Source organism: Roseomonas sp. CECT 9278 (assembly GCF_918698155.1).
Classification (GTDB): domain Bacteria; phylum Pseudomonadota; class Alphaproteobacteria; order Acetobacterales; family Acetobacteraceae; genus Neoroseomonas.
Window position 1 is genome coordinate 1 of sequence record NZ_CAKKLX010000006.1, and the last position, 55,118, is coordinate 55,118.

The window sequence follows — 55,118 nt, forward strand, 5'->3', positions numbered from 1 at the left end:
GGGCGGCGGCGGGCGGTGCCGCTGCGGCGGGCGCGGCGGGGCGCGCAGGCGCCTCGGGGCCGCCGGCAGCGCGCAGGCGCTCGACTTCCAGCGCGATGCCGCGACGCACCCCGGTCGCGCCGGCCAGCGCCGCGGTGACCTGGCCGTCCAGCAGGACATCGAGATTCTCGGCCTTGCCGGTGGTCAGCACCAGGCCATCGCGGCTGGGCACCGGCAGGCTTTCCCCGGTCCGCAGCACCCGGTCGGTCAGCACGGAATTGGCCCGCGTGTCGCGGATCTGGATCCAGGCTTCGCCGCGCGCGCGCAGCATCACCCGCGGGCCGTCGGGCACTGGCGCCGCTACGGGCGCCGCCGGGGCGGGCGGCGCCGCTGCCGGGACCGACGCGCCGGGATTGCCCGCCGCGGCCGCCTGGGTGGGGGCCGGGGCTGGCCCAACCGCCTGCCCGGTCGCGGGGTCGCGCATCCGCTGGCCGTCCTGCGCCGCCTGGTCCAGCCGCGAGGGGACCGGGGGCACCGCATCGACCACGCGGTTGCCGGAGCCGCTCCAATTGTACCAGGCGACATAGGCGCCGAGTGCGACCACCACGCCCACGGCCACCAGCACGCCCGCCGGCATCCCGCGCGACAGCACGGGCTCCGGGAAGACCAGCTCGCCATTCTTCGTGGTGGCGCCGCCGGTCACGTCGCGGAAGCGGCGCACCGCCTCGTCGGCATCGAGGCCGAGGGCGGTCGCGTAGGACCGCACGAAGCCCACGGCATAGGCCGGGCCCGGCAGGTCCTTGATGCGCCCTTCCTCGAGCGCATGGATGTAGCGGCGATTGATCCGCAGCCGCTCGGCCATGTCCTCGACCGAGGCGCCAAGGGTCAGGCGGGATTCGCGCAGGTCCTCGCCCACGCGGGCGGCCTCGGCGGCGGTGATGTCGGGGCGGGTGGGGCGCTTCATGGTGGTCCGGGTTCGACGGCGGCTTCTAGCCCCGCCGCGACGCTCCCGCAAACTCCTATCGCGTGGGGGATCGCGGGATCAGGCGGCGCTGCGGCCGCGCGCCATGAGCGCCGCGACGGCCTGGTCGATCAGTTCGGCGATGATCTCGGCCGCGGGCTGTTCCTTGGTGACCATGCCGACCGACTGGCCCGCCATCAGCGACCCGTTCTCGACATCGCCGTCGATCACCGCGCGGCGCAGGGCGCCGGCCCAGAAATGCTCGATGTCGAGCTGCGCGGCGTCCTTCTCGACCTCGCCCGCCTTGAACCGGCGGATCGTCTCGGCCTGGAATTCCAGGAACCGCCGGGTCCCGCCATTCTGCAGGGCGCGCACGGGAATCACCGGGAACGCATCGTCGAGCTGCACGGTGGGCATGGCATCGCGCGCGTTGCCGCGGATGAAGGCGTTCTTGAAGGCGGGATGGGCGATCGATTCGGTGGCGCAGACGAAGCGCGTGCCGAGCTGCACGCCCGCCGCGCCCATCTCGAGGTAGGACAGGATCGCCTCCCCGCGCCCGATCCCGCCGGCGACGAAGACCGGGACCTCGGTGATGTGCGGCAGGATCTCCTGCGCCAGCACGTTGAGCGAGACCGGGCCGATATGCCCGCCGGCCTCGGACCCCTCGATCACCAGGGCGTCGGCGCCGGAACGGATCATCCGCTTGGCCAGCACCAGGGCGGGCGCGAAGCAGACCACCCTGGCCCCGCCCTCCTTGGCCTTCTTGATGGCCGACCCGGGCGGGATGCCGCCGGCGAAGACGATGTGGCCGACCTTCGCCTGCAGGCAGACATCGACCAGCTGGTCCAGCCGCGGATGCATGGTGATCAGGTTCACGCCGAAGGGGCGCGCGGTCAGCGCCTTGGTGCCGGCGATCTCCTCAGCGAGGCGCGGCGGCTCCATCGCCCCGCAGGCGATCACGCCGAAGGCCCCCGCATTGGACAGCGCCGCCACCAGGTGGCGTTCGCTCACCCAGGACATCGCGCCGCCCATCATGGCGACCTCGCTGCCGAAGAAGGCCGCGCCGCGCGCCATCAGCGCGGCGAGCCGCGCCTGCGCCTGGCCCCGGTCAAGCGTGCTCACGCCGGCGCATCCAGCCCATAGGCCGTGTGCAGGGCGCGCACGGCGAGTTCGGTATAGTCGGCCGCGACCAGCACGCTGACCTTGATCTCGCTGGTCGAGATCACCTGGATGTTGATGCCCTTCTCGGCCAGCGCCTTGAACATGGTGTTGGCCACGCCGGCATGGCTGCGCATGCCGATGCCCACGACGCTGATCTTGGCGACATCCGGGTCGGCCAGCACCGCCTCGTAGCCGATGTCGCCTTGCGCCTTGGCCAGCGCATCCTGGGCGCGCGCCAGGTCCGCCTTGCCGACCGTGAAGGTCATGTCGGTGGTGCCGTCGGCGCCGATGTTCTGGACGATCATGTCCACGTTCACGTTCGACTTGGCCATCAGGCCGAAGACGCGCGCCGCCACGCCGGGCCGGTCCGGCACGCGGCGCAGCGTCACCTTGGCGTCGTCGCGCGAATACGCGATGCCGGAAACCACGGGCTGTTCCACGATCTCGTCCTCATCCACCACGAGCGAACCGGGCTTGTCCTCGAAGCTCGACACAACCTGGACCCGGACGCCCAGCTTCATCGCCAACTCGACCGAACGGGTCTGCAGCACCTTGGCCCCGACCGAGGCGAGTTCGAGCATTTCCTCGAAGGAGATGCGTTCGAGCTTGCGCGCCCGCGGCACGATGCGCGGGTCGGTCGTGTAGATACCGTCCACGTCCGTGTAGATATCGCAGCGATCGGCCTTGATCGCCGCCGCGACCGCCACGGCCGACAGGTCGGACCCGCCGCGGCCCAGCGTGGTGATCCGGTTCCGCAGCAGGTCGATCCCCTGGAAGCCCGCGATCACCGGCACCTGGCCGGCCTCCATGCGCTCGATCAGCAGCGCGCCGTCGATGTTCTCGACCCGCGCCTTGCCGTGCGCCTGGTCGGTCACGATCGGCACCTGCCAGCCCTGCCAGGACCGCGCCTCCACCCCGATGGTCTGCAACGCGATGGCGGTCAGGCCCGTGGTCACCTGCTCGCCCGTCGCAACAACGGTGTCGTATTCGCGCGCGTCATGCAGCGGCGAGAGATCCTGGCACCATTTCACCAGCTGGTTGGTCACGCCGGACATGGCCGAGACCACGACGGCCACCTGGTGGCCGGCATCGACCTCCCGCTTCACGCGGGCGGCGACGTTGCGGATGCGGTCGAGATCGGCGACGGATGTGCCGCCGAACTTCATCACGATACGGGCCATCGGCGGTCTGCGGGTCCTGGGGCCGGGCGGAAATGCTGCACGCCGGCGGTTGCGCCGGGCGGCGGGGCGGGACAGATACCCATCGCCCGGGTGCCACGCAACCCGGCCGGAAGCGAAAGGGACCCCGAACATGCCGACTGCCGGCACAAGGATCGGCGCCGAGGTCGCCAAGTTCGACGCCCTGGCCGCGCGCTGGTGGGACCCGAACGGGCCGATGAAGCCGCTGCACAGGATGAACCCGCTGCGGACCGGCTGGATCGCCGAGCGCATCGCCCGCCTGCATGGCCGCGACCCTGCGGCGCCCGACGCCCTGGCCGGGCTCAGCCTGCTTGATGTGGGCTGCGGCGCCGGGCTGGCATCGGAGGCTTTGGCCCGGCGCGGCGCCCGCGTGACCGGCCTCGATGCGGCCGGGGAGGCGCTGGAGGCCGCGCGCGCCCATGCAAGCGCGCAGGGCCTCGACATCGACTACCGGGAAGGCCTGCCCGAGGACCTGCCGGACCACGAGACCTTCGACGCCGTGATCGCCCTTGAAGTGATCGAGCATGTCGCCGACCGCGCCGCGTTCCTGGCGGCCCTGGCGCGCGCGGCGAAGCGCGGCGCGCCGGTCTTCCTGTCCACCCTGAACCGCACGCCGCGCGCCTTCCTGATGGCCAAGCTGGGCGCCGAATACCTGCTGCGGCTGCTGCCCGTGGGCACGCATGACTGGCGGATGTTCGTCACCCCCGGCGAACTCGGGGCCGGCCTGCGGCAGGTGGGGCTGGGCGTCGCCGATATCACCGGCATGGCGATGGACCCGCTGACCGGGCGCTGGCGCGCGACGCGCGACGTGGGGATCAACTACCTGGTGATGGCGCGGGGCTGACCGCGGCGCTCAGGCGTCGGCGGGCGGCACCCAGGGGATGCGCGCGACCTCGATGCCGTCCTCGCGCAGCGCCTCGGCCTCGGCCTCGCTGGCTTCGCCGAAGATGCCACGGCGCTCGGTCTCGCCGCGCTCCATGCGGCGCGCCTCCTCGGCGAAATCGGCACCGACGTAGTCGCAATTGCGCTCCACCTCGGCGCGGAGCTTCTGCAGCATGGCACGGACCTGGGCAGGCATGGGCCCGGCCGTGGCGGCGGGTGCCTCGCTCGGCGGTTCGGGCGCGGGAGCTGGCACGGGCACGGGGGGCGGCGCTGCCTCGATCGCATTGCGCGCCGGGCGTCCCTTCTTCGGGATCGCCGGGGCCATCAGGGCGCGCGAGACCTGCGTCCCACCGCAGACCGGGCAGTCCAGCAGGCTGGCCTTGGCGAGCGTCTCGAAGGCGGCGCTGTCGCGATACCAGCCGTCGAACGCATGCTCCTCGGCGGTGCTGGTGCAGCGAAGCTGGTAGTGGATCATTTGCCCATCATCCCTGGCGTCGCGGCGAGTCCGGCGCGCCGTCCCGGCTGATTTGGCACTCCCGGACCGAGAGTGCCAGAGGCGCTCTCAAACCCCGAGCATGGCGTCGAGCCGACCTGCGCGATCCAGAGCCTGCAGATCGTCGGACCCGCCGACGGCCTGGCCGTCGATGAAGACCTGCGGGACGGTGGTGCGCCCGCCCGACCGTGCGGTCGCCTGCCGGCGCGCCTCGGACCCGTTGGGGGCGAAGATTTCCTCGAATGCGACACCCTTGCTCTCGAGCAACGCCTTGGCGCGCGAGCAGTAGGGGCAGAAGTCGGTGGTGAAAATCTCGATCTTGGCCATGGCTGTGAAAGTGGCATGACACCGGCACCGGTCAAGCCGGGGCGGTGCCCTAAGCGTCGCGCAGCCGTGGATCCGGCACGCGGGCCGCGGCCAGGACCTCGACCGCGGCGGCCCCGGCATCGAGCAGCACGCGCGCGCAGGCCTCGGCCGTGGCGCCGGAGGTCAGCACGTCGTCGACCAGCAGCACATGCCGCCCCGCGACGGCCCGCTCGCCCTGGCGCGACAGCGCGAAGGCGCCCTCGACGGTGACCGCGCGCTCCGCCGCACCCTTGTCCGCCAATGGCGGGGTGCGCCGGCGCCGGCGCAGCAAGTCGGGCGCGACCGGACGCCCGGCGATGCTGCCGACCGCGCGCGCCAGCAGCGCTGCCTGGTCGTAGCGCCGCCCCAGCAGTCGGCGCCAATGGGCCGGCACCGGCACGATCAGGTCGGCCCGCGCCAGCAGCTCCGCCCCGGCGCGCGCCATCTGCCGCGCCAGCGGCAACGCGAGGTCGGTCCGGTCGGCGTGCTTGAACGGCAGGATCAGGCGCTTCGCCCCGGCATCGTAGCGCAGCGCCGCCCGCGCGGTGAGGAAAGCCGGCGCGCGATGCTCGCAGCGTGGGCACAGCGCGTCGCTCACCTGCCCGCCATGGGCGAATGGCACGCCGCAGCGTGCGCAGAAAGGCGGCGTGATCGGCGACAGCCCCGAAAAGCAGGTGGCGCAGAGCGTGCCCTGCGCCGCCACCTCCCCCTCGCAGGCCAGGCACCGCGGCGGCAGCAGCGCATCGAGCAGCCGCGCCGAGGCCTGGCGCAACCCACCCTGCAGCCGGCGCAGCGCGGGGGCCGCCATGCCCCTGTCAGACCCAGGCGCCGAAGGGCGCGTCGCCGTCCTTCTCGACCTCGTGCACCAGGTCGATCTCCCAGGACAGGTAGGCGTGCATCGCTTCCTCGACGCCGTCGTTGCGGTCATACGGGCGCAGGTAGAAATCGACGCAATCGGCATCGGCCGGGTCGCGCCGGTCGGCCGCCAGCGGGAAGCCGGCGTCCTTCCAGGCCCGCGTGCCGCCCGCCAGGATCTTCACCGGGGCGCGCGCGAAGCAACGCAATTCCTCGGCCGCCAGGCGCGCCTGCGCCTCCTCCGGCGCCGCCACCACGATCTGCCGGTCCCCGGCCAGGCGCGGCGCCAAACGATCGAGCCGCGTGCGGATGCCCCAGATCGCGCCCGGCACGTGCCCGTCGCGGAAGTCGACCGACCGGGCAAGGTCGATCACCTGCGCCGCGCCCTCGGCGGCCAGCACCGCCAGTTCCGCCGGGCTGACATGCGGCACCTGGATCGCCTTGGCCTCCGGGCAGTCGGGCGCCCAGATGCCTTCCTCGCGCCGGCCCGACAGGCCGTCGGTCAGCACCACGACCTCCCAGCCGCCCAACTGGCGCAGCCAGCCGCCGGTCATGCGGGCCCGCACGCCGGTGTCGTCCACCAGCACGATGCGCGCGCCGCGCACCGCGACCCATTGGTCGGTCGCCTGCACCAGTTGCCCGCCGGGGGCGGAGCGACTGCCGATCATGTGGCCGGACGCGAATTCCGCCGGGTCGCGCACATCCAGCAGATAGGTGGTGCGCGATGCATCGCCGCGCATCGTCTCGAATTCTGCGCGCGTGGCGAAGGTCACGCCGTGCTTCCGCGCGAAGCGGTCGGCGCGGGCGAAGGCGTCCTCCAAGCGGAGCGGGTTGCGCTCCGGGTAACGGTCGGTGCGGCCGCGGTCGCAGGTGAAGCCCGCCAGTTCCCAGCCCATCGTGCCGTTGCGAAGCGCCACGACCTTGTTCGGCACCCCCGCGCTGCGCAGCGATTCCGCGCCCAGGATCGACCGGGTGCGCCCGGCGCAATTCACCACGATGGTGGTCTCCGGCCGCGTCACGAATTCGCCGATGCGATAGACCAGTTCGCCGCCCGGCACGTTCACCGCGGTGGGAATGGTCATGCGGCGGAATTCGTCGATCGGGCGGCTGTCGAGCACCACCATGTCGAGCCCGCTGTCCATCATCGCCTTGAGTTCGGCGGGATCGACCGAGGGCGTCTCGTAGTGGTGCTCCACCCATTCGCCGAAGGCCTTGGAGGGCACGTTCACGCCCGAGAACACGACATACCCCGCCGCCGCCCAGGCCGGCGTGCCGCCCGCGAGCACCGCGACATCGGTGCAGCCGATGCCTTCGAGGTACGCCGCGAGCCGCGCCGCATACCCCTGCCCGCCATCGACGCAGACCACCGGCGTCGCGCGGCGCGGCAGCAACGCGCGGGCGCGGAATTCCATCTTCGACAGCGGGCAAGGGATCGCCCAGAACAGATGGGACTGGCCGAATTCCCCTTCTTCCCGCGCATCCAGGATGGCGAGTTCGCCCCCGTCCGCGATCCGCCGCTTCAGCGTGGCGGCGTCAATCTGCTTCGCCATGGCGTTCCTGTTCCCATGTTCGTCCGTGCCGGCGGACGGTAGTCCGGTTCGCACGCCGCGCCAAAGTGGCGCCGCTTGCCGCGGTGCCCGGCCGGGCGCATCTGACGCCGCATGAATGATCCCGCCCAGGTCTTCGACCGTGGCCTGGTGCGCCGCCGGCGTGACCGCGCGGCCGCCACGACGCACCGTGTCGAACCCATCCTGGCCGAGGCCGCCGACCGGCTGCTCGACCGGCTGGACGACACGACGCGCCGCTTCACCCGCGCGCTCGACATCGGGGGGCGCGGCGTGGTCGCGCCGCGGCTGTCGGCACGCGGCATCCCCTTCGTCGTCTCGGCCGACCTGTCGCCGCGCATGGCGGCGCGGGCCGGCGGCCTCGCGGTCGGCGCCGACGAGGAATGGCTGCCCTTCAGCGAGGGCGCCTTCGACCTGGTGGTCGCCGCGCTCTCGCTGCATTGGGTCAACGACCTGCCCGGCGCGCTGGTGCAGATCCGCCGGGCGCTGGCGCCGGACGGGCTGTTCCTCGCCTCGCTGCCCGGCCTGCCGACCTTGCAGGAGCTGCGTGGCGCCCTGGCTGAGGCCGAGGCCGAGCTTCGCGGCGGTCTGTCGCCGCGGGTCTCGCCCTTCCCGGATCTGCGTGACGGCGCCGGCCTGCTGCAACGCGCCGGATTCGCCCTGCCGGTCGCCGACGCCGAGGACATCGCCCTGCGCTACCGCAGCCCGCTGGCACTGCTGGCCGACCTGCGCGCCGCCGGCGAAGGCAATGCGGTGCTGGCTCGCGACGGGCGCGTCCCGCCGCGGGGGCTGTTCCCGCTCGCTGCCGCGCGCATGGCAGGGGGCCAGGACGGCATGCCGGCGACGCTGCGCCTGATCATGCTGACGGGCTGGGGCCCGTCCGCCACGCAGCCGCGGCCGGCCCGGCCCGGCAGCGCGACCGCGCGGATCGCCGATGCGCTCGGCACGGTCGAGCACCGCGCCGGCGACAAGACCGGGCTTTAGCCCCGGATACCGCAGGCGGGGCGGCCGCCATGATCGCAGCGGGACACGCCCCCCGCCCCGCCGTGCTTGCAACCAGGGGGGGCAACGCGCATCTTCCGCTCTCACCCCACGCCTCGATCCGGACCCGACCATGGAGCAGCAGGGCGGCGAATCTCGCCGCATCATCATCCACCAGCCCGAGGATTTCGTGGGCATGCGCAAGGCCGGTCGGCTGGCCGCCGCCACGCTCGACATGATCGCCGAGCATGTGCGCCCCGGCGTCACCACGGGCGAGCTCGACCGGCTGTGCCACGACTACATGGTCGCGAACGGCGCGGTGCCCGCGACGCTGGGCTATCGGGGCTACACCAAGTCGTCCTGCATCTCGATCAACCATGTCGTCTGCCACGGGATCCCGGGCGAGCGCGTGCTGGCCGATGGCGATATCGTCAACATCGACGTGACCGCCATCCTCGATGGCTGGTTCGGCGACACAAGCCGCATGTTCGTCGCGGGCAGCCCCTCGACCAAGGCGCGGCTGCTGATGGACGTGACCTACGAAGCCATGATGAAGGGCATCGCGGCGATCCGGCCCGGCGCCACGCTGGGCGACATCGGCCACGCGATCCAGGTCTTCGTGGAGCGCAACCGGTTCTCGGTGGTGCGCGACTTCTGCGGGCACGGCATCGGCCGGCAGTTCCACGGCGCGCCGAACATCCTGCATTTCGGCCGCCCGGGCGAAGGCCCGAAGCTGCGCGCCGGCATGTTCTTCACCGTCGAACCCATGGTGAATGCCGGAAGGCCGGAAGTGAAGATCCTCGACGACGGCTGGACCGCCGTGACGCGTGACCGCTCGCTCTCGGCGCAGTTCGAGCACATGATCGGCGTGACGGAGTCAGGGGCCGAGATCTTCACGCTCTCGCCGGACGGATTGCACCGCCCCTACGCGGCCGGGTGAAACGCCCCTTCAACTTCCGGTAGATTTTCGCTAGCCTCCGTCGCGCCCGGCGCCCCTCGCCGGCAGCGAGGCGCATGCGCAGGAAACCCGGACTCGCCGAGGCCATGCCCGGCCTGCTGAGCATGATCGAGCCGCCCGGGGAAGCGCCCGGGCATCTCGGCCATCGGGCGCGGATGCGCGAGAAGCTGCTCGGCGCCGGGCCGGAGGCGCTGCTCGACCACGAATTGCTCGAGATGGTGCTGTTCCTCGCCTTGCCGCGGCGGGACACCAAGCCGATCGCCCGCGCGCTGTTGGCCCGCTTCGGGTCCTTCGCCAATGCCATCGCCGCGCCGCTGCAGGAATTGCGCGAGGTGGAGGGCCTTGGCGAAGCCGGCGCCGCCGCCCTGCGAACCGTGCAGGCCGCCGCCCTGCGCCTGGCGCGCGCCGAGGTGATGGACCAGCCGGTCTTGAACAACTGGGACCGGCTGATGTCCTACCTGACCGTCGCGCTGACGCGCGAAAGGGTCGAACAGTTCCGCGTCCTGTTCCTCGACACCCGCAACCGCCTGATCGCCGACGAGGCGCAGGCGCGCGGAACGGTCAACCACACGCCGGTCTATCCGCGCGAGGTGGTCAAGCGCGCGCTGGAACTGCAGGCCACGGCGCTGATCCTGGTGCACAACCATCCCTCGGGCGACCCGACGCCGTCGCGCGCCGACCTCGAGATGACGCAGGAGATCAAGGCGGCCGCCGGCAGCCTCGGGATCGTGCTGCATGACCACCTGGTGGTGGGCAATGGGCGGCATCTGTCGTTCCGGCGCGAAGGCCTGCTCTGAATCACTTCGCGCCGCGTGCGCCAGGGCACGCGGCGGGCGTTGACCGCGGGGCGTCCATCCCGGCACCCTCCGCCCATGCGTTCAACGCCCCCCATCCTTGCGCTGGCCACGATCCTCGCCGCGATGCCCGTTGCGGCGCAGAAGCCCGGGCCGGGCGGGGGTGGCTCGCTCGGGAACCTGCCGCAGCCGCCGCTCCAGGCGGTGCCGCCGCGGCCCGCCCCCGGGCCGCAGGTCGCGCTGCCGCGTGACAAGCCGCCGCCGCTTGGCGGCAGTGTGCGCCCGCCCGGCTTCGGCCAGCCCCCCCAAGGCTTTGGCCAGCCCCCACAGGGTTTCGGCCAGCCCCCGCAGGGGCTCGGACCGGCGCCGCAGGGCCGCCCGCCTGGACCGGTCGCCGCGCTGCCGCGCAGCAAGCCGCCGCCGCTCGCTGCCGCCGCCCCCGGCCAGGGCGGCCGCCCGCCCGGACCCGGCGGGACGCCCGGCCAGCCACGCCAGGTCTCGTCGGGCACCGGCTTCGTCGTCGCGCCGCGCCAGATCATGACCAACCAGCACGTGGTCGATGGCTGCACCGCGATGATGGCGCGCCTGCCAGGTGGGCAGGAGATCGCGGCGACGGTGATCGCGGCGGACACCCAGCGCGACCTGGCGCTGCTGCGCACCGATGCCGATGCAGGGCCGGTCCTGCCGTTCCGTCGCGCCGCTGAGATGCGCCGCGGCGAATCGGTGGTGACCTACGGCTTCCCCCTCGCCGGCCTGCTATCCTCAGGCCCGACGCTGACCACGGGCGATGTCTCGGCATTGGCAGGGCTCGGCGACAATGCGCGCCAGATCCAGATCAGCGCACCGGTGCAGCAGGGCAATTCGGGCGGACCGCTGCTGGACCTGCGCGGCCATGTGGTGGGCGTGATCGTGTCGAAGCTCAATGCCCAGCGCATTGCGCAGGCGACCGGCGACATCCCGCAGAATGTCAACTTCGCCGTGAAGCACACGGAGGCGGTGGACTTCATGCGCGAACACGGCGTGCAGCCCCAGCTCGAGGAAACCGGCACGATGCGCACCGCCGCCGAGATCGGCGAAGTGGCGCACGCCTCGACGCTGTTCCTGCGGTGCCTGCGCTGACCGCCTCAACGGCCGCGCATCGTCCGCCCACCCCCGCGAACGCCTTGGCGGCCGCGCGTCGTGCATCCACCCCCGCGACCGCCTCAGCGGTCGCGCGTCGTACATCCACCCCCGCGACCGCCTCAGCGGCCGCGCGTCGTACATCCACCCCCGCGACCGCCTCAGCGGCCGCGCACCGCCAGCAAGGCCCCCGCTGCGAAGGCCGTGGCATCCGCTGACGGCGTCCGGCTGGTCGCCATGGTCACCTGCACCTTGACCACACGCCCCTGCGCGGCGCCCACGCAGACATGGCGCGTTACCGGCGCCCGGCCGAACGCGCCTTCCATCACGGCGCAGCGCAGCCCCGGATCGGCGATGGTAAAGCGTTCCCGTTCGGTCAGCCGCCGCCCGGTGCGGCCCTGCGGCGCCTCGGTGACTTCCATGACGGCGGAGGTCACTTCGCGGTCGATTTCGACCGAGGCCGGATCGGACGGCACCGATCGCCCACCGGTCGCATAGACCTGCACCGTCGCGACCGCCCCCCGGTTCGGCGTGGCGTAGTCGAGCGTCAGGACGTCGTTCGGCCGCTGCGGCACCTCGCCGCGCTGGAAGCCGGCAATCTCGGCCGGCATGCGCGCGGCGATGGCGTCGAGCGCCGGCCGCTGCGTTTCATCCAGCGCCGCGCAGGCACCGATGCCGAGCAGCCCCCCGACGGCCAGGCCGCGCAGGACCGACCGCCGGACGGCACCCCGGGCGGAATTCTCCGCCACGGGCCCGCCCAGGGGCTGCGCGTCAGGCACTCGCGCGCGGCCGCATCGCGTCGCGGATCGCCCCGGCCACCAGCGCGATGACCGCGCTGTACACCACCATCTGCATGAGGGTCGCACCGACCCACAGCCAGACCGAGAAGGCCCCCGCCACGCCCGGCGCCAGGAAGCCCAGCGGCAGGAACAGGTAGGCATAGGCCTCGGGCACCTCGGTCGCGACCTGGTGCGTGCCCTCGTAGATCATCGCGCCGGCCACATACAGGATGACCAGCAGGCCGACCCAGGCGATCCAGCGGTGCTTGTTCAGCAGGTTGGCGATCAGCGTCGCCGCCACGCCCATCAGCACGACCGAGAATGCCAGGCCGATGATGAGGATGTAGGGATGGTCCTTCGCCGCGCCGGCCACCGCCAGCACGTTGTCGAGGCTCATGGAGATGTCGGCGATCAGGATCTGCGTGATCGCCTGGCGCAGGGATTTGCGTGGCGCGCCGGGCGTGGCGTGCCCTTCGAGTGCCGCCGCGCCCTCATGCTGCTCGGTGACGTCGCTGTGGTCGCCATGCCCGTCGCGCAGCTCGCGGTACATCTTCCAGCAGACCCACAGCAGCAGCACACCGCCCGCGAGGACGATGCCGACGATGCTCAGCAGCTGCACGGTGATCGAGGCAAAGGCGATGCGCATCACCGTCGCCGCCACGATGCCCCAGAAGATCGCCTTCTTGCGCTGGTCCGGCGGCAGCCCGGCCGCCGCCATGCCCACCACGATGGCGTTGTCGCCCGCGAGAACGATGTCGATGAACAGCACCATCGCCAGCGGCTGGAGCCATTCGGGCAGCATTTCCAACATGGTCAGGACGTTCCCAGGACGTAGAAAGGCATGAAGCGGGCGGTAGGGTTACCGTTCGTCCACGCGGTGGGCAACCCCGAATGGAATGTTTGGCCCGGCGCTTGCGCCGGGCACGGGCCCGCGCCAAACCCTGCGCCGCACCCTGCCCTCCGGAGCCCGCCATGGTCCCGCGCTATTCCCGCCCGCAGATGGAGGCCATCTGGTCGCCTGCCGAGCGCTATCGGATCTGGTTCCAGATCGAGGCGCTGGCGGCGGAGGCCATGGCCGCGCTCGGGACCATTCCGGCCGATGCGGCACAGGCGATCCGCGACAAGGGCGCCCCGCGCGCCGCCGCGATCGGCGACGCCGAGGTCGCGCGCATCGACGAGATCGAACGCGTCACCCGCCACGATGTCATCGCCTTCCTGACCTTCATGGCCGAGGGAATCGGGGAAAGCGCGCGCTTCATGCACCAGGGCATGACCAGTTCGGACGTGCTCGATACCTGCCTCGCGGTGCAGATGACGCGCGCGGCGGACCTGCTGATCGCCGACCTTGATGCGGTGCTGGCGGCGCTCAAGGCGCGCGCGATCGAGCACCGCATGACACCGACGGTCGGGCGCAGCCACGGCATCCATGCCGAGCCGACCACCTTCGGCCTGAAGCTTGCCGGGCATTACGCGGAATTCGCGCGTGGCCGCGCCAGGCTGGTGGCTGCGCGCGCCGAGGTCGCGACCTGCGCCATCTCCGGCCCGGTCGGCACCTTCGCGAGCGTCGATCCGCGCGTCGAGGCCTTCGTCGCCGAGCGCCTGGGCCTCGCGGTCGAACCCGTCAGCACGCAGGTCATCCCGCGCGACCGCCATGCGGCCTTCTTCTGCGCCCTCGCGCTGGTGGCGAGCGCCGTCGAGCGCCTGGCGACCGAGGTGCGGCACCTGCAGCGCAGCGAGGTGCGCGAGGCCGAGGAATATTTCCACCCCGGCCAGAAGGGGTCCTCCGCCATGCCGCATAAGCGCAACCCGGTGTTGAGCGAGAACCTGACCGGCCTCGCGCGACTGGTGCGCGGCTACGTCACGCCGGCGCTGGAGAATGTGGCGCTGTGGCACGAGCGCGACATCAGCCATTCCAGCGTGGAGCGCGTGATCGCCCCGGATGCGACCATCGCGCTGGACTTCGCGCTGATGCGCCTGGCCGGCATGATGGAGAAGCTGACCATCTACCCGGCGCGCATGCAGGCCAATCTGGATGCGCTGGGCGGCGTGGTGCACAGCCAGAAGGTGCTGCTGGCCCTGACCCAGGCGGGCATGAGCCGCGAAGACGCCTATGCGGCCGTGCAGCGCGCCGCCATGGCGACCTGGCAGGCGCTGGGCAGCGCCGGGGCGCGGGATTTCCGCGCCAACCTGGCAGCGGATGCCGAGGTGACGCGCTGGCTCGATGCCGCGGCCATCGATGCGGCGATGGATGCCGCGCGGGATTTCCGCCACGTGGAGACGGTCTTTGCCCGGGTTTTCGGCGAGGCTTAGAGCAGATCCCGATGGGATGGAATCATCTGGTCGGGTGTAGATGCTCGCAAAACCAATGGCCTAGAGGCGTTGCAGTGAGCCGTGGCGAACGGAAACGTCTGTAGCGACCGTCCGGGACGGCGCGCGCCGGGCGCCTCTCCAGGGCCGGCCGCGGCCCTGATGCCGAAGCGGTTCCTGCGTTCTGCGGACCGGGGCAACCGGCTTGCCGGGGTCGATTCCGCGACTGCCCGGCGCCGATTCCCGGGCTATGGCGGGGCGCAGCCGGCACGCGCGCACCCGCGGCCGCGCCTGCGGCCCGCGCAGCATCGGCGCCGAGGTCCGGGCCTTCGGACCGCCACCGCCCAGACCGCGTGCGGAACCCAATGACCCTGCGCCGCATCGCGGGATAACCCGCCGCGCCGCGTGGCAGCCCTGAGGCGTGATCGCCGTTATTCCGCCGTACCTCCGCGTTAACACATCGGCCATGAGGAGGATCGGGACCATGATCAATCTTCGAATTGTCGGCCTCACCGCGGCCCTGGCTGCGGTCGGCGCGGTGGCGGCACCGTCGATCGCGACCGCTGGCGATGGCTGGCGCGGCCATCACGGCCGCGGCTGGGGTCCACCGCCGCGCGCGTATTACGCGCCGCCCCCGCGCTACTACTACGCACCGCCGCCGCCGCGCGTCTACTACGCACCGCCGCCCCGGGTGTACTACGCACCGCCGCCGCCGGTGTATTACGCGCCGCCGCCCGTGTATTATGGTCCGCCGGGCGTTTCGCTGAACTTTCGGTTCTGATCCTGGGGCATCTCTCGTTCAGATGAAGGCACTGGGCCGGGAGATGCCTGCGAAGCCAAAGCGGCCGGAGGCCTCTTGGAAAGCCAGGGCCGCTGGAAATGCCGTCAGCGCGGTCGGGCGGGTTCGACCGCAGCAGGATCGGCACCGGACGGGCCCGCGCAGATGCCGGCGTTGCGTGGGTCGATGCAGAACGGCTTCTTCGGATCGATCGGATTGAACACGTCCAGCCGATGCGGTTCTACGCCCCAACTTCGGTAGACTGCCTCCAGTCGCCGCCGAGCCTTGTCCCCGGTCCTGAGCCCGAAGAAGCGCGCAGCGTTCCGCCAGGCGAAGTTCTCGCGGCCTACCGGATCCTGCATGATTGGTGCCATCGCGCCGCGCAGCCTGTAGGAATATTCGTCAATGCGCTCCTCGGCGGCAACAACGTTCCAGTCCGAGCCATACATGAGGTACCTGGACGTCTCAGGAATTGCATCGAAGATCTGATGCAGCGTGCCGATACTGCTCCAGTCCGAGCGGTTCAAGACGGACGCAAAATACCCGGTATCTGAGTAGACACGGCCCGGATAGTCCCGCATTAGCGTGGCGATGGTCCACGCCCATTGCGGCCGTAGATTGTACAGCCGGCGTACTGATTCGTAGGCTTGCTCGGGCTCATTCCCTCGTCTAGGTGGGCTTGCCTCTCCTGCAACACCGCCGAAATGCGCCAAGTTTACCCGCAGTTTCGGAAACCGATCGAGTACGGGCCGCCACAGTTCGGGTGCCGCTCGCTGAACAAAGCCTGGTCCTCGGCCTTGCGACGGCGAGCAATGCGCCATGATCGGCACATCTTCATCGTTGCAGTAGGCGTAAAGTTCGAGGAGCGCGTCATCGAGTCGCGCGCCGAAGTTCCGGATCGCGGTCTCCAGGAAATCCACAAACGGCCCAGCGTTGCGGTCGCCATTGCCGAGGGGCCGAAACCCCATCGGCGGGTACACCTTCACCCCGATTGCGCCCTTGTGCGCGACCGCATCGCGCACGACCGCCAGCGCATCCCCGTGGCGGACCTGCCGCGCCGGGTCAAATCCGACCAGAGGATGCACAACGATTCGTGCCCCTGTGCTGCGCGCAAGGCATTTACCGAGCAAGTTCGCTACTTCAATCTGCTTGCTCATCGGACTTGAAAGATATTCTTTGTCCTCCGGAGGAACCAACCACGTATCATAATCAACAAATGATGGCGCAAAGAACTGCGGTCGGAAGTCCGCATTCCCGAATGCTCCAGTCAAAGTGCCCTGCCCGCTACCTGGCTCAACTGCTCCACTTAGGCTGCTCAGCATCGCAAGCCGCGTTCCGAGCATATGCTGGTCAAGGCCGGTCGGCGGAACATTGCCTGCGCGGGTCGGGGCCGACCTGAAGAATTCGGCGTCGAATTCGGTGGGTCGCGAACTCAACCGTTCGAAGTTCGCGATCTCGGCATCGACGTCCATGGCCGATCTGCGCATCAATTCGACGGTCTGCGGGAGGCGGGCGACGATGGCTCTCAGCACCTGGATCCGCCGGCGATCGGATTCCAGCCCCGTCTCGGCATTGGGGATATGGACAGCCTGGAGGAAATGACGCACCGGCACGTCCCGGGCGTTGAAGATGTGGCAGTGGGCGTCAATCCAGCGGCTCGCCGTGCAGGATGTCGGGGGCGCTGGCCGCGCGGTTGTCTGCTGTTCGGCTCCGGTTCGCGTCGTCACGGCGTCGCAGGCCAGGAGGCCTGATGCTGCCGCCACACCGAACACCGACCTGCGTGGGGTCGAAGGCCTCATGATCCGACCGAAGCAACCGATGCACATGACGCGCGCCCCCGCCGACACGATCGTTCATCGTTATGGTATCCGGCTGGCGAGCGATCCTGCTGAAGATAATTCGCCAACAACGCAGCTTTCGGCGCGGCCATTGCGGTGCCTCGCGGTGGCGTCCAGCCTGCGCGCATGTGCACCGTGATCCTCCTGCACCGCCCGGGCCATGCCTGGCCGCTCTTGCTCGCCGCCAATCGCGACGAACGCCTCGATCGCGCCTGGGATCCGCCGCGGGAATGGTGGGCCGATCGGCCCGGCGTGGTCGGCGGGCGGGATCGCAGCGCCGGCGGCACCTGGATGGCCCTGGGCCCGCGCGGTGTCGTGGCTGCCGTCTTGAACCGGCCTGGAAGCCTGGGACCGGCGCCGGGCAAGCGGTCGCGCGGCGACCTGCCGCTGGTCGCCGCCGCCCAGGCCGATGCCGCCGCCGCTGCGCGCCGCATTGCCGCCCTCCCGGGCCAGGATTGGCGCCCGTTCAACATGGTCGTCGCCGATTCGCGGCACGCCTATTTCCTGCGCGGTCTTGGCGCCGGCGCGGTCGAGGTTGAGCAACTGCCGGAGGGTGTCGCGATGGTTACCGCGCATGAGCCGAACGACCAGCACAGCCCCCGCATCCGCCGCCATCTGCCGGCCTTCCGGTCCGCGGCGCCGCCGGACCCGGCACTCGATGACTGGGGGGCCTGGGAGAGGCTGCTTTCGGACGACACGCCAGACCCGGTGGATGGCGCGGCCGCCATGCTCAATATCGCGCCGACCGCGGGCTTCGGGACGGTGTGCTCCAGCCTGGTCGCCATCGATGACCGCGGCCGGGCGGCCTGGCGTTTCTGCGCGGGGCGCCCCGTCCCGGGCGGCTTTGCACCGCTCGTCCTGCCCGCGCCCGTGGCCTGACCGGCGCGCAGCCCAGCCATCATCCGGTCCGTCATGGTCACCCCGGACGTCCGTTGCTATACCCCGCCCGGAGTCCGCCCGGCCCCCCGGCCGCGCGGCGACAAGGAATTTCTTCGCCATGGCGCGTCGCCGACAACTCTATGAGGGCAAGGCCAAGATCCTGTTCGAGGGGCCGGAACCCGGCACTCTCGTGCAGTACTTCAAGGACGATGCCACCGCGGGCAATGGCGCCAAGAAGGGCACGATCACCGGCAAGGGCGTGCTCAACAACCGCATCAGCGAATACCTGATGACCCGGCTGCACGAGATCGGCATCCCGACCCACTTCATCCGCCGCCTGAACATGCGCGAGCAGCTGATCCGCGAGGTCGAGATCATCCCGCTCGAGGTGGTGGTGCGCAACGTCGCGGCGGGTTCGCTTGCCACCCGCCTGGGGATCACCGAAGGCCAGCGCCTGCCGCGGTCGATCATCGAATACTACTACAAGAACGACCAGCTGAACGACCCGATGGTGGCGGAAGAACACATCACCTGCTTCGGCTGGGCCGCGACCCAGGACCTCGATGACATGGTGGCGCTGACGCTGCGCGTGAACGACTTCCTCACCGGCCTGTTCCTCGGCGTCGGCATCACGCTGGTCGATTTCAAGCTGGAATTCGGCCGGCTGTGGGAGAACGAGGAGATGCGCATCGTCCTCGCCGACGAGATCTCCCCCGACAATTGCCGCCTGTGGGACGCCAAGACCGGCGAGAAGATGGACAAGGACCGCTTCCGCCGCGACCTCGGCAAGGTCGAGGAAGGCTACCAGGAAGTGGCGCGCCGCCTCGGCATCCTGCCCGAGGCCGGGCCGCGCGACATGTCCGGTCCGGAGGTGATGCAGTGAAGGCGCGCGTCTATGTGATGCCCAAGGCCGGCGTGCTCGACCCGCAGGGCAAGGCGATCGGCCAGGCGCTGGAAGGCCTGGGCTTCGCCGGCGTGCAGGATGTGCGCGCGGGCAAGGTGATCGAGCTCGACCTGGCCGAGACCGACCCCGCCGCGGCGCGCGCGGCAGCCGAGGAGATGGCGCGCAGGCTGCTGGCGAACACCGTGATCGAATCCTACCGGGTCGAGATCGCCTGACATGATCAAGGCGAGCCTCCTCGCCATGCTCGTGCTGACCGTGCTGATCTCGGTCGGGCTGCGTTGGCGCGAGGACCGCATCGCCACGACCCAGCCGCGCCCGCGCATCAATATCGTCGAACGCGGCAAGCGCACGGTGAACCGCTGGGTGACGGCCGCCGCCATCGCCGCCGTCGCGACCACGCTGTTGCTCGGCGGGCTCAATTGGCTGCGCGTTGCGACCGGCGGCTGAAGGCAGAGGACACTTCCGATGAAGGCCGCGATCATCACCTTCCCCGGCACCAACCGCGAACGCGACATGCGCACCGCGCTGAAGCGCGCGACCGGGCGCGACCCCGCCATGCTGTTCCACCGCGAGGCATTGCCCGCCGGCCTCGACCTGGTGGTCCTGCCGGGCGGCTTTTCCTACGGCGACTACCTGCGCTGCGGCGCCATGGCCGCGCAATCGCCCATCATGCGCGACGTGCGCGACTTCGCCGCACGCGGCGGCCATGTGCTGGGCGTGTGCAACGGCTTCCAGATCCTGATCGAGGCCGGCCTGCTGCCTGGCGGGCTGCTGCGCAACGCGACGCTGCGCTTCCTGTCGATGGATTGCCGCATGCGGGTGGAACGCGCCGGCACGGCGTTCACGTCGCGCTGGCAGAAGGGGGCCACCTTCCGCGCGCCGATGGCCCATGGCGACGGCAACTACTTCGCCGACGACGCGACGCTCGACCGGCTCGAAGGCGAAGGCCTGGTCGCCTTCCGCTACGTCGACGAACGCGGCGAGGCGACCGACGCCGCCAATCGCAACGGCTCGGCGCGCAACATCGCGGGCATCCTTTCCCCCAACCTGCGCGTCTGCGGCCTGATGCCGCATCCCGAGGACCTGGTGGACGAGCTGATGGGCGGCACCGACGGCCTGCCGATGTTCGACAGCCTGGCCGACGCCTTCGCGCACGCCTGACGGGCTGTCAGCCCAGATCCTCCCGCGCGCCCCGGCGCCACACCGCCAGCCCGTCCACGCGGCGTGCGTAGTCGCGCCGGGAAGCCGGCACGCCGATGCGCCGCGCCAGCAGTAGCGCCAGGGCCTCGGCCAACGCGACGTCGTTCATCATCTCGACATGCAGGCCGCGCCAGCCCCGCCGCAACGACAGATCGAACTTGATGAACACGGCATCGCCTTCCGGCGTGCCTGCCAACGGGCTGCCGCCGCGCGGCCGCATCCAGACGCCTCGGCTGACCACGCGCCCGAACGCCGGGAACGGAATGCGCCGGCGCCATGCCAGGCCATACAGGGTGCGGGTGATCACCACCTCCGGCCGATCGGCGCAAACCTCGACCCGTCGCCGGCACAAAATCCACAGGACCACGAGCGCATGGATCGGCACGAGCACCATGAGCGGCTGCCACCACCCCGCCCCGCCATCCCACGCCAGGCCGCCGGCGATGACCACCAGCACGGCCGTCGCGCTGCCGATCGCCACCCACGCGCCCAAGCCGGGCCGTGTATCACCGAATGACAAGGACATGCCGGCCACCCCGGCGGGACCGCCCCGCCGCAGCCGACCCTACATCACCCGGCCGCCATGCGCCGTAAGGCAGGGCAATCTTAACGCCCCGGGGGCGTCGCGGGCAGCTTCGCCCGATCGGCACCTGCGCCACCGCACAGCCGCTTCGATATTGTTCGGATCAAGCGCCAACCGAAGCGATCACCATGGCGCCCCCGAAGGTCCGCGGGATGGCGCGCATGGTCAGTCCTCCGTCGTCGGGCGCATCGCGGAGCGCACCGCCGAGGTTTGCGCACCCGGCGCCGCGCCTGCGCGTTGCCAGCAGGGCACCCATGCGCGCCTGGCGGCGAATTTCCTTGTGCGGATCAGCTTGCAGAATGAAAGCTGAACGCCGCGCACAATCCGCCCTCGCGGTGGCGTGCCCATCCTCAAGGACGCCGGCCATGTTCGCAGCCACCGCCGCCACCTGGTTCGCCCGTCGCGGCATCCACTACGGATGGGTGATGGTGGCCCTCACCTTCCTCGTCTCCGTCTGCACCTCGGCCGCCGTCAGCCTGCCCGGCGTGCTGATCGTGCCGATGACCGAGGAGTTCGGCTGGGGCCGCGGGGCCGTCGCCGGCGCCATGGGCGTCATGTTCTGCCTCTTTGCCGTGATGGCGCCCTTCGCCGGCGCGCTGATGATCCGCCACGGGCTGCGCCGGGTCGTCTCCACCGCCGCCATCATCGCCGTCATCGCCGTCATCGGCCTCACGCAGGTCGCGACACCCTGGCAGGTCTGGGCCTGCCTCGCCCTTCTGGGCGGCGCGGCGGGCATGGTCGCGCTGGTGCTCTCCGCCACCGTGGCCAATCGCTGGTTCGTCGAGCGCCGCGGCCTGGTCATGGGCCTGCTGACCGCCGCCTTCGCCGCCGGGCAGCTCACCTTCCTGCCCGCCGCCGCGGCGCTGGCAGCGAGCCACGGTTGGCGCATGGCGATCCTGCCGGCGATCATCGGCCTGGCCATCTGCGCCACGCTGTATCTGCTGTTCGCACGCGACTGGCCGGCGCAGGTCGGCCTCGCCCCCTATGGCGCCAAGGCGATCGTCCCGCCGCCGGCAGCCTCGGCCAACAATGTCGTCTCGCTCAGCCTGTCGGTGCTGGGGGAATCGCTGCGCAACCGGGTGTTCTGGATCCTGGCCGGGACCTTCTTCATCTGCGGGCTGTCCTCCACCGGCATCGTCAACCAGCACTTCATCCCCTTCTGCGGGGACATGGGCGTATCGGCCGTGGTGGCGGCATCCTTCCTCGCGATGATGGGGGTGTTCAACTTCATCGGCACGGTCTGCTCGGGCTGGCTGTCGGACCGCTTCGACAACCGCATCCTGCTGGCCTGGTACTACGGGCTGCGCGGCCTGGCGCTGATCTGGCTGCCCTTCAGCAGCTTCGACATGCTCTCACTGACCCTCTTCGCGGTATTCTTCGGCCTGGACTACGTGGCAACGGTGCCGCCGACGGTGAAACTCGCGGCGCTGCATTTCGGGCCGGAGAAGGCCGCCATCGTCTTCGGCTGGGCGTTTGCGGCGCACCAGCTGGGCAGCGCGGTCTCGGCAGCGATGGGCGGGGTGTGGCGGGACGTGGCGGGCAGCTACGGGCCGGCCTTCATCACGGTGGGGATGATCAGCGTGAGCGCGGCACTTGCGGTGCTGACGCTGCATGATGCGCGGGGGCGGGCGGTGCGCGCGGCTTGAGGGGTGGCGTCGCAGGGGCGCCGCCCCTGCACCCCGGCACGAAACTCTGTTTCCTGCACCTTCGGGCTTTTGGACTGTTGCTCAGGAGAGGTGGCGGGGCACGTCCATGCGCTGGTGCAGGATGCGGATGATCTCCGGTGCGCCATCCTCGCGACGGAGGAAGTAGAGCGTGTGCGAACCGACCGCGGCCTTCCGGAAGCCGGGCCGCGCATCGCTCGCATCCCGGTCGGGATAGCCGCGCGCGGCGAGCGACCGACAGGCATCCCTGATCGCCGCGACATAGCGTTCCGCCTGCCGCCGCCCCCAATGCTCTTCCGTATAGTCTCAGATCGCTTCGGGATCGGCCTCGGCCGCCGGCGTGAGGAAGAAGCGCGTCACGCGCCGGATGCGCGGCCCTTGCGCACCATGAAGGCGTCGAAATCGAACTCTCGCGCCGGGCCGGAGCGCAGGCCGTCATCGAGCGCATCGCCCAACGCCTGCATCGCCGCCTCGCGTTCTTCCAGCAACCGCAACCCGGCACGGATCACCTCGCTGGCAGAGCCATAGCGGCCGGTCCTCACCTGCCCGTCCACGAAATCGGCCATGTGGTCGCCGAGGGAAATGGATGTGTTGCGCGCCATGCTTCGGACCTCCTGCGGCACGATACCAAAATCCGGTACTCTGCGCATCCTTGCCGACGGCTCGCTATCCGACCGCTTCGACGACCGCGCGCTGCTGGCCAATCACCTTCGGATCGTTGAGCGGCAGCCAACTAAGCCAGCGCGCAAAGGCTATCTATAAGTAAAAAAATGTAAGCCAAGACGCGATCAGAACTTAGGAACAACTACTCCAACTCATCGACTAAGCGTAAAATTAAATTCTAAGCTTATAGGCTTTTCCAGAAATAATATCTCTGAACAAATCGACCGCCTCATGCGACCACTTTCGTACGGCGGATGATTCTTTTTTTCCAGTCTTAATACGCTCATGATATACGTTGTCAGATCTCCGAAGATCTACACCTTTTTCATCCCTAATTTTTCTAATTATTGGATTAAGGGCATTCCATCCCTTCAAGCCTAATTCATCCGCGACTTGAGTAAGAGTTAGCGGGTGAGTCTTGTTGTCTGTATCCGCGAACGTAAGTCCCAGCATTCGCGGCAGATGAACGTCATCGTTCGTTACTTTTTCAAGAGTCGCATAGTCTACCTCAACCGTTCCTCCCGGTATATCCTTTCTGGTTAGCTTCATTAATCTGGCCGCCAACGACCTCAACAATGCCGGATTTACTTGTTTTAATTCATGTCTTGCAGATAGAATTTTAAATATATCGAGTAGAGATGATACATTAAATACCTTAAGCCGGTATTGTCTTCCGTCTTCTTCGTCGTCAATGACAACCTCTGATTGGCTCGGACCGGCCTTGAGTTCTGGCCTCCAGATGATCTGAGCCACGTTCGGAACAAGACCCGTATCGTCAGCCGCTATTCTTCCTATATCCTGAAGTAAAGTTCGGACATTCGGATCGCCAAGACCGTATCCAAAAATTAGCACCGGATGCTCAATGAAATAAGTTAATAATTTTGCAGCAAAATATCGACTTTGCTTATGCCAATTTTTATAATTATCTTTAGTCAAAACTAAACTAGCTGGATCGGTTGCCATTCCATGTATATGAAATATCTCTCCGTATGAATTTAAGTCGTATTTTAAAACTCCTCGACCAACTATAGGCTCGTATCCCTTGAAGATCATCTCAAGAAGAGCGTCATAGTTTGTCGTGATAATCGCGTGTGGGCGAATCGCTTCCAATGCAGCTATCTCAGCGATAAAATCTTTATTTAGTTTATTTGAGTCGACAGGCGTGAGATCGACTAAGCGTTTTGCGATGAGAGCCTTCAAAAATACATGGCGATCCGTTCCTTCAAACAGGACAGGATCAAAGTGGCTCTTGCCGACACCCCAGGCCCACTCGAAGATGAGAGCTGCAATCGCAGTCCCAATCTCGACTTTATCGTCGCCAAATTTCTGAACAAAATACGTATAAGGTGGAGCGCTTTCTCCAAGGAAACCAAGCGCATAGCGCAGCGCCCCCTCCCAATCAGGCGCGTTTATATAACGCCTCGCGATTCCCGCTCCAACAAATAGAACTGGCTGTACTTCAAATTCTTCAATTATACTACGAATAGCATCAACGATCGCTGCGGGCGTTTCAGATTTTTCACTCTCGTCGGGACGTTGTTCAATCTCTACAGCGTCGGCTTTACTTTTTTTTGGCGTCACAAGATTTCCCCCGAAGCCACCCACATCAGCCCAAAAAACAGCGCCTGACTGTTGCAGCGGGTCCCCGTCAGCCTGCAGAGGCTATCGCCGTAAGCAATTTGCATGCTCCTTATAGTACGAAACCTATTGGATTTCACCAGTTTCTCGGGCGCATCGGCGTGACATCAAGAGGCCGAGCCGAGCCGCGCTGAGCCGTAACGGGAACAAGACAAGTCTCCGCCCGAACATAGGAAAATATTGATTTTTCCGCGACCGTGTGCATTTATCCTTCGATGCAGCCCCTCACCCCCACCCAATTCCTCGCCCTCCTCCCCTACATCCTCCCCCGCTCCCCCGCCGGCCGCTCCATCGGCGACCTCCGCGGCCGCATGAACGCCATATTCCACCTCGCCTGCACCACCGCCCCCTGGAGCGCCCTCCCGCCCGAACACGGCAAGCCCGACACCGTCTCCCGCTACTTCCGCCGCCTCACCCATGCCGGCCTCTGGGAACGCCTGCTCGAAGCCATCAAGGAAAACGATCCCAAGCACCCGCTGAACGAGATCGCCCCCCTCATCTTCCGCGCCTGCCGCCGCGCCGTGCGTCTGCGGGGCCTGAAATTCCTCGTCCTCATCCGCCGCCTCGGCTTCCTCCAGGCCCTGAACGGCCCGCCGGACAAGCTCCCCAACCCCGATTTGTCCGAAAGCCTCAGGCACACGCGCTTCCCGCCCTACCCCGAAACGAAAGCGCAATCCGACGCCTACCGCGCCCTCATCAAGGCGCTGAAACAGCTCCACCGCGTCATCGGCGGCGTGAAGCACCTCACCCGCCAGCAGCGCCTCGGCTGGTCATGAGCAGCCCCGCGCAGACACCCCCTGGACAGCGGCCACCGCCCTACCCACAAGGCAGGCATGACCGCCGCCACGCCCACGCCGCTCGACCCCGCCCGCGCCGCCCAGCTCGCCGCCGAATTCGGCCTGAAGCCGGAGGAATACGACCGCGCGCTGGCCATCCTCGGCCGCACCCCTTCGCTCACCGAACTCGGCGTGTTCTCCGTGATGTGGTCGGAACACTGCTCCTACAAATCCAGCCGCATCTGGCTGAAGGAACTCCCCACCGAGGCCCCCTGGGTCATCCAGGGCCCCGGGGAGAATGCCGGCGTCATCGCCATCGGCGATGGCCTGGCCGCCGTCTTCAAGATGGAATCCCACAACCACCCGAGCTGGATCGAGCCCTACAACGGCGCCGCCACCGGTGTGGGCGGCATCCTGCGCGATGTCTTCACCATGGGTGCCCGCCCCATCGCCAACCTCAACGCGCTCCGCTTCGGCAGCCCCGACGCGCCGCGCATGAAGCAGGTGATCGACGGCGTGGTCCGCGGCATCGGCGGCTACGGCAATTGCGTGGGCGTGCCCACCGTGGGCGGCGAGGTCAACTTCCACCCCGCCTACAACGGCAACCCGCTGGTCAATGCCATGACGGTCGGCATCGCGCAGGCCGACCGCATCTTCACCGCCGCCGCCACGGGCATCGGGAACCCTGTGGTCTATGTCGGCTCCAAGACCGGCCGCGACGGCATCCACGGCGCCACCATGTCCAGCGCGGAATTCAGCGCGGACAGCGAGGAAAAACGCCCCACCGTCCAGATCGGCGACCCCTTCGCGGAGAAGCTCCTCATCGAGGCCTGCCTCGAACTCATGGCCACCGACGCCATCGTCGCCATCCAGGACATGGGTGCGGCGGGCCTCACCAGCTCGGGCGTCGAGATGGCGGGCAAGGGAGGCATGGGCGTGGACCTCACACTCGATAGCGTCCCCCAGCGCGAAGAAGGCATGACCGCCTACGAGATGATGCTCAGCGAGAGCCAGGAGCGCATGCTCATGGTCCTCAAGCCCGGCCGCGAGGCGCAGGCAGAGGCCATCTTCACCAAGTGGGAGCTGGACTTCGCGGTGATCGGCCACCTCACCGACACCGGCCGCATCGTCATCCGCCACAAGGGCGAAGTGGAAGCCGACATCCCCCTCGCCCCCCTGGAATCCGAATCCCCCCTCTACCGCCGCCCGACCGAGGACACCCCGCCCCAGCCCGTGCTGGACGCCACCACCATCCCCGACCCGATCGGCATCGAAGCCGCGCTGATGCGCCTGGTGTCCTGCCCCGACCTCTGCTCCCGCCGCTGGATCTGGGACCAGTACGACAGCCTGGTGAATGGCCAGACGGTGAAGCGACCCGGTGCCGCCGACGCCGCCATCGTGCGCATCGAGGACCACGCCCGCGCCCTGGCCATGACCACCGACTGCACCCCCCGCTACGTGGTGGCGGACCCTGTGGAGGGCGGCAAGCAGGCGGTCGCTGAGGCCTGGCGCAACATCACCGCCACCGGCGCCCTGCCGCTCGCCATCACCGACAACATGAACTTCGGCAACCCGGAGAAGCCCCGAATCATGGGCCAGTTCGCCGGCGCGGTGCGCGGCATGGCGGCGGCCTGCTTAGCACTCGACTTCCCGGTGATCAGCGGCAATGTCTCCCTCTACAACGAGACCGAGGGCCGCCCCATCCTCCCCACCCCCGCCATCGGCGGCGTGGGCGTGCTGGAGGATGCGCGCCACGCCATCGGCCTCGGCATGCCGGCCAACGCCGACTTGGTGCTGGTGGGGACGACAGCCGGCTGGCTCGGCCAGTCGCTCTGGCTGCGCGAGGTCACCGGCCGCGAGGACGGCGCCCCCCCGCCCGTGGACCTGATGGCCGAACGCCGCAACGGGGACTTCATCCGGGCGCAGATTCTCGCCGGCACCGTGCTCGCCTGCCACGACTGCGCCGATGGCGGGCTGCTGGTCACGATCGCGGAGATGGCGATGGAAACCGGCACGGGCGCGACCCTGGCGCCCGCTCCGGACGGCATTCCCGCCCACGCCTTCTGGTTCGGGGAGGACCAGGGCCGCTACGTGGTGGCCGTGCCGGACGCCGCCGCGTTCATCGCCACCGCGGCCGCGGCGGGCGTACCGGCCACGCGGCTCGGCCAGTCCGGCGGCGGGGACTTGGTTCTGGCCGCCGCCCGGTCCATATCGGTAGCGTCGCTGCGGCAGGCCCACGAAGCCACCCTGCCCGCGCTGATGGAAGGGAGGTCCGCCTGATGGCGATGCAACCGGCAGAGATCGAGGCGCTGATCAAATCCGCGCTCCCCGATGCCGAGGTCACCATCGAGGACCTGGCCGGCGATGGCGACCACTACGCCGCCAAGGTCGTCTCCTCCGCCTTCCGCGGCATTTCCCGCGTGAAGCAGCACCAGATCGTCTACGCCGCGCTGCAGGGCCGCATGGGCGGCGTGCTGCATGCGCTGGCCCTGCAAACCTCCGCCCCGGAACAGGACACCGCGCGATGAGCAACCCGACCCACGACCGCATCCAGGCCGCGATCGACGGCAACCCCGTGATGCTTTTCATGAAGGGCACGCCGTCCTTCCCGCAATGCGGCTTCTCCGCCCGCGTGGTGCAGATCCTCTCCCACATGGGCGTGCCCTTCGGCAGCGCGAACGTGCTCGAAGACATGGAGATCCGCGAGGGGATCAAGGAGTTCTCCAATTGGCCGACGATTCCGCAGCTCTATGTGAAGGGCGAGTTCGTCGGCGGCTGCGACATCGTGATGGAGATGTTCCAGGCCGGTGAACTCGGCAGCCTGCTCGCCGAGAAGGGCGTGCCGCACAAGGCCGAGGCCTGACGCGTGCCCCAGGGCTGCGCCGCGCGGCGCAGCCCCAAGGCGCCGGAACGATGGGCCGGCGTCGGCGGAGCCACTTTACGATTTTAGCGGTCTAACGTGCCCGTCATCCGGTGCGCGAGCCTGCGACAACTGCCGCGCTGATATAAGAACATAGCAAGAACGACCGCGCGCGTCCAGCGTTCTTTCGTCCGCCTGCGCCGCCCACCGGCGCGCCGTGGGGTTGCAGCATCGCGTCCGTCGACGCGACCGCACCTCGGTCTTATCCCGCGCCGTTCTCGGCCACGATCCGCAGGATCTCCGTGCCGTACCGCTCGACGCGCGACCGCCCCATCCCCGGCACATCAAGCAGGTCATCGACGCCCGCCGGCCGTCGCGCCGCGATGCCCCCCAGTGTCCGGTCATCCGCCACCACATAGGCCGGCACGCCCTGCGCCTGCGCCACGCCCCGGCGCCAGGCGCGCAGTGCCTCGAACAATGGATCGCCGGAGGCCGCCTGCGACGATTCCTCGCGCGCTGCGCGGCGCGACGCGGGCTGCGCCGCCTCCTCCCGCAGCATCACCGCTTCCTGCCCACGCAGCACGGCCCGCGCGGCCTCGGTCGCGACCAGTTCGCCGTGGTTCTCGACCGCCACATCCAGCACGCCGCGCGCGACCAGCTGCCGCGCGATCCCGCGCCAGGCGCTGTCCGACACATCCTTGCCGATGCCAAACGTCGGCAGCCGGTCATGCGCGAATTGCGCGACCTTGTCGGTGAGCCGCCCGCGCAGCACGTCAACCACGTGCCCGACGCCGAACCGCTGCCCCGTGCGCACCACGGCCGAGAGCATCTTCTGCGCCGACACCGTGCCATCGACCAGCCGCGGCGGTGTCCGGCACACGTCGCAGGCACCGCATTCAGGCTTTTCCGGCTCCTCCCCGAAGCAGCGCAGCAGCAGCGCGCGGCGGCAGGTCGAGGCTTCGGCCATGGCGATCATGGCATCGAGCCGCGACCGCTCGACGCGCTTCTGTTCCTCGCTGGCCGGGCTCTCGGCGATGCGATGGCGCGCCAGGGCCATGTCCCCGGCGCCGTACATCAGCAGCGCCATGGCGGGCAGGCCATCGCGCCCGGCGCGGCCGATCTCCTGGTACCAGCTCTCGGGACTGCGCGGCAGATCGAGATGCGCCACCCAGCGCACATCCGGCCGGTCGATCCCCATGCCGAAGGCGATCGTCGCCGCCATGATCACGTTGTCGCCGCGCGCGAAGCGGCGATGCGCGTCGCGCTTGGCACTCGCATCCATGCCGGCGTGGAAGGCCAGCGCATCATGCCCGTCGCCGCGCAGCCATTCGGCGGTGCTCTCGGTGCGCGCGCGGCTGCCGCAATAGACGATGCCGCAGCCGCCCGCCCGCGCGATCAATCCGCGCAACTGGCCGCGCTCGCTCTCGCGCGGCGCGGCGGTGATGAAGATGTTCGGCCGGTCGAAGGAAGCGCGGAACACCGGCGCCTCGGCCAGGTCCAGCTGCAGCCGGATATCGTCGACCGTGCGCGGGTCCGCCGTGGCGGTCAGCGCCAGGCGCGGCACGCCCGGGAAGCGCTGCCCCAGCACGCCCAGGCCACGATACTCGGGGCGGAAGTGATGGCCCCACTGGCTGACGCAATGCGCCTCGTCCACCGCGAACAGCGCGACGGGCATCTCCTCCAGCCGCTGCAGCGTGCCGTCCAGCGTGAGCCGCTCGGGCGAGACATAGAGCAGCTTCAACCGGCCGCCATGCAGGTCGCGCAGCACCCCGCGCGCCTCATCGGGCGGCAGGTCGGAATGCAGCGCGGCCGCGGCGACGCCTTGCTGGCGCAGCGCCGCGACCTGGTCCTCCATGAGCGCGATCAGCGGCGAGACGACGACGCCGACACCCGCGCGGCACAGCGCCGGCACCTGGAAGCACAGGCTTTTCCCGCCGCCGGTCGGCATGAGGACAAGGCCAGACCCGCCATCGGCGGCATGGCGGATGATCTCCTCCTGCCGGCCGCGGAAGCCCTCATGGCCGAAGACCCGGCGGAGGACCGCGGAGGGATCCTCCAACGCGCGCATCAGCCGCCGGCGCGGATCTCGACGCGGCGGCTTTCGGTGGCGACGGATTCGAAGGGCACCGGCCCGCGCGCCACGACGCGCACGCGCTCGCGCGGCAGGCCGCTGCTGATCAGCAGGTCGGCCACGTGCTGGGCGCGCTGCTCGGACAGCGCACGATTATAGGCGGCGCCGCCCGCGGGGCCGGCGAAGCCCACCACCACGATCGGGCCGGTCGTGGACTTGGCGCGGTCGGCCGCGGCGCGCACCACCGCCTGGGCCTCGGCGTCCAGCGTCGCGCTGTCCGCGGTGAAGAAGACCGAGATGGTCTGCATCGCGGCTTGCGGCGCGCAGGCCGCGGCCAGCACGGCAGGGGCGGCGGCGGCGAGGAAATGGCGGCGGCGCATCGGGACGACTCCGGGGTTCGCAGGGGCCCCTTGGTCGCGCGAAGGGCGGGGTGGCGTCAACCGTCCCGCGCAGCCTTCAGCGCGAGCACGCCGCGCCGCCCAGCACGCAGAACTTCGCGCAATGGGGATGGTTGAGCGCGACGGGGCGCGACGCCTCGGCCAATGTGGCGCCGAGTTCGAAGGCCGGGTCATGGGGCAGCAGCGTGCAGGCCACCACCGCCGGGCGGTCCGCCCCACGCCGCTTCACCACCATCCGGGCCGAGGCGCACATCATGCTGTCGGGGGATTTGCGCAGGATGCCCCAGCAGGCCTCGGTGATCTCCGGGACATCGACGGCCGCGTCCATCTCGGGAAACAGCATCAACGCCACCGGATCGGCGGCATCGATCGCCGCGCCGCAGGCGGCGAACAGGGCGGCGTAGCCCTCGCGCATCGTCGCCTCGTCGCCGTCGCAGAAGCCGGCGCGGCCCGCGACATGCACCCGGAAGCCGTGCCGCGCCAGCCAGGCGAGGCCGTCGATCGTGCGCGCGAAGGTGCCCTCGCCGCGCTCCAGGTCGTGCAGCGCGGCCAGGTGGTGGTCGATCGACACGCGCAGCGTCAGGCGGTCGCCGAAGGCCTCGCGCAACGCCAGCAGCGCCGTCGCGTGGTTCATCATCGGCTTCATCGCATTGGTCAGCACCAGCGCGGACAGGCCGCGGTCCAGCACGTCGCGCAGCATGGCCGGCAGGTCGCGGTTGAGGAACGGCTCCCCGCCGGTGAAGCCGACCTCCGTCATCGGCGCGCCGATGGCGGCGGCCTCGTCCAGGTAGGCGCGGACCTCGGCGGCGCTGATGTAGGATAGCGCGTCGTTCTTCGGGCTGCTCTCGATGTAGCAGTTCCGGCAGGTGATGTTGCAGAGCGTCCCGGTGTTGATCCACAGCGTGCGCAGCGCGGACAGGCCGACCACGGCGCGGCGTTCGCCCTTGGCCGTCACCAGCGGGTCGCGGAACTTGCCTGGGTCGAGCCGCCGCGCCGCCATCGGCATGGCCACTGTCATCGCCACGCCGCCATCACGCTGGATGCCATGCTTCGCCACCTTTCGCTGTCGCGCAGATCGGGTTCGCCGGACCGCTCGGCAAGGTTACGCCGCGTCACCCGGCGGCGGGAATCGCGCGCCCCGCAGCCAGGCGCAGGATCCGCGTCGGGTGCTCGACCCCCAGAAGCTGGTGCTGGATCAGGATCACGCTGCGTCCGCCCATCGCCTCATCCAATGTCTGCAGGAAGGCCCGTTCGGTATCGGCATCGAGGCCTGCCGCCGGTTCGTCCAGGATCACCACGGAGGCCGGCGAGAGCAGCGTCCGCGCCAGCGCGATCCGGCGCGCCTGGCCGCCGGAGAAGCGCAGCCCGCCTTCCCCGCACAGGGTATCGAGCCGGTCGGGCAGCGCCCGCACCACATCGCCGACCTGCGCGCGGTCGAGCGCGGCCCATAGCGCAGCGTCCGCCGCCGCCGGCGCCGCGAGGCGCAGGTTCGCCGCGATGCTGTCGTCGAACAGCCGCGCATCCTGCGTCAGCCAGGTGACGCGGCGGCGCAGCTCGGCTGCCGGCAGCATGGCGATGTCGACACCGCCCAGCGTGATGCGCCCGGCCTCGGGCGCGGCGAATTTCAGCAGCAGCGCGGCCAGGGTCGACTTCCCCGTGCCGGAGGGTCCGAGCAAGGCGATCCGCGCGCCCTCCGGCAGGTCGAGGTCGAGCCCGTCGAAGACCAGCGGGCGGTCCGCCGCCCACCGGAATCGCAGGCCGGTCACCCGCAGCGCGTGGCCGGTCGGCGGTGTCGCCGGCGCCACCGGGTCGGGCACCGGTTCGGGCGTATCGGCGGCTTCGAACAGCCGCCGCGCACCGGCGCCCGCAGCGGCCATGGCCGCGCCGGCGCGGGGCATGAGGCCGAGCGCCTCGGCGGCCGCGATCGCCAGGAACACGCCCATCAGGCCGGCGGCGAGCCCGGCCTGCCCGGCGGCGAGCGACCAGCCCAGCGCCCCCAGCAGCGCCGCCTGCATCAGCAGCGAACCGGCCGCACCGCCCCAGGCCGCGCGCCGCGCCAGGTCACGCTGCGCGGCGGCAAGCGCGGCGCCCTCGGCGGCGACCCGCGCAGCGGCGCGCCCCTCGGCATTGGCGGCGAGCGTGTCCTCGATGCCGGTCAGCGGATCGACCACGGCATTGCGCAGCCGGCCCTGCGCGACCGCGGCGGCCTCGCCCGCGCGGGCGGCGACCGGGGCCAGCAGCAGGGGCAGCATCAGTGCGGCGGCCAGCGGCAGCGCGAGCAGCGCGGCCAGCCCCGGATCGGCCGCCCCCACCACCATCGCCAGCGCCACCACGACCGCCAGGGACGACGCCGCCGGCACCAGCACGCGCAGGTACAGCCCATCAAGGGATTCGACATCGGCGACCAGCCGGCCGAGCAGGTCACCCGCCTGGCGCAGCCCGATGCCCGCCGGCAGCCGCTCGGCGAGCCGGGTGAAGAACCATACCCGCATGTCGGCCAGCGCGCGGAAGGTGGCCTCGTGCGTCACCAGCCGTTCGAGGTAGCGGGCGACCGGGCGGAACAGCATCACCGGGCGCAGCCAGAGCAACGCCGCGAGGCCGAGCCCGGCCAGCGCCGTCGCCCCCGCCTGTCCCTGTGCCACCGCGCCGGCCACCACGCGCCCGGCCAGCACCAGCAGCGCGATGCCCGCAAGGGTCGACAGCACCGCGGCCAGCGCGCCCGCCAGCAGCCACCAGCGGCGTGCGCCCCACAGGCCCAGCACGCGGATCAGGTCGCGCCCCATCAGTTCCCCGCCATGCGGTCATTCGCCTCGCGCCCGCCGGCCATCTGCAGGACCTTGCCGAAATAGCCCCGGGCAGCGCGCGCGTGGGTGGCCACGATCGCGGTGCGCCCGACGCACAGGCGCCGAAGCGCATCGAGCACCACGGCCTCGGTCCCCGGGTCGAGATGCGTGGTGGGTTCGTCGAGCAGCACCAGCGGCGTGTCGCGCAGGAAGGCGCGCGCCACGGCCACGCGTTGCGCCTGGCCGCCGGACAGGCCGAAGCCGCCCTCGCCGACCAGCGTATCGAGCCCCTGCGGCAGGTCGGCGGCGAATTCCAGCACCTGCGCCGCGCGGGCGGCGGCCTCGATGGCGGCGTCGTCGGCCTCGGGGCGCGCGAAACGGATGTTCTCGCGGATCGTGCCGCGGAAGATGTGCGCGCGCTGGCCGACATACGAACACAGGCGGCGCAGTTCGCCCGGGCGCAGCAGCGTGATGTCGTGGCCATTGATCGCGACGCGCCCGGCATCGGGGCGGCGGAAGCCCATCAGGATGCGCAGGATGCTGGTCTTGCCGGATCCCGATTCGCCGGTCAGCAGCAGCGTCTCGTTGGGTAGCACGCGGAACGACACGCCATCCAGCGCCGGCGGACGCGATGGATCGTAGGACAGGCGCACGTCGTGGAAGGTGACCGTGACCTTGGGCGGCACTTCCTCGAGCAGCAGGCCCTCGGGCTCGGGTGCGGCGAGCAGCGGCGCCAGGTCCGCCGCCGCGCCGCGCGCCGCGAGCTGTTCGTGATAGGCGCCGGCGAAGGCACGCAGCGGCGCGAAGAACACCGGCACCAGCAGCAGGGCGAACAGCGCGCTGACCGGCGCCGGATGGGTGCCAGCCACCAGATGCCCGTGGTGATAGGCGAGCGACGCCAGCGCGACGCCGACGATCAGTTCCATCGCCCCGGTCGCGATGAAGGCGAGCCGCAGCACGCGCATCGTCCGCGCGCGCAGTTCCTCGGCCGCGGCGCCGAGGCGCGATGCCTCGGCCTGCTGCTGGTTCAGCAGCACCAGCACCGGCAAGCCACGCATGCGGTCGAGGAAGCGCCCCGACAGCCGCTGCAGCGCGGCGAATTGGCGCCGGCTGGCCACTCCGGCGCCGATGCCGCTGACCGCCTGCGCGACCGGCACCAGCAGCCCCGCGCCGAGCAGGATCAGGCCGCTGGTCGGGTCGGCCAGCGCCGCGGCACCGGCGACCATCAGCGGCGCGACCACCGCCAGCGCGGCAGCGGGCAGCCAGCGGGCGAAATAGCCCTCCAGCGCCTCGATCCGTTCGACCACCAGGGCGGATTTTTCGCCGACGGCGCGTTCGTCCCGCGGGCCGGCGGCCAGCAGCCGGGCGAAGGCGGCGGCGCGCAGCCGGGCCTTGGCATCCTCGCCTACCGCGATCTGCGCGCGCTCCTGCGCCATCGCCAAGCCCGCCATCAGCAGGGCCAGGGCGGCAGCGGCGGCGAGGTCGCCGAGCCCGGCATCGGCGCGCCCCAGCAGCGTCGCGAGCAGCCGCGCGATCAGCAGCGCCTGGGCGATGCCGCAGGCGGCGATGCCCAGGCCCAGCAGGATCGAGGGGATGAGCCGGGCGCGTTCGGACCGCGCCTCCCGTGCCAGGAGCGCCGCGGCGCCGGCCTCCGCGCCCGCTGGAGAGGAAGCCATGCACCCAGACTAAGCGATTGCTGCACGACCCGCCACGGGGCTGTCTTGCCGGTGTGACGGTCCGGCCCCATCAGGGAGGGTGACAGGAGGGGCGCGATGCTGCCGACCCATGGGCGCTATGACTACCATCCGTGGCCGATGCGCCGCGCCTATGCCTGGCCGGGCGCCGCGCGGCTGGCGGTTTATCTGGGGGTCAACCTGGAACACTTCGCCTTCGGCGAGGGGTTGGGCGCGGAACTGGCCCCCGGCGGCCCCCAGCCGGACGTGCTGAACTTCGCCTGGCGGGACTATGGCAATCGCGTCGGCGCCTGGCGGCTGCTCGGGCTGCTCGATGAACTGGCCCTGCCCGCGACGGTGCTGCTGAACAGCGCGATGTACGACTACGCGCCGTCACTGGTCGCCGCGCATCGTGCGCGCGGGGACGAGATCGCCGGGCATGGCCGCAGCAATTCCGAACGGCAGTCGGTGCTGTCGGAAGCCGAGGAAGGCGCGCTGATCGCCGAGAGCACGGCAGCCATCGCGCGGCACGAGGGCGCGCCGCCGCGCGGCTGGCTGTCCCCCTGGATCGCCGAGAGCCGCGCCACGCCCGACCTGCTGGCCGAGGCTGGCTATGCCTATACGCTCAACTGGTGCGCCGACGACGCGCCGATCTGGATGCGCACGCGGGCCGGGCGGCTGCTCGCCATCCCGTACCCGCAGGAGGTCAACGACATCCCGTCGATCGTCGCGCGCAAGGATGGCGCCGCGCAATTCGCCGACATGATCGTGGATGACTTCGAGGAACGGCTGCGGCAGGTCCGCGACGGGATGCCGCAGGTGATGGGAATCGCGCTGCATCCCTATCTGGTGGGACAGCCGCATCGGCTGCGCCACCTGCGGCGCGCGCTGGCGCATCTTTCGGCGCGGCGCGACGTTGTCTGGATCAGCACCGCGGGCGGCGTGCTGGACCATGTGCTGTCCCTGCCGCCCGGCACCATTCCTGGAGACTGACATGCGCCGCGCGCTGATCGCCCTGACCCTGCTGACCGCCGCCTGCGCCACCGAGCCCGGGCCGGGCACGCCGCGCACGGTCGGCACGGTGGACCTGGCGCGGTATGCCGGCACCTGGTTCGAGGTGGCGCGCTTTCCGACATCCTTCCAGGACAGCGCGCGGGTGCGCTGCGAGCAGGTGACGGCGACCTACACGGCGCGCGCCGATGGCGACATCACGGTGGTGAATCGCTGCCGCAACGCCCTTGAGGGCAGCGCCGAGCGTGTCGCGGAAGGCGTCGCGCGCAGCGCCGCGCCCGGCAATGACCGGCTGCGCGTGAGCTTCTTCTGGCCGTTCTACGGGGATTACTGGGTGATCGGGCTCGACCCCGACTACCGCTGGGCGGTGGTGGGCGCGCCGGGGCGCGACTACCTGTGGTTCCTGTCGCGCACTCCGCAGATGACGCCGGCGGATTTCGACGCGGCCGTGGCGATCGCGCGGCGCGAGGGCTTCGACACCGGCCGGCTGCGCCGGACCACGCAGGTGCCCGGCGGGGCATAGCACCCGCTCAGGCTCGCACCCCTGCCGCGCGGCGCCGGCGCTGAGGCGCAGAGCGACAATCCTTCGCGCGCGCTGCATCGCCGCCGGGTTCGCGCAAGCATCGCAACCCGGTCCGATGCTCCCACGGTGCCGGCATCGCCCCTAGCGTCGCCCGGCGGGCGCGACCACAAGTTCGAAGACGCCCGGCCCCGCGCCGAGCACGCCGGCGCGGACAAAGACATCGCCCTTGCGTGCCGCATCGACGACCAGACGGGAGGCGAGGCCCGAACCGCCGTCATCATCCTCGGCCAGCACGCGGCCCGATTCGTCGAGGATCTCGAGGATCGTGTCGGTGCCGTCCCGCAGCGCCTGCGTGTAGACCGTGAGCGCGCCCGGCGGCAGCCGGAAGAAGGCGGATTGGCCGCGGCGCAGGCGGATCGCCACCGGTGCGCCCGTATCGATCGCACGCCCGGCCGCCGCGGCCGACAGAGAAGTCGGGAAATCCGCCGGCCCCTGCAGATCGGCCTCGACCAGCAATTCGAACTCGCCGCCGGCATCGCCGAGCATCCCGGCGCGCACGAACAACGGCCGCGGCTCCGTCCCCGCCACTTCGAGGCGCGAGGCAAGGCCGCCGCCGCCGTCGTCATCCTCGGACATCACGTTGCCGTCGGCATCGAGCAGCGCGAGCACGGTATCGGCGCCGCGGCGCAGCGCGCGCGTGATCACCGCGATGTCGCCCTCCGGCAGGCGATAGACGGCGGATTGCCCGCGGCGCAGTCGCAACGGCATGGCCTGGCCGACCACCAGGGCCGGGGCGGCGGTCGCCTCGCGCAGACTGGCCGGGAAGGGCGGCGCGGGCGGCGAGGTGTCCGGCATCACGACCAGTTCGAATGCGCCGGCGGTGCCCAGCACGCGCGCACGGACATAAAGCGGCCGGCGCTGGCCGCCCGGCACCTCGATGCGCGACGAAAGCTGTTCGTCGCCGCCGTCATCATCCTCGGACAGGTCGCGGCCATTGGCGTCGAGCAGCGCCAGGGTGGTGTCGGTGCCGGCCGACAGGTTGCGCGTCAGCACCACCAGGTCCTGGCCGCCCGCGGGCAGGCGGAAATAGGCCTCGTCGCGGCCGCGCAGGCGGATGGTGACCGCCTGTCCGATGGCCAGCGGATGCTGGGTCGCGGCCTCGGTCAGGCTGCGCGGCGCGCCGGTGGGATCGGCGGAGGGTGCGGCGCGCAGCACCAGTTCGAACTGTCCGCCGGCCTGTTCCAGCACGCCCACGCGCAGGAACAGCGGCCCGCCCTGGTCGGCGGCGACGTCGATGCGGGAGGCGAGGCTTTCCTCGCCGCCGTCGTCGTCCTCGCTCAGCAGCCGGCCCTGGCGGTCCAGCAGCGCCATCACCGTGTCCGTGCCGCGCGCCAGGCTGCGGGTCAGCGCCTCCAGGTCGGCACCCTCGGGCAGGCGGAAGAAGGCGGATTGGCCCCGCGCGAGGTCGAGCTTCACGACGGCGCCGACCGACAGCGCCGGGGCGGCCGAGGCCTCCGCAAGGTCGAGCGGCACCGCGATCCCGCCGGGAATGCCCCAGCCCTGGACCTGCAGCAGCAGCGACGGCAGCGCCCGCCCGCCCTCCGGCGCGATGTTGGCGCGCTGCGCGGTGGCGCCGCCGGCGCCCATCGCCACGGCCAGCACCACGGGAATCGCCAGCCGCGATCGGCTTCCGGCACGCGGGCCATGGCGCTGCGTCATTCGTTCCGCTCCGTTCCGATGCGATGAGCCGCAGCGCTAGACCCTGCCGGTCGTAACGGTCAATCGCGAAGCCGCTTCAGTCGTCAGCCGAGCTCGAAACTGCTGATGCCGTAGATGGACGCGATCGGCAGGGCGGGTGCCGGGCCGGCATACATGCGGGCGGTCTCGAAGGCCGGCGCCATGCCGGCATCGGTGGCCATGGCGATCGCATCGGCATTGGGTTCGGGCAGGTCGAGAAACACAGGGCCGGGCGGCGCGGAAGCCAGCAGCGCCGCGAAGATCGCGCGCGCGGTGGCGCCGTCCTCGGCGAACAGGGGGCCGATCTTCGACCCCTCGCGGCACGGGCGCAGGACGCCGTAGCCCTGCACCGCGCCGGCAGCGGCGGTGGCAATGCGCGCGACATGCCCCGGCGCGGCCAGCCAGGCGCGCAGGAAGCCGTCGCGCGGTGCCGGGAAGCAGCGGCGGTCGAAGGCGGCGAGCGCCTCGAACGGGACCTCGGCCGCGGGGCGGATCGGCGGCGCGCCGCCCCCCTGTGGCGCGCGCGGTGCGGCCGCGCCATAGCGGATGTTCCGGTGCAGCAGCACGAAGCCCGACGTCCGGTAGTTCGCCTGCTGCGCCACCACGCCATCGAGACCGACGATGCCCGGCGCCAGGCGCGCCATCGCCGCCTGCCACAAGGCCAGGCCATGGCCCTGCCCGCGATGCTCCGGCCGCACGATGTAGAAGCCGAGGAACCCGAAGCCCTCCCCGTAGCGCACGGCGGAGACGCACCCGACCGGATCGCCGCTGACTTCGGCGACCAGGAAGCCGGCCGGGTCGGCGGCGAAGAAGCAGTCGGCGTCGGCCAGGCCCGGGTTCCAGCCCTCCGCCGCCGCCCAGTCGAGGGCGAGGCGGAGATCTTCCCGGCGCATGGTGCGGATGGTGGCGGTGCTCAATGCATCACATCCCCGCCATTGGGGGACAGGCAGGCGCCGACGTAGAAATCGCCGCCCGGGCCGGCCAGCAGCAGGGCGGTCTCGGCGATGTCCTCGGGGCGGCCGAGGCGCCCGGCGGGCAGCGCGGCTTCGATCGCGGCGCGCCATTCGGGGCCGCGGGACTGCGTCAGCGCGGTATCGACCGGCCCCGGCGCGATGGAATTCACGCGCACGCCGCGCGGCGCGGCCTCCAGCGACAGGGACCGCGTGAAGGCCAGGATCGCACCCTTGGCCGCGGTATAGGGCGTCAGGTTCGCCGCGCCCTTGAACGCGAGTTGCGAGGACAGCGTGATGATCCGCCCGCGCCCGCGCGCCGCCATGCCGGGATAGACCGCCTGCGCGGCCACCACGGTGTGCATGAAATGGACATCCATGATGCGGCGATAGGTGGCCTCGGGCAGGGTTTCGAAGGGGCCGCGCAGGTTGATGCCCGCATTGGCCACCAGGATGTCGGCCGGCCCCAGCGCGGCCTCGGACGCGGCGATGAAGGCGCGCAGCCTGTCGCTGTCGGCGACGTCGAAGGCGGCCGCGTGGCATCGCCGGCCCAGCGCGGTGACGGCGGCGATCGTCTCGGCGGCGCCCGCATCATCATCGAGGTGACAGAAGGCGACATCGGCCCCGGCGCAGGCGAAGGCGCGCACGATGGCGCCCCCGATGCCGCGGCTGCCGCCGGTGACGATCGCGACCTGTCCCGCCAGAACCGTCATGTCGCTGTCCCCTGTTGCGTGCCGCCTTGTTCGCGCATCGCGGCCGCCCCGGCAACCGGGTGGCGCGGCGGCGCCCGGCGGGGGCGTGGCGCGGCGGCGCCCGGGGGGGGCGTGGCGCGGCGGCGCCCGGGGGCGCCATGGCGCTGCCCCGCTTGGCGCGATCACGCCGCGTCGGGCAGCATTCGTGGCGAACAACACGGATCGCCCTGCATGGACGCCGCCAGCCCCTCAGCCATCCAGGCCATCGTGCATCGCGGCGTGCCGCTGGCCGCCGCCTGGGGGATCGAGGTGCTCGCCGCCGCCGGCGGCACCGCCACCTGCCGCCTGCCCTGGCAGGACGCGCTGCTGCGGCCGGGCGGTACGGTCTCCGGCCCGGCGCTGATGGGCCTGGCGGATGTCGCGATGTGGGCGGCGCTGCTTGGCCTGACGGATGGGCGGGACGAGAGCCTGACCACCAGCCTCAACATCCACTTCCTGCGCCGCCTGCCGCCCGGCGCGGTGATCGCGGAAGCGCGCGTGCTCAAGCGCGGCCGCATCATCGTGGGCGAGGTGCTGATGCGCGGCGAGGCATCGGCCGAGATCGCCGCGCATGTCACCACCAGCTGGGCCGCGGTGACGCCGCGCGCCTGACGGATCAGCCCTGCCGCCCCCAGGCGACGAAGCCGCCATTGCGCCAGGCCGCGCCTGCCTTGCCATAGCGGAAGGGCGTGCCGTCAGGGCAGACCACGCGGCCGCCGGCGGCCTCCAGCACCGCCTGGCCGGCCGCGGTGTCCCATTCCATGGTCGGGCCGAAGCGGGGGTACACATCGGCCTCGCCTTCCGCGACCAGGCAGAATTTCAGCGACGAGCCGACCGAGCGCAGGCCGGCGATCGGCAGCCCCGCGAGGAAGCTCTCGGTCTCGGCATCGCGATGCGACCGGCTGGCGACGGCCACCAGGCCCGGGGGCGCCGGCGCGCGCACCAGGATCGGGCGCTGGGGCGCGCCATCCGGACCGCTGGCGGCCGCTCCCGCGCCCTGCACGCCCACCCACATGCGCCCGAGCGCCGGCGCCAGCACGACGCCCGCAACCGGCGCGCCGGCGTCGATCAGCGCGATGTTGACCGTGAACTCGCCGTTGCCGGAGATGAACTCCCGGGTGCCGTCCAGCGGATCGACCAGGATGAAGGGCCCGTCGGGCGCGGTCCCGGCGCGCGCCGCGTCTTCCTCGGACACCACGGGCAGGTCGGGGCAGGCGGCGGCCAGCCCGGCCAGGATGGCATCATGCGCGGCAAGGTCCGCCTGGGTCAGCGGGCTGCCGTCGGCCTTCGCCTGCACGCCGGCGGCGCCGTAGAAAGCCATGATCCGCGCCCCGGCATCCTGCGCGATGGCCGCGAAGGCGGCGGCCAGGCGGCTGCGCGTGGGCGTGTCGGTGATCATCGGCGCGGCTCCGGCATGGTGCAGTGCGGGAACTTGCGCGGAGCGTGGCGCCATGGGAAGAGCCGCGCGCCGCGACGCTGCGGCGGACGGCCCTGGGCCGGCAGGAATCGGGAGCCCGAGGGGTCCGTGTCCATCACCACACGCAAGGCCGCGCTGACGCCGCATCTGGCACGGCTCGAGGCAGAATCGATCGGCATCATCCGCGAGGTCGCGGCATCCTTCCGCAAGCCTGTCATGCTCTACAGCATCGGCAAGGATTCCGGGGTGATGCTGCATTTGGCGCTGAAGGCCTTCGCGCCCGGCAAGCCCCCCTTCCCGCTGCTGCATGTCGATACGCTGTGGAAGTTCCGCGAAATGATCGCCTTCCGCGACATGATGGCCAAGCGGGTCGGCATGGAGCTGCTGGTCCATACCAATCCGGACGGCGTCGCGCGCGCCATCAACCCGATCGCCTCGGGCTCGGCGCTGCACACGCAGGTGATGAAGACCGAGGCGCTGAAGCAGGCGCTCGACCTGCACGGCTTCGACGCGGCCTTCGGCGGGGCGCGGCGGGACGAGGAGAAGTCGCGCGCCAAGGAACGCATCTTCTCCTTCCGCGGCCCCGGCCATTCCTGGGACCCACGGGCGCAGCGCCCGGAGCTGTGGTCGCTGTTCAACACCCGCATCCGCGACGGCGAGAGCATCCGCGTGTTTCCGCTGTCCAATTGGACCGAATACGACGTGTGGGACTACATCCTGGCCGAAGACCTGCCGATGGTGCCGCTGTACTTCGCCAAGCCACGGCCGGTGGTGCAGCGCGCGGGCACCTGGATCATGGTCGATGACGACCGCCTGCCGCTGGAACCGGGCGAGACGCCGCAGATGCGGATGGTCCGGTTCCGCACGCTGGGCTGCTACCCGCTCTCCGGCGCGGTCGAGAGCGAGGCCGCGACGCTGCCCGACATCATCCGCGAGATGCGCGCCGCCAAGACCTCCGAACGCCAGGGCCGGCTGATCGATTCCGACGAGGAAGCCTCGATGGAGAAGAAGAAGCGCGAGGGCTATTTCTGACATGACTCAGCACCGCGCGCCGGAGAACCGCGAGCTTCTCCGCTTCCTCACCTGCGGTTCGGTCGATGACGGCAAGTCCACGCTGATCGGCCGCCTGCTGTTCGACAGCCAGCTGATCTTCGAGGACACGCTGGCCGCCATCACGCGTGACAGCCGCAAGCACGGCACGACCGGCGAGGATATCGACCTGGCACTTCTGGTCGACGGACTGGAGGCCGAGCGCCAGCAGGGCATCACCATCGATGTGGCGTACCGCTTCTTCCAGACACCGCGGCGCGCCTTCATCGTGGCCGATACGCCGGGTCACGAGCAGTACACGCGCAACATGGCGACCGGCGCCTCGGGTGCGTCGCTGGCGGTCATCCTGATCGATGCACGCAAGGGCGTGCTGACCCAGACACGGCGGCATTCCTACATCTGCTCGCTGCTCGGCATCCGCGACATCGTGGTGGCGGTGAACAAGATCGACCTGGTGAAGTTCGACCAGGACACCTTCGACCGGATCGTCGGTGACTACGTGACCTTCGCCTCGGAGCTCGGCTTCCGGTCGATCGTGCCGGTGCCGATCAGCGCGCGCTTCGGGGACAACGTGACGGCGCGGTCGGGCAACATGCCCTGGTACCATGGCCCGACGTTGATCGAGCACCTGGAGCAGGTCGATGTCGCGCAGGATCTCGGCGCGAAGCCGTTCCGCTTTCCCGTGCAATGGGTGAACCGGCCGAACCTCGATTTCCGCGGCTTCGCTGGCACCATCGCGTCCGGACGCGTGGCGCCGGGGGACCAGGTGGTGGTCGCGGCCTCGGGCAAGGCGTCGCGCATCGCGCGCATCGTCACCGCCGATGGCGACCTGCCCGCCGCCGAGGCCGGCCAGGCGGTGACCATCACGCTCGAGGACGAGGTCGATGTCGCGCGCGGGGACATCCTGGTGCGCCCGGCCGAACGCCCGCCTGTGGCGGACCAGTTCGCCGGCCACCTGCTGTGGATGGATGAGGAAGCGATGCTGCCCGGGCGCGGCTACCTCATGCGCATCGGCAATATCTGGACGCCGTGCTCGATCACCTCGATCCGGCACCGCGTGGATGTGAACACGCTGGAGGAACATGCCGCGCGCCGGCTGTCGCTGAACGAGATCGGCTTCTGCAACTTCTCCGCCGGCCAGCCGATCCCGCTCGATGCCTATGCCGACAACCGCGCGACCGGCGCCTTCATCCTGGTGGACCGCTTCACCAACCGCACCGCCGGCGCGGGCATGGTGGCCTTCCCGCTGCGCCGCGCATCCAACATCCACCACGAGCACTTCACCGTGGACAAGGCGGCGCGCGCCGCGCTGGTGGGCAACAGGCCCATGGTGCTGTGGTTCACCGGCCTGTCGGGGTCGGGCAAGTCCACCATCGCGAACATCGTCGAGCAGGCGCTGCACAAGGCCGGGCGCGCGACCTATTCGCTCGATGGCGACAATGTCCGCCACGGGCTGTGCCGCGACCTCGGCTTCACCGCCGCCGACCGTGTCGAGAACATCCGCCGCGTCGGCGAGGTGGCGAAGCTGTTCGTCGATGCCGGCATGATCGTGCTGTGTTCCTTCATCTCGCCCTTCCAGGCGGAGCGGCGGATGGTGCGCGACCTGCTCGGCCCGGGCGAGTTCACCGAGGTCTTCGTGGACACGCCGATCGAGGCCTGCATCGCGCGCGACCCCAAGGGCCTCTATGCCAAGGCGCAGGCCGGGCAGATCCAGAACTTCACCGGCATCTCGAGCCCCTACGAACCGCCCGAGAACCCGGAGCTGCATGTCCTGACCGCCGGCCGGACGCCGGAGGAATGCGCCGCCGAGGTGCTCGACCGCCTGCGCGGCGCGGGGATCGCCTGCTGACGCGACCGGCGCCGCCGCCGGACGCACCAGCGCGCGCCCTCACGCCCCGGCGTCAGGCCCAGGCGAAGGGCAGCGCGGCGTCGTAGGCGAAGGCGTCCGCGCCATCCGACAGCGCCGCCGCCAGCGCGGCCTCCGCCCCGCGCGCCAGCCGCGCCAGGTCGCAACGCCATGCGGCGAGCAACGCGGCGTCGGGCGAGGCGCCCGCCATCGCATCATCCAGCCACCGGCCGAAGGCCTCGGGCAGCGTCGCCAGCAGCCGCGCGACCAGCAGCCCGTCGCGCGGCGACAGCGTGGTGGGCAGCGCGATCCGGCCGGCCGGGTCGATCCGCGCCGCCACCGCCGCGCCGCCCGGCGCGCCGAGTTCGAGGTCGATCCCGCCCGCCGCGGCGCGCAACGTCAGCACCAGCTGCGGCTGCGCGGTCGGCCCGAGCCGCGCGGCATCGAGCCGCAATTCGAGCACCCGCGCCTCGCCCTCGGACCGGAAGGCGATGCGCGGCTTGCCGGTGGCGATCGGCAGGCGTTCGAACAGGAAGCGCCGGCCGATGATCAGCGCCAGCGCCTCCCCGGCCGGCAGCGGACCGCCGGCTGCGCCCGTCAGCGTCAGGGTGGACAGCCGGAAGCCCACCGCGCGCATCCGCCCCCCGGGCACCGGCAATTGCGCCAGGCGCTCGGCGTGGAACCAGAATTCGGCGCGGGTCTCGCCCGCCATGGCCGCCGCGTCCCAGGCGAAGTCGAGTACGCCGAGCAGCCCCTGCCGGCGCGACGTGACCGCGAGGCGATGGCCATTGAGGAACACCGCGACCTCGGGCACGGCCTCACCCTGGAGCACCAGCAGCCGCGCCTCGCCCCGCCCGGCGCCGGACGGCGCGGCCATGCGCAGGACCGAGAAGCGCCCCGGGCCGCTCCAGCGATAGCCGATCGATTCCTTCATCTCCGGCTCGTGCCAGCCGCTGCCGTCCACGGCGAACAGCAGGTCGTGGACGTATTGCCGCCGCCAGGCCCCGGCCTCCATCAGCGCATCTCCAGACGCCAGGCGTCGCGTTCGGCCATGCGCACCACCTCGATGCCGAAACGCGTGCCGGAAATCACCATCAGGTCGTCGATCGGATAGCCGGACTCGCCCTCGGGCGCGACGGCCAGAAGTAGGTCGGCCATGGCCTCGGCCACCGGCCCGGGCGCCAGGCGCGACAGCGCGTCGCGGCGCGGCGCCAGATGCCGCATCAGCACGCCGAGCGCATGCCGCCAGCCCGGCCGGTCCCAGGCCTGCGCATGCGACAGATGGCGGATGCCTTCGCACTGCACCGCCATCACGGGCAGGCCCTGCAGCATCGCATCCAGCACGATCCAATAATCCCACCACGGCACGCCGAAGGCGAAGCCGGACAGGTCGAGCCGCACGGCCATGTCGCGCGGCATCATCACCAGGTCGTAGCCGTAGCGGTAGACCGTGCCTTCCCCCTGGTGGCCATGCAGCACGTCGGTGCGGTTGCAGGCGACCATGCCCTGCGCGGCGCGCTCGACCAGCGCGGCGCGGGCGCCGCCGTCCAGCGACAGCAGGATGTCGGCATTCACCAGCCCCACCACGGGCGCGCCGGTCGCGACCGCGCAGGCCAGGGCATCGGCGATCCAGGCGCCGGGCCGGCCATAGGTCTCGGCGACACCGGGCTGCGCCGTCACGGCCTCGATCCCGGCCGGCAACTCGCCGAGCCGGTCGCACTCGGCCGCCGGGTTCACCGTCATCACCCGCCAGCCGGAGGACGGCCAGGATGCCGCGCAGGCGGCGCGCCAGGCGGGCCCTGCCTCGACGCCGCCCGGGCCTGGGCGGCGCATCGCCGGCGGGATGGAGGTGGCGAGCGCGGCCTCAGTCACGCGCATCGGCCCGCCGCAGCTTCGCGACGTTCCAGGCGATGCCGAGCGCGCGGAAGGCGTGGCCGGGAATGGTGCGCAGGCGCGTCTCGACCGGCGCCGCGATGTCGCTGAGCGGCGTGCCGTTGCTCGCCTTCGCCAATTCCCGCCCGAGGATGGTCGCGAGCGCCACGCCGCGCCCGTTGCAGCCCGTCCAGGACAGCACGCCCGGCGCCAGTTCATACACATGCGGCAGCTTGTCCGCGGTGCCGGCGACGTAGCCATGCCAGATGTAGTCGAAGCGGACCTCGCCGATCTGGGGAAAGACCCGGCGCACGCGCTCGGTGATGCGGGCGCGGATGCGGTCCTCCCAGCCGAAGGGCACGATCAGCCCGCCGCCGGTCACCAGGCGGCCATTGGCGTCGAAGCGGTAGAAATACAGGTCGCCCTGCGTGTCGGACAGCGCATGGCCTTCGGGCAGGATCGACTTGCGGATGTTGTCCGACAGCACCGATGTCGCCATCTGATAGGACCGCACCGGCACGATGGTGCGCTTCAGCGCGGGCCAGAAATCGCCGGTATAGGCATGGGTGGCGATCACCACGCGATCGGCCGTGAGCGTGCCGCGCGGCGTCGTGACCACCCAGCCGCCGGGCGCCTTGTCGATCGCCGTGACGGCGCTGTCGGTGTGCAGGATGGCACCGGCGCGGATCGCCGCGGCGGCCAATCCGCGCGCGAGGCCAAGCGGATTGATCCGCCCCCCCGTCGCATTGCCCCAGCCGCCGAACCAGTGGTCTGTGCCGGTCAGCGCGGCCATCTCGGCGCGCGAATACATCCGGACCGGCGCGCCGCGGCGGCCCCAGGCCTCGGCGCGCTTTTCCGACAGGCGCAGGCGGGATTCGCGGTGCGCCGGCTGGATCCAGCCATTCTGCACCGCCTCGGCCGCGATGGCGTGGCGGCGGATCAGGTCGAAGGTGAAGGCGGCGCTGTCGCGGATCAGGCCGACGAATGCCTCGCCCTTGTCGCGGCCGCCCTGTTCGGGGGCGACGGAAGCGACGATCTCATCCGGGTCGACGCGCGAGAGGGTCGGGATCACCTGGCCGTTGTTGCGGCCCGAGGCGCCCCAGCCGATGTCGTTCGCCTCCAGCAGCGTGACCGGCACGCCGGCCTCGGCCAGGTGCAGCGCGGTGGACAGGCCGGTGAAGCCGCCGCCGACCACGGCGGCGCAGGTGCGCGCATCGCCGACCAGCGGCGTGGTCGCGGGCGGCGGGGGTGCGGTGGCGGCCCACAGGCTCGGGGGCATCGGCGCGCTCATGCGCCCTTCCTTCCGGTGAACAGCACGGCCGCCAGCATCCCGCCGACCGCGCAGCAGGCGCCCAGCACCTGCAGCAGGGACACCGCCTCGCCCAGCATGAGGGCCGCCAGCAGCAGCGCGATCACCGGCACCATGACGCCGAGCGTGGCCGCCCGCGTCGGCCCGAGCAGCTCAACCGCGCGCGCATACAGGAACATCGCCAGCGCACCGAGCACGAGGCCCTGCATCACCAGGTGGAACAGGATGGACTGCATCGGCAGCGCGACCAGCGCCCCGGCCCGCCAGGGCAGCCAGATCGGGAAGACCACCAGCGCCGAGATGATGGTCACGGCCGCGGTCGCCGGGATGGCCGGCACCTGCCAGCGCCGCAGCAGCAGGGTGAAGACCGCCCAGGTGGCGCCCGCGGCGACCAGCAGGATGTCGCCGCGCCAGGCGCCGGGATGGTTCCCCTGCACGCCGTCCCAGCCGATCATCAGCACGCCGGCGGCCATGACCGTCAGCGCGACCGCGCGGCCGCGGCTGGGCCATTCGTTGATCAGCGGTATGGCCAGGATGGCGCCGGCGACGGGCATGGTCATGGGCGCGATGGTGCCGCCATGGGAGGCCGGCGCATAGACCAGCGCGACCAGGAACAGCATGAGGTTGGGCGCGCCGCCGAACAGCGCCAGCAGGCACAGCCGCCGCAGGCCCAGGCGGCGCAGCACGTCCCGCGCGCGCCAGGCCAGCGGCGCGAGCAGCACCGCCGCCGGCACGTAGCGGAAGGCCGCCAGGTCAAGCGGATGGAACCCCTGCCCCGCCAGGGCGGGACGCGCAACGACGGCATGCCCGCCCCAGATGAGCGCGGAGAAGATGCCAAGGGCGAGGCCAAGCAACAGCCGGGGGTTCATCACCGCCACCCTGCCCTGTTGCAGCGCAGCGTGAAACGGGGGAAGGGCGCGGGGCAGGCATGTGGCGCCGCGCCGCCGCGCCGCCGGTGCGATTCAAGCCGCGAAGACGCGGTTCAGGTCGGTGCAGAAGCGGCCATAGGGCAGGCCATAGGCGTGGATCGAGACCGCCGTCTCGGTGCCGAGGTTGGCCAGCCGGTGGATGGCATCGGGGCGCGCCGGGCCATGCGAGGTATCGCCGGGCCGCCGCAGCGCCGCGCCGGTCTGGACGGGGCATTCGGGGTCGTCGCCGGGCGTGTAGAAGGTCTCGGTCAGCCGGCCGCGATGCACGCCGACGGCGCACCAGGCCTTGTGGGCGTGGATCGGCGACATCTGGCCCGGCCGCCAGACCAGGGCGGCGACCGCCCAGCCCTGCGCGGCATCCTCGTGCAGCAGGTGGCGGATGTAGGTTTCGGCGCGGCAGGGACAGTCGCGGCCGAGCAGCAGCAGCGGGTCCGCGGCATGGGCGCCGAGCGCGTCGGCCACGGCGGCCGCGGGGTCGGCAGGGGTGCCGCGCAAGGCGGCGGCGATGCTGGCGACCATGGCATCGAGCGAACTGCGCGCGGCGATGACGTTCATGGAGGATCCTGACGACCATGCGGGAGCCGGGGCGAACCGCCACGCGACGCCGGATCGTAACATTGGAGATGAATTCACTTCAAGGGTCACGTTTCTTGAAATCCGTTACCCCAGGATGCCTTGGCCGGAGCACTGCATTCTGGGCAAGGATGATCGCCGGTGCGGCGGGGGCGCATCCCCGCAGCGGCGCCGTGGCGGTGAGTCGCGAAGGCAGGCAGGCCGCGGCGCGGCGCGGCGATGCGATCAGCCGAGCGGCAGCAGCCGCTTCGGGTCCGCATCCGCGAAGGCCAGCACCAGCGGGGTGGAGCCGGCAAAGGCGGCCCGGCGTGCGATGCTGGCGGGGAAGCAGAAGGTCAGGGCCTCGTCGTAGCGCGCCACATCGTCGCGGCGCGCCAGCATCATCTTGGCCCCGCCGGCCATGAAGTCGGCGTGGCGATCGATGATCGCGAAGACCTGGAAGTCCGGCCGCTGTTCGAGGAAGGCGGCGACCGCCAGGGTGATGTCGGGGTACCAGGGGTGCAGCACGTCATCCACCACGATGACACCGCCCGGCGCCAGGCAGCAGCCGGCGAGCATCAGGTCATGCGCGGCGCCGGTGCGGCTGTGCTCCCCATCGACATGGACCAGCCGTGCCGGGGCGCCCAGCAGTTGCGCCCAGTGCAGCGGGTCGAGCAGCGCGGAGGATCCGCGGTGCAGCCGCAGGCGCGAGGCCGGCAGGCCACGGCCGTGCCAGTTCGCCCGCACCGAGGCCTCGAAATCCTCGCCGCCGAGGGCGAAGAGGTCGACGCCGAGCACGGTTTCGTCCTCGCGTGTCGCGAGGCCGAAGCCGACCAGCGTCTTGCCGTGGAAGGTGCCGATCTCGGCGATGGGGCCGCGGATGCCGTCCCGGCGCTGCAGTTCGAGCAGCGTCAGGATGGCCAGCGCGCTGCCCGGGGTGAGGTAGCCGCGGACCTGCCGCATCCCCATGGCGAAGTAGTCGATCGCCGCCTTGAGCGGATGGGTCGCGGGGACCCCTCCGGTCGGTGCGGCCGGGTCGCTCACGCGCGGCGACCTCTCTCCGTGGGTCCGGCGGACCAGCAGGCGAGAGGTGCCGCGCGCTGGCGCATCAGCGGCTGTAGAACTCGACGACCAGGTTCGGTTCCATCTGGACCGGGTAGGGCACGTCCGACAGCTTCGGCGCGCGCAGGAACTTGCCGCGCATCGCGCGGTTGTCGATCTCGAGGTACTCCGGCACGTCGCGCTCACTGGACTGCACGGCGTCGAGCACGGCGGCGAGCTGCTTCGACTTCTCCTTCACCTCGATCTGGTCGCCGTCCTTGACCAGGTAGGAGGGGATGTTCACGCGCTTGCCGTTCACCAGGACATGGCCGTGGTTGACGAACTGGCGCGCGGCGAAGGGGGTGACCGCCAGCTTCATGCGGTAGATCACTGCGTCGAGGCGGCGCTCCAGCAGCTCGATCAGGTTCTCCGAGGTGTCGCCCTTCCGGCGCACCGCTTCGTCGTAGTACTTGCGGAACTGCTTCTCGCCGATGTTGCCGTAGTAGCCCTTGAGCTTCTGCTTCGCCATCAGCTGGATGCCGAAGTCGGTCGGCTTGTTCTTGCGGCGCTGGCCGTGCTGGCCGGGGCCGTATTCGCGCTTGGCGAGCGGCGACTTGGCGCGACCCCAGAGGTTCACGCCCAGGCGGCGATTGATCTTGTACTTGGATTCGGCGCGCTTGGTCATGCGCTGCATCCCGCCGCGTTGCGCGGACGGGCCTTCTGTGTTGTGCCCGGTATGGGCTGTTGTCCCGGTAGTCCTTGGCCCCGGAAGGGCCTTGGCGGGCGCGGACCCCAGGGGTCCGTCCACATTCCCGGAAGGAGGCGGGGTGATAGGGGCAGCCGCCCGGGCTTGTCAAACCGCGCGGCCGCGCCCTACTCCCGCGCCATGGTGACGCGCGAAGAGATCCTGGTGCTGGGCCTGACGGCCGGCGTGGTGGGCTCGCTGGTGGGCGGGCTGATGCTCGGCATCGGGCTGGGGCTGGTGGTGAACAACGTCCATGCCGGCTGGCTGCTGGTGCTGCCGGCGGCACCCGCGGCGGGTGGACTCGGGCTGCTTCTGGCACGCAAGCTGGCGCGCAAGCTCAATCAGGGGTGATCCCGGCGCGACGGATCAGGTCGCGCTTCACCGCCATGTCGCGCGCGATCATCGCCGCGAAGTCCTCGGGCGTGGAGGCATGCACCGTGTAGCCGTTCGGTGCGAGGTGCCGGTCGCGCACGGCGGGCTGCGCCATGGCGGCGGCGATGTCGTCGCGGATCCGCCGGATGGTGGGCGCGGGCGTGCCAGCCGGCGCCAGCACCCCAAACCAGGTGCGCGGGTCGATCTGATCGAGCCCCGCCTCCGCCAGCGTCGGCACCTCGGGCAGTTGCGGCAGGCGCGTGGGCCGGCCGACGGCCAGGGCGCGGATCGTCCCGGCCTCGATGTGCTGGCGCGCGGAAGCGACACCGGCCAGCGTCATCTGTACCTCGTTCGCAAGTGTGGCGACCAGCGCGGGCGTGAGGCCGCGATAGGGCACATGGGTCAGCGTGATGCCCTCCCGCGCCGCCAGCGCGCCGAACAGCAGATGCGGCTGGCTGGCGGTACCGTAGGAGCCGAAGTTCAGGCTGCCGGGCGTTGCCCGCGCGGCAGCCACCAGCCCGGCCATGTCACGCGCGGGCACCGACGGATGCACCAGCACCATCTGGTGCACATCGACCAGCCAGGTGACGGGGGCCAGGTCGCGCACCGGGTCATGCGGCAGGGCGCGGATCAGGTTCGGATTGCCGGTGATGGAATTATCGGCGGTCAGCAGCAGCGTGTGGCCGTCGGGCGCGGCCTTCGCGACGGCATCGGTGCCGGGAACGGTGGCGCCGCCGGGGCGGTTCTCGACCACCACGGGCTGTCCCCAGGCGCGCGATAGCTGCTCGGCCAGCGCGCGGCCCAGCGCATCGAGCCCGCCGCCAGGCGGGAACGGCACCACGATACGCACCGGGCGCGCCGGGAAGGCGGGCTGCGCGCGCGCCAGCGTGGGCAACAGAAGGGCGGCGGCGAGCGCACGGCGCGAAAGCTTCATCAGATCAGCCCCAGGAACTGGCGCAGCAGCCGCAGCGTGAGGGCCGGCGCCTCAAGTTCCGGAAGGTGGCCGATCCCGGCCGGATGTTCCAGACGGCTGCCGGCGATCGCCGCGGCGACGGCCGCACCGACCTCGGGCGGGTTCACGCGGTCCTCGGTGCCGGTGACCACCAGCGTGGGCGCGGCGATGCGCGGGGCGAAATCGGCGACCACATCCGCGATGTCGGTCGCGCGCGCCGCGGGCATCAGGCCCCGCGCATCGGTGGCGGCCACCATGCCCTGCACCAGCCCGGCCACCAGTTGGCCGGTGCCTGGCGCGACCAGCGCCTGCCAGCGGCCGCGCCCGAGCGCCACGCCGCCCTGTGCGATCGAGCTGGCGCGCATCGCGAGCATGCGCGCGCGCTCCGCATCCCCCTTCCAGCGCTGCCCGCGCGAGGTGCCGAGCAACACCAGCCTGGCGACGCGTCCCGGATGCTCCGCCGCCAGCGCCGCGCCGACCAGCGAACCGAAGGAGGAGCCGACCACATGCACCGGCGCCTCGATGCCGAGCGCATCGAGCAGCGCGACGGCGGCGGCGGCGTAGTCCTCGGCGCGCGGGGCATCGGCGGCGAAGGGGTCGGACATCAGGTAGCCCGGCGCGTTCCAGGCGATCACGCGCGCGCCGGGGGCGAGGCCCGCCAGCACATAGCGCCACCCCATGCTGTTGGCGCCGATGCCGTGCAGGCAGAGCACGACGGGTCCCTGGCCCGCCTCCATATAGGACAGGCGCGGGCCGGCCAGGCCGCCGCCGGGGGCATCGACGGCGACGAAGCGCAGGTCGGGCAGCGGCGTCAGCGGCGTGCCATCCGGATGGGTTGTGGTCATGCCGGGTCGCTCCAGGGCGGCGGCGCGTCGTGCGTGTCGGGCCGGCCGCGGCGCATGCGCCCGCGCGACAGCTCCGTCACCACCCCGTGCAGCGTGCGCAGTTCCTGTTCGGTGACTTCACCGCGCTGGAACCAGTGGCGCAGGTTGCGGACCATGCCGGGGCGTTTCTCGATGTTGTCGAGGAAGCCGGTGGCGTCGAGTTCCGCGACCAGGCGATTGAGGAAGATCTCCAGCTCGCCCTTGGTGGCGATGTGGGTTTCGTTCGTCATCAGCACGCGCGGCGGCGTGGACTCGGCCGCGGTCCACCATTCATAGGCCAGGATCATCACGGCCTGGGCCAGGTTCAGCGACATGTGCTCGGGGTTGAGCGGGTAGCGCACGAGCGTGTCGGCGCAGGCCATGTCCTCGTTCTCGAGGCCGGCGCGTTCGGGGCCGAACAGGATGGCGGAGCGCAGGCCGCGGGCGGTGATGTCGCGCAGGTCCTCGGCCGCGGCGCGGGCAGTGCGCACCGGCACCACCACATGGCGCGGCCGCGGGCAGGTGGCCAGCACGCGGTGGCAGTCGGCAACCGCGGCCGGCACGCTGTCGAACACCGTGGCGGCGTCCAGGATGGCATCGGCGCCGGAGGCCGACGGGTAGGCATCGGGCTGCGGCCAGCCGTCACGCGGGGCCACGATGCGCAGGTGGAAAAGTCCGCCATTGGCCATGGCGCGCGCAGTGCTGCCGATGTTGCGCGCCATCTGCGGGCGCACCAGGACGACGATCGGCGTCTCGCCCGCGGGCGGTGTCAGCGCCGCGCGGCCATCCTTGCGCCCGCCGGTCATCGTGGCGCGGTGCGCGCGAGGAAGGCGCGCAGTTGGGTGATCTCGGCTTCCTGGGCGCGGATGATGGCCTGCGCCAGGGCGCGCATCTCGGGATCGGAACCATGGCGCAGCACGACATTCGCCATGTCGATCGCACCCTGGTGGTGCGGGATCATGCCGGCGGCGAAGTCGCGGTCCGCGTTGCCGCTGTAGCGGATGGCCATGTCGCGATGCATGCGGTCGTTGGCGGCGCGAAATTCGCGCGTCGCGGCGGAGTCCTGCGCGGCGGGCGCGCCGTGGCCCTGGTGGCCCTGCTGGGCGGCGGCAGGCAGCGCGAACAGGGCGGCGGCGAGGGCGATGGCGATGCGGTTCATGGGCGTGTCTCCCGGCGGGTTGTGACCGCCGGGGAGGCTGGGGTTTCCCATCGTCGGAAGGTCAAGCGCGACGCCAGGTGGTGCCCCCGGCGCCGTCCTCCAGGATGATGCCGCGCGCCTTGAGGTCGTCGCGGATGCGGTCCGCAGCCGCGAAGTCGCGCGCCTTGCGGGCGGCGAGGCGCGCGGCGATGGCGGCTTCGACCTCGGCGCCGTCATTGCCGCCCTGCAGCCAGGCGGCGGGATCGCCGATGGCGACGCCGAGGATGCCGGCGGCCTCGCGGAAGGCTGCGGCGGCCACGCCCGGCGCGGGCGGCGCAGCGAGCCCGGCGCGCTCCATCGCGACCGCCGGGGAACCGCCGACCGTGACCGCGTTCTCCAGCGTGCGAAGGTCACGCAGGCGCATCAGCGCGAGCGGCGTGTTGAGGTCATCCAGCAGCGGCGCGATGGCCCATTCGGCCAGCGACGCCGCCGCGCTGCCGCCCGGTGCGGCCGGCGCGCGCGACAGCATGGCGTAGTGGTCGTCCAGTTCCGCCTTCGCCTCCCGCAGGCCTTCCAGCGTGAAGTCGAGCGACTGGCGATAATGCGTGCGCAGCAGCAGCAGCCGGAACGCCTCGCCGGCCCAGGGGCCCTCGGCCAGGATGTCCCGCAGGGTGCGGAAATTGCCGAGCGACTTCGACATCTTCTCGCCATCCACCAGCAGCATGCCGTTGTGCAGCCAGTAGTTCGCGAAGCCATGGCCGGGGAAGGCGCAGACCGATTGCGCGACCTCGTTCTCATGGTGCGGGAAAAGCAGGTCGTGGCCGCCGCCATGGATGTCGAAGTCTTCGCCCAGATGCTTCCAGGCCATGGCGGAGCACTCGATGTGCCAGCCAGGCCGTCCGCGGCCCCAGGGGCTGTCCCAGCCGGGGGTCTCGGCATCGGAGGGCTTCCACAGCACGAAGTCGCCGGCATCTCGCTTGTAGGTCGCGACATC

At 70.9% G+C, this 55,118-nt stretch carries 57 protein-coding genes and 1 pseudogene (1 of these 58 running past the window's edge); 23 read left to right on the plus strand and 35 right to left on the minus strand.

The window, feature by feature from the left end; translation table 11 throughout:
- From LQ222_RS05540 to LQ222_RS05550, 3 genes are all read right to left on the minus strand, one after another.
- Positions 1-943, minus strand: a 943-nt coding sequence (locus LQ222_RS05540; protein ID WP_230165029.1) for a helix-turn-helix domain-containing protein, incomplete at its 3' end; no start/stop codon positions are given.
- A gap of 78 nt (positions 944-1,021) precedes the next feature.
- Complete coding sequence (locus tag LQ222_RS05545; protein WP_230165230.1) at positions 1,022-2,014, minus strand: nitronate monooxygenase family protein; 993 nt, start codon at positions 2,012-2,014, stop codon at positions 1,022-1,024.
- Positions 2,015-2,058: 44 nt separating this feature from the next.
- Positions 2,059-3,282: an aspartate kinase gene (locus LQ222_RS05550; protein ID WP_230165030.1), complete on the minus strand. Its 1,224-nt coding sequence runs from the start codon at positions 3,280-3,282 to the stop codon at positions 2,059-2,061.
- A gap of 130 nt (positions 3,283-3,412) precedes the next feature.
- Here LQ222_RS05550 and ubiG point away from each other — a divergent pair, with 130 nt between their 5' ends.
- The gene (gene ubiG, locus LQ222_RS05555; protein ID WP_230165031.1) at positions 3,413-4,144 is read left to right on the plus strand and encodes a bifunctional 2-polyprenyl-6-hydroxyphenol methylase/3-demethylubiquinol 3-O-methyltransferase UbiG; all 732 of its coding nucleotides are present in this window, start codon (positions 3,413-3,415) and stop codon (positions 4,142-4,144) included.
- Between the two features lie 9 nt (positions 4,145-4,153).
- On the opposite strand, the gene LQ222_RS05560 is transcribed toward ubiG, so the two are convergent.
- The 4 genes from LQ222_RS05560 to LQ222_RS05575 form a co-directional block, all read right to left on the minus strand.
- Positions 4,154-4,657: a DUF1178 family protein gene (locus tag LQ222_RS05560; protein ID WP_230165032.1), complete on the minus strand. Its 504-nt coding sequence runs from the start codon at positions 4,655-4,657 to the stop codon at positions 4,154-4,156.
- Positions 4,658-4,744: 87 nt separating this feature from the next.
- On the minus strand, positions 4,745-5,002 hold the full coding sequence (grxC, locus tag LQ222_RS05565; protein ID WP_230165033.1) for a glutaredoxin 3: 258 nt from the start codon (positions 5,000-5,002) through the stop codon (positions 4,745-4,747).
- A gap of 49 nt (positions 5,003-5,051) precedes the next feature.
- Positions 5,052-5,828: a ComF family protein gene (locus tag LQ222_RS05570; RefSeq protein ID WP_230165034.1), complete on the minus strand. Its 777-nt coding sequence runs from the start codon at positions 5,826-5,828 to the stop codon at positions 5,052-5,054.
- A 7-nt stretch (positions 5,829-5,835) separates the two neighbouring features.
- Positions 5,836-7,425 carry a rhodanese-like domain-containing protein gene (locus LQ222_RS05575; RefSeq protein ID WP_230165035.1) on the minus strand — a complete coding sequence of 530 codons (1,590 nt, stop codon included), beginning with the start codon at positions 7,423-7,425 and terminating at the stop codon, positions 5,836-5,838.
- A gap of 111 nt (positions 7,426-7,536) precedes the next feature.
- Here LQ222_RS05575 and LQ222_RS05580 point away from each other — a divergent pair, with 111 nt between their 5' ends.
- The 4 genes from LQ222_RS05580 (at position 7,537) to LQ222_RS05595 (ending at position 11,292) form a co-directional block, all read left to right on the plus strand.
- On the plus strand, positions 7,537-8,424 hold the full coding sequence (locus LQ222_RS05580) for a methyltransferase domain-containing protein (protein WP_230165036.1): 888 nt from the start codon (positions 7,537-7,539) through the stop codon (positions 8,422-8,424).
- Positions 8,425-8,554: 130 nt separating this feature from the next.
- A complete protein-coding gene (gene map, locus LQ222_RS05585; RefSeq protein WP_230165037.1) occupies positions 8,555-9,361 on the plus strand; it encodes a type I methionyl aminopeptidase in 807 nt (268 codons plus the stop codon).
- A gap of 74 nt (positions 9,362-9,435) precedes the next feature.
- Complete coding sequence (gene radC / locus LQ222_RS05590; protein WP_374202154.1) at positions 9,436-10,176, plus strand: RadC family protein; 741 nt, start codon at positions 9,436-9,438, stop codon at positions 10,174-10,176.
- Between the two features lie 75 nt (positions 10,177-10,251).
- Complete coding sequence (locus LQ222_RS05595) at positions 10,252-11,292, plus strand: S1C family serine protease (RefSeq protein WP_230165038.1); 1,041 nt, start codon at positions 10,252-10,254, stop codon at positions 11,290-11,292.
- A 161-nt stretch (positions 11,293-11,453) separates the two neighbouring features.
- Here the strand turns inward: LQ222_RS05595 and LQ222_RS05600 are convergent, their stop codons facing one another.
- Complete coding sequence (locus LQ222_RS05600; protein WP_230165039.1) at positions 11,454-12,041, minus strand: hypothetical protein; 588 nt, start codon at positions 12,039-12,041, stop codon at positions 11,454-11,456.
- 22 nt (positions 12,042-12,063) lie between these two features.
- On the minus strand, positions 12,064-12,882 hold the full coding sequence (locus tag LQ222_RS05605; RefSeq protein WP_374202155.1) for a TerC family protein: 819 nt from the start codon (positions 12,880-12,882) through the stop codon (positions 12,064-12,066).
- Between the two features lie 161 nt (positions 12,883-13,043).
- Between LQ222_RS05605 and purB the strand changes: the two genes are divergently transcribed.
- Positions 13,044-14,381: an adenylosuccinate lyase gene (gene purB / locus LQ222_RS05610; protein WP_230165040.1), complete on the plus strand. Its 1,338-nt coding sequence runs from the start codon at positions 13,044-13,046 to the stop codon at positions 14,379-14,381.
- Positions 14,382-14,862: 481 nt separating this feature from the next.
- Entirely contained in the window at positions 14,863-15,159 is a 297-nt protein-coding gene (locus tag LQ222_RS05615; protein WP_230165041.1) for a hypothetical protein, read from the plus strand.
- A 104-nt stretch (positions 15,160-15,263) separates the two neighbouring features.
- Here the strand turns inward: LQ222_RS05615 and LQ222_RS05620 are convergent, their stop codons facing one another.
- Entirely contained in the window at positions 15,264-16,763 is a 1,500-nt protein-coding gene (locus LQ222_RS05620) for an amidohydrolase family protein (protein WP_230165042.1), read from the minus strand.
- A gap of 357 nt (positions 16,764-17,120) precedes the next feature.
- Between LQ222_RS05620 and LQ222_RS05625 the strand changes: the two genes are divergently transcribed.
- The 5 genes from LQ222_RS05625 to purQ all read left to right on the plus strand — a co-directional run bounded on the left by LQ222_RS05625 (position 17,121) and on the right by purQ (position 19,938).
- Complete coding sequence (locus LQ222_RS05625; RefSeq protein WP_230165043.1) at positions 17,121-17,873, plus strand: NRDE family protein; 753 nt, start codon at positions 17,121-17,123, stop codon at positions 17,871-17,873.
- Positions 17,874-17,991: 118 nt separating this feature from the next.
- Positions 17,992-18,756, plus strand: coding sequence for a phosphoribosylaminoimidazolesuccinocarboxamide synthase (gene purC / locus LQ222_RS05630; protein WP_230165044.1), 765 nt, complete (start codon positions 17,992-17,994; stop codon positions 18,754-18,756).
- On the plus strand, positions 18,753-18,992 hold the full coding sequence (gene purS / locus LQ222_RS05635; protein ID WP_230165045.1) for a phosphoribosylformylglycinamidine synthase subunit PurS: 240 nt from the start codon (positions 18,753-18,755) through the stop codon (positions 18,990-18,992). The genes purC and purS overlap by 4 nt, the downstream gene beginning before the upstream one ends.
- Before the next feature lies 1 nt (position 18,993).
- Positions 18,994-19,224: a hypothetical protein gene (locus LQ222_RS05640; RefSeq protein WP_230165046.1), complete on the plus strand. Its 231-nt coding sequence runs from the start codon at positions 18,994-18,996 to the stop codon at positions 19,222-19,224.
- A gap of 18 nt (positions 19,225-19,242) precedes the next feature.
- On the plus strand, positions 19,243-19,938 hold the full coding sequence (gene purQ, locus LQ222_RS05645) for a phosphoribosylformylglycinamidine synthase subunit PurQ (RefSeq protein WP_230165047.1): 696 nt from the start codon (positions 19,243-19,245) through the stop codon (positions 19,936-19,938).
- Between the two features lie 7 nt (positions 19,939-19,945).
- On the opposite strand, the gene LQ222_RS05650 is transcribed toward purQ, so the two are convergent.
- A complete protein-coding gene (locus LQ222_RS05650) occupies positions 19,946-20,503 on the minus strand; it encodes a hypothetical protein (RefSeq protein ID WP_230165049.1) in 558 nt (185 codons plus the stop codon).
- A gap of 422 nt (positions 20,504-20,925) precedes the next feature.
- On the opposite strand from LQ222_RS05650, the gene LQ222_RS05655 reads away from it, so the two are divergent.
- Positions 20,926-22,206, plus strand: coding sequence for an MFS transporter (locus LQ222_RS05655; protein WP_230165051.1), 1,281 nt, complete (start codon positions 20,926-20,928; stop codon positions 22,204-22,206).
- Between the two features lie 81 nt (positions 22,207-22,287).
- On the opposite strand, the pseudogene LQ222_RS26340 reads toward LQ222_RS05655, so the two are convergent.
- The 3 genes and pseudogenes from LQ222_RS26340 to LQ222_RS05665 all read right to left on the minus strand — a co-directional run.
- Positions 22,288-22,518, minus strand: a pseudogene (locus LQ222_RS26340) (type II toxin-antitoxin system RelE/ParE family toxin); the annotation flags it as partial.
- Positions 22,519-22,580: 62 nt separating this feature from the next.
- Entirely contained in the window at positions 22,581-22,826 is a 246-nt protein-coding gene (locus LQ222_RS05660; RefSeq protein WP_230165052.1) for a type II toxin-antitoxin system ParD family antitoxin, read from the minus strand.
- Between the two features lie 232 nt (positions 22,827-23,058).
- Entirely contained in the window at positions 23,059-24,492 is a 1,434-nt protein-coding gene (locus LQ222_RS05665) for an SIR2 family protein (RefSeq protein WP_230165054.1), read from the minus strand.
- 248 nt (positions 24,493-24,740) lie between these two features.
- Here LQ222_RS05665 and LQ222_RS05670 point away from each other — a divergent pair, with 248 nt between their 5' ends.
- From LQ222_RS05670 to grxD, 4 genes are read left to right on the plus strand one after another with little or no spacing between them, the layout of a single operon-like run.
- On the plus strand, positions 24,741-25,301 hold the full coding sequence (locus LQ222_RS05670; RefSeq protein ID WP_230165055.1) for a transposase: 561 nt from the start codon (positions 24,741-24,743) through the stop codon (positions 25,299-25,301).
- A gap of 57 nt (positions 25,302-25,358) precedes the next feature.
- Positions 25,359-27,581 (plus strand): phosphoribosylformylglycinamidine synthase subunit PurL, encoded by a 2,223-nt coding sequence (gene purL / locus LQ222_RS05675; protein WP_230165056.1) that lies wholly within the window; start codon positions 25,359-25,361, stop codon positions 27,579-27,581.
- Positions 27,581-27,829 (plus strand): BolA family protein, encoded by a 249-nt coding sequence (locus LQ222_RS05680; protein WP_230165057.1) that lies wholly within the window; start codon positions 27,581-27,583, stop codon positions 27,827-27,829. Before purL ends, LQ222_RS05680 begins: the two co-directional genes overlap by 1 nt.
- Positions 27,826-28,164, plus strand: a complete 339-nt coding sequence (gene grxD / locus LQ222_RS05685; protein ID WP_230165058.1) for a Grx4 family monothiol glutaredoxin — start codon at positions 27,826-27,828, stop codon at positions 28,162-28,164. The genes LQ222_RS05680 and grxD overlap by 4 nt, the downstream gene beginning before the upstream one ends.
- 259 nt (positions 28,165-28,423) lie before the next feature.
- Here grxD and recQ read toward each other — a convergent pair whose 3' ends face one another.
- The 5 genes from recQ to cydD all read right to left on the minus strand — a co-directional run bounded on the left by recQ (position 28,424) and on the right by cydD (position 35,089).
- Positions 28,424-30,229: a DNA helicase RecQ gene (recQ, locus tag LQ222_RS05690; protein WP_230165059.1), complete on the minus strand. Its 1,806-nt coding sequence runs from the start codon at positions 30,227-30,229 to the stop codon at positions 28,424-28,426.
- On the minus strand, positions 30,229-30,612 hold the full coding sequence (locus LQ222_RS05695; protein ID WP_230165060.1) for an OmpA family protein: 384 nt from the start codon (positions 30,610-30,612) through the stop codon (positions 30,229-30,231). The genes recQ and LQ222_RS05695 overlap by 1 nt, the downstream gene beginning before the upstream one ends.
- A 76-nt stretch (positions 30,613-30,688) precedes the next feature.
- On the minus strand, positions 30,689-31,687 hold the full coding sequence (locus LQ222_RS05700) for a radical SAM protein (RefSeq protein ID WP_230165061.1): 999 nt from the start codon (positions 31,685-31,687) through the stop codon (positions 30,689-30,691).
- A 55-nt stretch (positions 31,688-31,742) separates the two neighbouring features.
- Positions 31,743-33,413, minus strand: coding sequence for a thiol reductant ABC exporter subunit CydC (gene cydC / locus LQ222_RS05705; protein ID WP_230165063.1), 1,671 nt, complete (start codon positions 33,411-33,413; stop codon positions 31,743-31,745).
- A complete protein-coding gene (cydD, locus tag LQ222_RS05710; RefSeq protein ID WP_230165064.1) occupies positions 33,413-35,089 on the minus strand; it encodes a thiol reductant ABC exporter subunit CydD in 1,677 nt (558 codons plus the stop codon). Before cydD ends, cydC begins: the two co-directional genes overlap by 1 nt.
- 96 nt (positions 35,090-35,185) lie before the next feature.
- On the opposite strand from cydD, the gene LQ222_RS05715 reads away from it, so the two are divergent.
- A complete protein-coding gene (locus tag LQ222_RS05715) occupies positions 35,186-36,079 on the plus strand; it encodes a polysaccharide deacetylase family protein (RefSeq protein ID WP_230165066.1) in 894 nt (297 codons plus the stop codon).
- Position 36,080: 1 nt separating this feature from the next.
- Positions 36,081-36,620 (plus strand): lipocalin family protein, encoded by a 540-nt coding sequence (locus tag LQ222_RS05720; protein ID WP_230165068.1) that lies wholly within the window; start codon positions 36,081-36,083, stop codon positions 36,618-36,620.
- 141 nt (positions 36,621-36,761) lie between these two features.
- Here LQ222_RS05720 and LQ222_RS05725 read toward each other — a convergent pair whose 3' ends face one another.
- From LQ222_RS05725 to LQ222_RS05735, 3 genes are all read right to left on the minus strand, one after another.
- Positions 36,762-38,339 carry a hypothetical protein gene (locus LQ222_RS05725; protein ID WP_230165069.1) on the minus strand — a complete coding sequence of 526 codons (1,578 nt, stop codon included), beginning with the start codon at positions 38,337-38,339 and terminating at the stop codon, positions 36,762-36,764.
- An 83-nt stretch (positions 38,340-38,422) separates the two neighbouring features.
- Complete coding sequence (locus tag LQ222_RS05730) at positions 38,423-39,274, minus strand: GNAT family N-acetyltransferase (RefSeq protein ID WP_230165071.1); 852 nt, start codon at positions 39,272-39,274, stop codon at positions 38,423-38,425.
- A complete protein-coding gene (locus tag LQ222_RS05735) occupies positions 39,271-40,020 on the minus strand; it encodes an SDR family NAD(P)-dependent oxidoreductase (protein ID WP_230165073.1) in 750 nt (249 codons plus the stop codon). Before LQ222_RS05735 ends, LQ222_RS05730 begins: the two co-directional genes overlap by 4 nt.
- A gap of 210 nt (positions 40,021-40,230) precedes the next feature.
- On the opposite strand from LQ222_RS05735, the gene LQ222_RS05740 reads away from it, so the two are divergent.
- Positions 40,231-40,650: a PaaI family thioesterase gene (locus LQ222_RS05740; RefSeq protein WP_230165074.1), complete on the plus strand. Its 420-nt coding sequence runs from the start codon at positions 40,231-40,233 to the stop codon at positions 40,648-40,650.
- A gap of 4 nt (positions 40,651-40,654) precedes the next feature.
- Here LQ222_RS05740 and cysQ read toward each other — a convergent pair whose 3' ends face one another.
- A complete protein-coding gene (gene cysQ / locus LQ222_RS05745; RefSeq protein WP_230165075.1) occupies positions 40,655-41,437 on the minus strand; it encodes a 3'(2'),5'-bisphosphate nucleotidase CysQ in 783 nt (260 codons plus the stop codon).
- 126 nt (positions 41,438-41,563) lie between these two features.
- Between cysQ and cysD the strand changes: the two genes are divergently transcribed.
- Together cysD and cysN are read left to right on the plus strand one after the other, a co-directional pair.
- A complete protein-coding gene (gene cysD / locus LQ222_RS05750; protein WP_230165076.1) occupies positions 41,564-42,487 on the plus strand; it encodes a sulfate adenylyltransferase subunit CysD in 924 nt (307 codons plus the stop codon).
- 1 nt (position 42,488) lies between these two features.
- Positions 42,489-44,354, plus strand: coding sequence for a sulfate adenylyltransferase subunit CysN (gene cysN, locus LQ222_RS05755; protein ID WP_230165077.1), 1,866 nt, complete (start codon positions 42,489-42,491; stop codon positions 44,352-44,354).
- A 52-nt stretch (positions 44,355-44,406) separates the two neighbouring features.
- On the opposite strand, the gene LQ222_RS05760 is transcribed toward cysN, so the two are convergent.
- From LQ222_RS05760 to rpsD, 7 genes are all read right to left on the minus strand, one after another.
- On the minus strand, positions 44,407-45,366 hold the full coding sequence (locus tag LQ222_RS05760) for a hypothetical protein (protein ID WP_230165078.1): 960 nt from the start codon (positions 45,364-45,366) through the stop codon (positions 44,407-44,409).
- Positions 45,366-46,223 carry a hypothetical protein gene (locus LQ222_RS05765; protein ID WP_230165079.1) on the minus strand — a complete coding sequence of 286 codons (858 nt, stop codon included), beginning with the start codon at positions 46,221-46,223 and terminating at the stop codon, positions 45,366-45,368. The genes LQ222_RS05760 and LQ222_RS05765 overlap by 1 nt, the downstream gene beginning before the upstream one ends.
- The gene (locus LQ222_RS05770; RefSeq protein ID WP_230165080.1) at positions 46,216-47,514 is read right to left on the minus strand and encodes an FAD-binding oxidoreductase; all 1,299 of its coding nucleotides are present in this window, start codon (positions 47,512-47,514) and stop codon (positions 46,216-46,218) included. The genes LQ222_RS05765 and LQ222_RS05770 overlap by 8 nt, the downstream gene beginning before the upstream one ends.
- Entirely contained in the window at positions 47,511-48,401 is an 891-nt protein-coding gene (locus LQ222_RS05775) for a DMT family transporter (RefSeq protein WP_230165081.1), read from the minus strand. Before LQ222_RS05775 ends, LQ222_RS05770 begins: the two co-directional genes overlap by 4 nt.
- A 93-nt stretch (positions 48,402-48,494) precedes the next feature.
- Entirely contained in the window at positions 48,495-49,016 is a 522-nt protein-coding gene (locus tag LQ222_RS05780; protein ID WP_230165083.1) for a cysteine dioxygenase family protein, read from the minus strand.
- A gap of 243 nt (positions 49,017-49,259) precedes the next feature.
- Entirely contained in the window at positions 49,260-50,057 is a 798-nt protein-coding gene (locus tag LQ222_RS05785; protein ID WP_230165084.1) for a class I SAM-dependent methyltransferase, read from the minus strand.
- Positions 50,058-50,121: 64 nt separating this feature from the next.
- On the minus strand, positions 50,122-50,739 hold the full coding sequence (rpsD, locus tag LQ222_RS05790; protein WP_230165085.1) for a 30S ribosomal protein S4: 618 nt from the start codon (positions 50,737-50,739) through the stop codon (positions 50,122-50,124).
- 165 nt (positions 50,740-50,904) lie between these two features.
- On the opposite strand from rpsD, the gene LQ222_RS05795 reads away from it, so the two are divergent.
- Positions 50,905-51,150, plus strand: coding sequence for a hypothetical protein (locus tag LQ222_RS05795; RefSeq protein WP_230165086.1), 246 nt, complete (start codon positions 50,905-50,907; stop codon positions 51,148-51,150).
- On the opposite strand, the gene LQ222_RS05800 is transcribed toward LQ222_RS05795, so the two are convergent.
- From LQ222_RS05800 to cysS, 5 genes are all read right to left on the minus strand, one after another.
- Positions 51,137-52,105, minus strand: a complete 969-nt coding sequence (locus LQ222_RS05800; protein ID WP_230165087.1) for a tripartite tricarboxylate transporter substrate binding protein — start codon at positions 52,103-52,105, stop codon at positions 51,137-51,139. The two genes, LQ222_RS05795 and LQ222_RS05800, sit on opposite strands and share 14 nt — an antisense overlap.
- Positions 52,105-52,968, minus strand: a complete 864-nt coding sequence (locus tag LQ222_RS05805; RefSeq protein WP_230165088.1) for an alpha/beta fold hydrolase — start codon at positions 52,966-52,968, stop codon at positions 52,105-52,107. Before LQ222_RS05805 ends, LQ222_RS05800 begins: the two co-directional genes overlap by 1 nt.
- Complete coding sequence (locus tag LQ222_RS05810) at positions 52,965-53,792, minus strand: RNA methyltransferase (RefSeq protein ID WP_230165089.1); 828 nt, start codon at positions 53,790-53,792, stop codon at positions 52,965-52,967. Before LQ222_RS05810 ends, LQ222_RS05805 begins: the two co-directional genes overlap by 4 nt.
- Positions 53,789-54,145, minus strand: coding sequence for a DUF305 domain-containing protein (locus LQ222_RS05815; protein WP_230165090.1), 357 nt, complete (start codon positions 54,143-54,145; stop codon positions 53,789-53,791). The genes LQ222_RS05810 and LQ222_RS05815 overlap by 4 nt, the downstream gene beginning before the upstream one ends.
- A gap of 61 nt (positions 54,146-54,206) precedes the next feature.
- Positions 54,207-55,118 carry the 3' portion of a cysteine--tRNA ligase gene (cysS, locus tag LQ222_RS05820; protein WP_230165091.1) on the minus strand. The gene runs 510 nt beyond the window's last position, so 912 of the gene's 1,422 nt are visible here — the last part of the coding sequence; the start codon falls outside the window, past its right edge; its stop codon occupies positions 54,207-54,209.

Coding starts and splice junctions, on each gene's coding strand:
- cysN (WP_230165077.1), top strand. CDS start 42,489: ATGACTCAGCACCGCGCGCCGGAGAACCGCGAGCTTCTCCGCTTCCTC.
- LQ222_RS05805 (WP_230165088.1), bottom strand. CDS start 52,968: ATGACCACAACCCATCCGGATGGCACGCCGCTGACGCCGCTGCCCGAC.
- LQ222_RS05800 (WP_230165087.1), bottom strand. CDS start 52,105: ATGAAGCTTTCGCGCCGTGCGCTCGCCGCCGCCCTTCTGTTGCCCACG.
- LQ222_RS05780 (WP_230165083.1), bottom strand. CDS start 49,016: ATGAACGTCATCGCCGCGCGCAGTTCGCTCGATGCCATGGTCGCCAGC.
- grxC (WP_230165033.1), bottom strand. CDS start 5,002: ATGGCCAAGATCGAGATTTTCACCACCGACTTCTGCCCCTACTGCTCG.
- radC (WP_374202154.1), top strand. CDS start 9,436: ATGCGCAGGAAACCCGGACTCGCCGAGGCCATGCCCGGCCTGCTGAGC.
- LQ222_RS05615 (WP_230165041.1), top strand. CDS start 14,863: ATGATCAATCTTCGAATTGTCGGCCTCACCGCGGCCCTGGCTGCGGTC.
- LQ222_RS05650 (WP_230165049.1), bottom strand. CDS start 20,503: ATGTCCTTGTCATTCGGTGATACACGGCCCGGCTTGGGCGCGTGGGTG.
- purC (WP_230165044.1), top strand. CDS start 17,992: ATGGCGCGTCGCCGACAACTCTATGAGGGCAAGGCCAAGATCCTGTTC.
- LQ222_RS05640 (WP_230165046.1), top strand. CDS start 18,994: ATGATCAAGGCGAGCCTCCTCGCCATGCTCGTGCTGACCGTGCTGATC.
- cydC (WP_230165063.1), bottom strand. CDS start 33,413: ATGGGGCGCGACCTGATCCGCGTGCTGGGCCTGTGGGGCGCACGCCGC.
- LQ222_RS05720 (WP_230165068.1), top strand. CDS start 36,081: ATGCGCCGCGCGCTGATCGCCCTGACCCTGCTGACCGCCGCCTGCGCC.
- LQ222_RS05725 (WP_230165069.1), bottom strand. CDS start 38,339: ATGACGCAGCGCCATGGCCCGCGTGCCGGAAGCCGATCGCGGCTGGCG.
- LQ222_RS05770 (WP_230165080.1), bottom strand. CDS start 47,514: ATGAGCGCGCCGATGCCCCCGAGCCTGTGGGCCGCCACCGCACCCCCG.
- LQ222_RS05580 (WP_230165036.1), top strand. CDS start 7,537: ATGAATGATCCCGCCCAGGTCTTCGACCGTGGCCTGGTGCGCCGCCGG.
- LQ222_RS05695 (WP_230165060.1), bottom strand. CDS start 30,612: ATGCGCCGCCGCCATTTCCTCGCCGCCGCCGCCCCTGCCGTGCTGGCC.
- LQ222_RS05735 (WP_230165073.1), bottom strand. CDS start 40,020: ATGACGGTTCTGGCGGGACAGGTCGCGATCGTCACCGGCGGCAGCCGC.
- LQ222_RS05595 (WP_230165038.1), top strand. CDS start 10,252: ATGCGTTCAACGCCCCCCATCCTTGCGCTGGCCACGATCCTCGCCGCG.
- LQ222_RS05815 (WP_230165090.1), bottom strand. CDS start 54,145: ATGAACCGCATCGCCATCGCCCTCGCCGCCGCCCTGTTCGCGCTGCCT.
- grxD (WP_230165058.1), top strand. CDS start 27,826: ATGAGCAACCCGACCCACGACCGCATCCAGGCCGCGATCGACGGCAAC.
- LQ222_RS05625 (WP_230165043.1), top strand. CDS start 17,121: ATGTGCACCGTGATCCTCCTGCACCGCCCGGGCCATGCCTGGCCGCTC.
- LQ222_RS05760 (WP_230165078.1), bottom strand. CDS start 45,366: ATGGAGGCCGGGGCCTGGCGGCGGCAATACGTCCACGACCTGCTGTTC.
- cysQ (WP_230165075.1), bottom strand. CDS start 41,437: ATGATCACCGACACGCCCACGCGCAGCCGCCTGGCCGCCGCCTTCGCG.
- LQ222_RS05680 (WP_230165057.1), top strand. CDS start 27,581: ATGGCGATGCAACCGGCAGAGATCGAGGCGCTGATCAAATCCGCGCTC.
- LQ222_RS05810 (WP_230165089.1), bottom strand. CDS start 53,792: ATGACCGGCGGGCGCAAGGATGGCCGCGCGGCGCTGACACCGCCCGCG.
- LQ222_RS05545 (WP_230165230.1), bottom strand. CDS start 2,014: ATGGCGCGCGGCGCGGCCTTCTTCGGCAGCGAGGTCGCCATGATGGGC.
- LQ222_RS05550 (WP_230165030.1), bottom strand. CDS start 3,282: ATGGCCCGTATCGTGATGAAGTTCGGCGGCACATCCGTCGCCGATCTC.
- LQ222_RS05660 (WP_230165052.1), bottom strand. CDS start 22,826: ATGGCGCGCAACACATCCATTTCCCTCGGCGACCACATGGCCGATTTC.
- purQ (WP_230165047.1), top strand. CDS start 19,243: ATGAAGGCCGCGATCATCACCTTCCCCGGCACCAACCGCGAACGCGAC.
- LQ222_RS05775 (WP_230165081.1), bottom strand. CDS start 48,401: ATGAACCCCCGGCTGTTGCTTGGCCTCGCCCTTGGCATCTTCTCCGCG.
- LQ222_RS05605 (WP_374202155.1), bottom strand. CDS start 12,882: ATGTTGGAAATGCTGCCCGAATGGCTCCAGCCGCTGGCGATGGTGCTG.
- LQ222_RS05570 (WP_230165034.1), bottom strand. CDS start 5,828: ATGGCGGCCCCCGCGCTGCGCCGGCTGCAGGGTGGGTTGCGCCAGGCC.
- LQ222_RS05715 (WP_230165066.1), top strand. CDS start 35,186: ATGCTGCCGACCCATGGGCGCTATGACTACCATCCGTGGCCGATGCGC.
- LQ222_RS05670 (WP_230165055.1), top strand. CDS start 24,741: ATGCAGCCCCTCACCCCCACCCAATTCCTCGCCCTCCTCCCCTACATC.
- purL (WP_230165056.1), top strand. CDS start 25,359: ATGACCGCCGCCACGCCCACGCCGCTCGACCCCGCCCGCGCCGCCCAG.
- LQ222_RS05575 (WP_230165035.1), bottom strand. CDS start 7,425: ATGGCGAAGCAGATTGACGCCGCCACGCTGAAGCGGCGGATCGCGGAC.
- rpsD (WP_230165085.1), bottom strand. CDS start 50,739: ATGACCAAGCGCGCCGAATCCAAGTACAAGATCAATCGCCGCCTGGGC.
- ubiG (WP_230165031.1), top strand. CDS start 3,413: ATGCCGACTGCCGGCACAAGGATCGGCGCCGAGGTCGCCAAGTTCGAC.
- LQ222_RS05740 (WP_230165074.1), top strand. CDS start 40,231: ATGGACGCCGCCAGCCCCTCAGCCATCCAGGCCATCGTGCATCGCGGC.
- cydD (WP_230165064.1), bottom strand. CDS start 35,089: ATGGCTTCCTCTCCAGCGGGCGCGGAGGCCGGCGCCGCGGCGCTCCTG.
- purB (WP_230165040.1), top strand. CDS start 13,044: ATGGTCCCGCGCTATTCCCGCCCGCAGATGGAGGCCATCTGGTCGCCT.
- map (WP_230165037.1), top strand. CDS start 8,555: ATGGAGCAGCAGGGCGGCGAATCTCGCCGCATCATCATCCACCAGCCC.
- recQ (WP_230165059.1), bottom strand. CDS start 30,229: ATGCGCGCGTTGGAGGATCCCTCCGCGGTCCTCCGCCGGGTCTTCGGC.
- LQ222_RS05560 (WP_230165032.1), bottom strand. CDS start 4,657: ATGATCCACTACCAGCTTCGCTGCACCAGCACCGCCGAGGAGCATGCG.
- LQ222_RS05655 (WP_230165051.1), top strand. CDS start 20,926: ATGTTCGCAGCCACCGCCGCCACCTGGTTCGCCCGTCGCGGCATCCAC.